This is a genomic window from Tsukamurella tyrosinosolvens (assembly GCF_900104775.1).
GTDB lineage: Bacteria > Actinomycetota > Actinomycetes > Mycobacteriales > Mycobacteriaceae > Tsukamurella > Tsukamurella tyrosinosolvens.
Genome location: NZ_FNSA01000003.1, coordinates 3,475,949 through 3,530,387, shown reverse-complemented (window position 1 = coordinate 3,530,387; position 54,439 = coordinate 3,475,949). Strand labels below are relative to the sequence as shown.

The 54,439-nt window shown below is 70.7% G+C and carries 61 protein-coding genes, 3 tRNA genes, 1 other RNA gene and 1 pseudogene (2 of these 66 cut by a window edge); 42 read left to right on the top strand and 24 right to left on the bottom strand.

Features of this window, described 5'->3' with window-relative positions; all coding sequences use genetic code 11:
- The 3 genes in view from BLW32_RS19495 to era are tightly spaced (each overlapping or abutting the next) and all read left to right on the top strand, a layout consistent with a single transcriptional unit that may run on beyond the window.
- On the top strand, positions 1-460 hold the 3' end of the coding sequence (locus BLW32_RS19495) for a hemolysin family protein (protein ID WP_068521279.1). 863 nt of this gene lie to the left of the window's left edge; the window shows 460 of its 1,323 coding nt (coding positions 864-1,323); its start codon lies beyond the left edge, outside the window; it ends in the stop codon at positions 458-460.
- Positions 457-780, top strand: coding sequence for a cytidine deaminase-like protein (locus BLW32_RS19490; protein ID WP_068739318.1), 324 nt, complete (start codon positions 457-459; stop codon positions 778-780). Before BLW32_RS19495 ends, BLW32_RS19490 begins: the two co-directional genes overlap by 4 nt.
- The gene (gene era / locus BLW32_RS19485) at positions 777-1,733 is read left to right on the top strand and encodes a GTPase Era (RefSeq protein WP_225535769.1); all 957 of its coding nucleotides are present in this window, start codon (positions 777-779) and stop codon (positions 1,731-1,733) included. Before BLW32_RS19490 ends, era begins: the two co-directional genes overlap by 4 nt.
- Here era and BLW32_RS19480 read toward each other — a convergent pair.
- Entirely contained in the window at positions 1,730-1,942 is a 213-nt protein-coding gene (locus BLW32_RS19480; protein ID WP_068521276.1) for a hypothetical protein, read from the bottom strand. The two genes, era and BLW32_RS19480, sit on opposite strands and share 4 nt — an antisense overlap.
- Complete coding sequence (locus tag BLW32_RS19475) at positions 1,939-2,244, bottom strand: hypothetical protein (RefSeq protein ID WP_068739310.1); 306 nt, start codon at positions 2,242-2,244, stop codon at positions 1,939-1,941. Before BLW32_RS19475 ends, BLW32_RS19480 begins: the two co-directional genes overlap by 4 nt.
- A gap of 110 nt (positions 2,245-2,354) precedes the next feature.
- Here BLW32_RS19475 and recO point away from each other — a divergent pair, with 110 nt between their 5' ends.
- From recO to BLW32_RS19460, 3 genes are read left to right on the top strand one after another with little or no spacing between them, the layout of a single operon-like run.
- Positions 2,355-3,152, top strand: coding sequence for a DNA repair protein RecO (recO, locus tag BLW32_RS19470; RefSeq protein ID WP_068521272.1), 798 nt, complete (start codon positions 2,355-2,357; stop codon positions 3,150-3,152).
- Positions 3,139-3,948, top strand: a complete 810-nt coding sequence (locus BLW32_RS19465) for an isoprenyl transferase (RefSeq protein WP_068739712.1) — start codon at positions 3,139-3,141, stop codon at positions 3,946-3,948. Before recO ends, BLW32_RS19465 begins: the two co-directional genes overlap by 14 nt.
- The gene (locus BLW32_RS19460; protein ID WP_082791167.1) at positions 3,945-4,352 is read left to right on the top strand and encodes a hypothetical protein; all 408 of its coding nucleotides are present in this window, start codon (positions 3,945-3,947) and stop codon (positions 4,350-4,352) included. Before BLW32_RS19465 ends, BLW32_RS19460 begins: the two co-directional genes overlap by 4 nt.
- A 33-nt stretch (positions 4,353-4,385) precedes the next feature.
- Here BLW32_RS19460 and BLW32_RS19455 read toward each other — a convergent pair whose 3' ends face one another.
- The 3 genes from BLW32_RS19455 to BLW32_RS19445 are packed head-to-tail and all read right to left on the bottom strand — an operon-like array spanning position 4,386 to position 6,297.
- On the bottom strand, positions 4,386-5,381 hold the full coding sequence (locus tag BLW32_RS19455) for a zinc-binding dehydrogenase (protein WP_068739306.1): 996 nt from the start codon (positions 5,379-5,381) through the stop codon (positions 4,386-4,388).
- Positions 5,382-5,419: 38 nt separating this feature from the next.
- Positions 5,420-5,842 (bottom strand): organic hydroperoxide resistance protein, encoded by a 423-nt coding sequence (locus BLW32_RS19450; RefSeq protein ID WP_068521268.1) that lies wholly within the window; start codon positions 5,840-5,842, stop codon positions 5,420-5,422.
- Between the two features lie 29 nt (positions 5,843-5,871).
- A complete protein-coding gene (locus BLW32_RS19445) occupies positions 5,872-6,297 on the bottom strand; it encodes a MarR family winged helix-turn-helix transcriptional regulator (protein ID WP_068521266.1) in 426 nt (141 codons plus the stop codon).
- 210 nt (positions 6,298-6,507) lie between these two features.
- On the opposite strand from BLW32_RS19445, the gene BLW32_RS19440 reads away from it, so the two are divergent.
- The 5 genes from BLW32_RS19440 to BLW32_RS19420 are packed head-to-tail and all read left to right on the top strand — an operon-like array spanning position 6,508 to position 9,938.
- On the top strand, positions 6,508-7,770 hold the full coding sequence (locus BLW32_RS19440; RefSeq protein WP_068521265.1) for an alkane 1-monooxygenase: 1,263 nt from the start codon (positions 6,508-6,510) through the stop codon (positions 7,768-7,770).
- Complete coding sequence (locus BLW32_RS19435) at positions 7,767-7,928, top strand: rubredoxin (protein WP_068521263.1); 162 nt, start codon at positions 7,767-7,769, stop codon at positions 7,926-7,928. The genes BLW32_RS19440 and BLW32_RS19435 overlap by 4 nt, the downstream gene beginning before the upstream one ends.
- Before the next feature lie 35 nt (positions 7,929-7,963).
- Positions 7,964-8,152 (top strand): rubredoxin, encoded by a 189-nt coding sequence (locus BLW32_RS19430; RefSeq protein ID WP_068521261.1) that lies wholly within the window; start codon positions 7,964-7,966, stop codon positions 8,150-8,152.
- Positions 8,149-9,333 (top strand): NAD(P)/FAD-dependent oxidoreductase, encoded by a 1,185-nt coding sequence (locus BLW32_RS19425; protein ID WP_068626875.1) that lies wholly within the window; start codon positions 8,149-8,151, stop codon positions 9,331-9,333. Before BLW32_RS19430 ends, BLW32_RS19425 begins: the two co-directional genes overlap by 4 nt.
- Positions 9,330-9,938, top strand: coding sequence for a TetR/AcrR family transcriptional regulator (locus tag BLW32_RS19420; RefSeq protein WP_068521259.1), 609 nt, complete (start codon positions 9,330-9,332; stop codon positions 9,936-9,938). The genes BLW32_RS19425 and BLW32_RS19420 overlap by 4 nt, the downstream gene beginning before the upstream one ends.
- Positions 9,939-9,968: 30 nt before the next feature.
- On the opposite strand, the gene BLW32_RS19415 is transcribed toward BLW32_RS19420, so the two are convergent.
- Entirely contained in the window at positions 9,969-10,385 is a 417-nt protein-coding gene (locus BLW32_RS19415; protein ID WP_068521258.1) for a Fur family transcriptional regulator, read from the bottom strand.
- Positions 10,382-10,780, bottom strand: a complete 399-nt coding sequence (locus BLW32_RS19410; RefSeq protein WP_173677339.1) for an ArsR/SmtB family transcription factor — start codon at positions 10,778-10,780, stop codon at positions 10,382-10,384. The genes BLW32_RS19415 and BLW32_RS19410 overlap by 4 nt, the downstream gene beginning before the upstream one ends.
- Positions 10,781-10,905: 125 nt before the next feature.
- Between BLW32_RS19410 and BLW32_RS19405 the strand changes: the two genes are divergently transcribed.
- Positions 10,906-12,309, top strand: a complete 1,404-nt coding sequence (locus BLW32_RS19405; protein WP_068523198.1) for a glycine--tRNA ligase — start codon at positions 10,906-10,908, stop codon at positions 12,307-12,309.
- Between the two features lie 57 nt (positions 12,310-12,366).
- On the opposite strand, the gene BLW32_RS19400 is transcribed toward BLW32_RS19405, so the two are convergent.
- Positions 12,367-12,777, bottom strand: a complete 411-nt coding sequence (locus BLW32_RS19400) for a lipoprotein LpqH (RefSeq protein ID WP_068521256.1) — start codon at positions 12,775-12,777, stop codon at positions 12,367-12,369.
- Positions 12,778-12,861: 84 nt separating this feature from the next.
- Between BLW32_RS19400 and BLW32_RS19395 the strand changes: the two genes are divergently transcribed.
- From BLW32_RS19395 to dnaG, 3 genes are read left to right on the top strand one after another with little or no spacing between them, the layout of a single operon-like run.
- On the top strand, positions 12,862-13,323 hold the full coding sequence (locus tag BLW32_RS19395) for a cold-shock protein (protein WP_068739304.1): 462 nt from the start codon (positions 12,862-12,864) through the stop codon (positions 13,321-13,323).
- Positions 13,324-14,646 carry a deoxyguanosinetriphosphate triphosphohydrolase gene (locus BLW32_RS19390; protein WP_068739302.1) on the top strand — a complete coding sequence of 441 codons (1,323 nt, stop codon included), beginning with the start codon at positions 13,324-13,326 and terminating at the stop codon, positions 14,644-14,646.
- Between the two features lie 20 nt (positions 14,647-14,666).
- Complete coding sequence (gene dnaG / locus BLW32_RS19385; RefSeq protein WP_068521251.1) at positions 14,667-16,598, top strand: DNA primase; 1,932 nt, start codon at positions 14,667-14,669, stop codon at positions 16,596-16,598.
- Here dnaG and BLW32_RS19380 read toward each other — a convergent pair.
- On the bottom strand, positions 16,595-16,837 hold the full coding sequence (locus BLW32_RS19380) for a hypothetical protein (protein WP_068521248.1): 243 nt from the start codon (positions 16,835-16,837) through the stop codon (positions 16,595-16,597). The two genes, dnaG and BLW32_RS19380, sit on opposite strands and share 4 nt — an antisense overlap.
- A 63-nt stretch (positions 16,838-16,900) precedes the next feature.
- On the opposite strand from BLW32_RS19380, the gene BLW32_RS19375 reads away from it, so the two are divergent.
- The 3 genes from BLW32_RS19375 to BLW32_RS19365 all read left to right on the top strand — a co-directional run bounded on the left by BLW32_RS19375 (position 16,901) and on the right by BLW32_RS19365 (position 19,271).
- Positions 16,901-17,644, top strand: coding sequence for a YggS family pyridoxal phosphate-dependent enzyme (locus BLW32_RS19375; protein ID WP_068739300.1), 744 nt, complete (start codon positions 16,901-16,903; stop codon positions 17,642-17,644).
- Positions 17,645-17,654: 10 nt separating this feature from the next.
- On the top strand, positions 17,655-18,200 hold the full coding sequence (locus BLW32_RS26795; RefSeq protein ID WP_068739298.1) for an Imm51 family immunity protein: 546 nt from the start codon (positions 17,655-17,657) through the stop codon (positions 18,198-18,200).
- 69 nt (positions 18,201-18,269) lie between these two features.
- Entirely contained in the window at positions 18,270-19,271 is a 1,002-nt protein-coding gene (locus BLW32_RS19365) for a DUF5685 family protein (RefSeq protein WP_068739296.1), read from the top strand.
- 58 nt (positions 19,272-19,329) lie between these two features.
- Here BLW32_RS19365 and BLW32_RS19360 read toward each other — a convergent pair whose 3' ends face one another.
- The 3 genes from BLW32_RS19360 to BLW32_RS19350 form a co-directional block, all read right to left on the bottom strand.
- Positions 19,330-20,844, bottom strand: coding sequence for a glyceraldehyde-3-phosphate dehydrogenase (locus BLW32_RS19360; protein ID WP_225535770.1), 1,515 nt, complete (start codon positions 20,842-20,844; stop codon positions 19,330-19,332).
- 102 nt (positions 20,845-20,946) lie between these two features.
- The gene (locus BLW32_RS19355) at positions 20,947-22,026 is read right to left on the bottom strand and encodes a DEAD/DEAH box helicase family protein (protein WP_068739294.1); all 1,080 of its coding nucleotides are present in this window, start codon (positions 22,024-22,026) and stop codon (positions 20,947-20,949) included.
- A gap of 73 nt (positions 22,027-22,099) precedes the next feature.
- Positions 22,100-22,176, bottom strand: a tRNA-Ile gene (locus tag BLW32_RS19350).
- 80 nt (positions 22,177-22,256) lie between these two features.
- Here BLW32_RS19350 and BLW32_RS19345 point away from each other — a divergent pair.
- The 5 genes from BLW32_RS19345 (at position 22,257) to BLW32_RS19325 (ending at position 27,406) form a co-directional block, all read left to right on the top strand.
- Positions 22,257-24,383, top strand: a complete 2,127-nt coding sequence (locus BLW32_RS19345) for a carbohydrate-binding domain-containing protein (RefSeq protein WP_139286264.1) — start codon at positions 22,257-22,259, stop codon at positions 24,381-24,383.
- A gap of 104 nt (positions 24,384-24,487) precedes the next feature.
- Positions 24,488-24,673, top strand: coding sequence for a hypothetical protein (locus BLW32_RS19340; protein WP_068521232.1), 186 nt, complete (start codon positions 24,488-24,490; stop codon positions 24,671-24,673).
- A gap of 30 nt (positions 24,674-24,703) precedes the next feature.
- Complete coding sequence (locus BLW32_RS19335) at positions 24,704-25,531, top strand: adenylate/guanylate cyclase domain-containing protein (protein ID WP_068521230.1); 828 nt, start codon at positions 24,704-24,706, stop codon at positions 25,529-25,531.
- Between the two features lie 148 nt (positions 25,532-25,679).
- Entirely contained in the window at positions 25,680-27,233 is a 1,554-nt protein-coding gene (locus BLW32_RS19330; RefSeq protein WP_068521228.1) for a hypothetical protein, read from the top strand.
- 100 nt (positions 27,234-27,333) lie between these two features.
- Positions 27,334-27,406 (top strand) — tRNA-Asn (locus BLW32_RS19325).
- Between the two features lie 64 nt (positions 27,407-27,470).
- Here BLW32_RS19325 and BLW32_RS19320 read toward each other — a convergent pair.
- Entirely contained in the window at positions 27,471-27,860 is a 390-nt protein-coding gene (locus tag BLW32_RS19320; RefSeq protein ID WP_068739290.1) for a hypothetical protein, read from the bottom strand.
- A gap of 47 nt (positions 27,861-27,907) precedes the next feature.
- Between BLW32_RS19320 and BLW32_RS19315 the strand changes: the two genes are divergently transcribed.
- Both BLW32_RS19315 and BLW32_RS19310 read left to right on the top strand, forming a co-directional pair.
- Positions 27,908-28,720, top strand: coding sequence for an AraC family transcriptional regulator (locus BLW32_RS19315; RefSeq protein WP_074850723.1), 813 nt, complete (start codon positions 27,908-27,910; stop codon positions 28,718-28,720).
- A gap of 4 nt (positions 28,721-28,724) precedes the next feature.
- Positions 28,725-29,270, top strand: coding sequence for a pyridoxamine 5'-phosphate oxidase family protein (locus tag BLW32_RS19310; RefSeq protein ID WP_068739286.1), 546 nt, complete (start codon positions 28,725-28,727; stop codon positions 29,268-29,270).
- 50 nt (positions 29,271-29,320) lie between these two features.
- Here the strand turns inward: BLW32_RS19310 and BLW32_RS19305 are convergent, their stop codons facing one another.
- Positions 29,321-31,348, bottom strand: a complete 2,028-nt coding sequence (locus BLW32_RS19305) for a hypothetical protein (RefSeq protein ID WP_068739284.1) — start codon at positions 31,346-31,348, stop codon at positions 29,321-29,323.
- 207 nt (positions 31,349-31,555) lie between these two features.
- On the opposite strand from BLW32_RS19305, the gene BLW32_RS19300 reads away from it, so the two are divergent.
- From BLW32_RS19300 to BLW32_RS19290, 3 genes are all read left to right on the top strand, one after another.
- The gene (locus BLW32_RS19300) at positions 31,556-32,377 is read left to right on the top strand and encodes a serine hydrolase domain-containing protein (protein WP_068739283.1); all 822 of its coding nucleotides are present in this window, start codon (positions 31,556-31,558) and stop codon (positions 32,375-32,377) included.
- A 136-nt stretch (positions 32,378-32,513) separates the two neighbouring features.
- Complete coding sequence (locus tag BLW32_RS19295; RefSeq protein ID WP_068521214.1) at positions 32,514-33,029, top strand: DUF3145 domain-containing protein; 516 nt, start codon at positions 32,514-32,516, stop codon at positions 33,027-33,029.
- Positions 33,030-33,154: 125 nt separating this feature from the next.
- Positions 33,155-33,574 (top strand): pyridoxamine 5'-phosphate oxidase family protein, encoded by a 420-nt coding sequence (locus BLW32_RS19290; protein ID WP_068739282.1) that lies wholly within the window; start codon positions 33,155-33,157, stop codon positions 33,572-33,574.
- A 39-nt stretch (positions 33,575-33,613) separates the two neighbouring features.
- On the opposite strand, the gene BLW32_RS19285 is transcribed toward BLW32_RS19290, so the two are convergent.
- The 6 genes from BLW32_RS19285 to aceE form a co-directional block, all read right to left on the bottom strand.
- Positions 33,614-33,976 (bottom strand): hypothetical protein, encoded by a 363-nt coding sequence (locus BLW32_RS19285; protein ID WP_068521211.1) that lies wholly within the window; start codon positions 33,974-33,976, stop codon positions 33,614-33,616.
- Positions 33,977-34,166: 190 nt separating this feature from the next.
- Positions 34,167-35,474 carry a KasA/KasB family beta-ketoacyl-ACP synthase gene (locus BLW32_RS19280; protein ID WP_068739281.1) on the bottom strand — a complete coding sequence of 436 codons (1,308 nt, stop codon included), beginning with the start codon at positions 35,472-35,474 and terminating at the stop codon, positions 34,167-34,169.
- Positions 35,475-35,479: 5 nt separating this feature from the next.
- On the bottom strand, positions 35,480-35,785 hold the full coding sequence (acpM, locus tag BLW32_RS19275; protein ID WP_068521207.1) for a meromycolate extension acyl carrier protein AcpM: 306 nt from the start codon (positions 35,783-35,785) through the stop codon (positions 35,480-35,482).
- A gap of 130 nt (positions 35,786-35,915) precedes the next feature.
- Positions 35,916-36,818 (bottom strand): ACP S-malonyltransferase, encoded by a 903-nt coding sequence (locus BLW32_RS19270; protein WP_074850721.1) that lies wholly within the window; start codon positions 36,816-36,818, stop codon positions 35,916-35,918.
- A 137-nt stretch (positions 36,819-36,955) separates the two neighbouring features.
- On the bottom strand, positions 36,956-38,245 hold the full coding sequence (locus BLW32_RS19265; protein WP_068739278.1) for a PucR family transcriptional regulator: 1,290 nt from the start codon (positions 38,243-38,245) through the stop codon (positions 36,956-36,958).
- A gap of 6 nt (positions 38,246-38,251) precedes the next feature.
- Positions 38,252-41,062: a pyruvate dehydrogenase (acetyl-transferring), homodimeric type gene (gene aceE / locus BLW32_RS19260; protein ID WP_068739275.1), complete on the bottom strand. Its 2,811-nt coding sequence runs from the start codon at positions 41,060-41,062 to the stop codon at positions 38,252-38,254.
- 269 nt (positions 41,063-41,331) lie between these two features.
- On the opposite strand from aceE, the gene BLW32_RS19255 reads away from it, so the two are divergent.
- From BLW32_RS19255 to BLW32_RS19245, 3 genes are all read left to right on the top strand, one after another.
- Positions 41,332-41,718 (top strand): DUF3052 domain-containing protein, encoded by a 387-nt coding sequence (locus tag BLW32_RS19255; protein ID WP_068521200.1) that lies wholly within the window; start codon positions 41,332-41,334, stop codon positions 41,716-41,718.
- On the top strand, positions 41,715-42,215 hold the full coding sequence (locus BLW32_RS19250; protein ID WP_068521198.1) for a peroxiredoxin: 501 nt from the start codon (positions 41,715-41,717) through the stop codon (positions 42,213-42,215). Before BLW32_RS19255 ends, BLW32_RS19250 begins: the two co-directional genes overlap by 4 nt.
- Positions 42,206-42,282 (top strand) — tRNA-Val (locus tag BLW32_RS19245). The genes BLW32_RS19250 and BLW32_RS19245 overlap by 10 nt, the downstream gene beginning before the upstream one ends.
- Positions 42,283-42,288: 6 nt before the next feature.
- Here BLW32_RS19245 and BLW32_RS19240 read toward each other — a convergent pair.
- The gene (locus BLW32_RS19240) at positions 42,289-43,698 is read right to left on the bottom strand and encodes a dihydrolipoyl dehydrogenase family protein (RefSeq protein WP_068739273.1); all 1,410 of its coding nucleotides are present in this window, start codon (positions 43,696-43,698) and stop codon (positions 42,289-42,291) included.
- Between the two features lie 222 nt (positions 43,699-43,920).
- Here BLW32_RS19240 and BLW32_RS19235 point away from each other — a divergent pair, with 222 nt between their 5' ends.
- The 5 genes from BLW32_RS19235 to BLW32_RS19215 all read left to right on the top strand — a co-directional run bounded on the left by BLW32_RS19235 (position 43,921) and on the right by BLW32_RS19215 (position 46,442).
- On the top strand, positions 43,921-44,379 hold the full coding sequence (locus BLW32_RS19235; RefSeq protein ID WP_068739271.1) for a hypothetical protein: 459 nt from the start codon (positions 43,921-43,923) through the stop codon (positions 44,377-44,379).
- Entirely contained in the window at positions 44,376-44,600 is a 225-nt protein-coding gene (gene infA / locus BLW32_RS19230) for a translation initiation factor IF-1 (RefSeq protein WP_068521191.1), read from the top strand. Before BLW32_RS19235 ends, infA begins: the two co-directional genes overlap by 4 nt.
- Positions 44,601-44,667: 67 nt before the next feature.
- Positions 44,668-45,288 carry a VOC family protein gene (locus BLW32_RS19225; RefSeq protein WP_068739269.1) on the top strand — a complete coding sequence of 207 codons (621 nt, stop codon included), beginning with the start codon at positions 44,668-44,670 and terminating at the stop codon, positions 45,286-45,288.
- A gap of 9 nt (positions 45,289-45,297) precedes the next feature.
- Entirely contained in the window at positions 45,298-45,846 is a 549-nt protein-coding gene (locus BLW32_RS19220; protein ID WP_074850718.1) for a DUF6817 domain-containing protein, read from the top strand.
- Positions 45,847-46,115: 269 nt separating this feature from the next.
- On the top strand, positions 46,116-46,442 hold the full coding sequence (locus tag BLW32_RS19215; RefSeq protein WP_068739268.1) for a hypothetical protein: 327 nt from the start codon (positions 46,116-46,118) through the stop codon (positions 46,440-46,442).
- 7 nt (positions 46,443-46,449) lie between these two features.
- Here the strand turns inward: BLW32_RS19215 and BLW32_RS19210 are convergent, their stop codons facing one another.
- Complete coding sequence (locus tag BLW32_RS19210; RefSeq protein WP_231857278.1) at positions 46,450-48,543, bottom strand: MMPL family transporter; 2,094 nt, start codon at positions 48,541-48,543, stop codon at positions 46,450-46,452.
- Positions 48,544-48,725: 182 nt separating this feature from the next.
- On the opposite strand from BLW32_RS19210, the gene BLW32_RS19205 reads away from it, so the two are divergent.
- Both BLW32_RS19205 and BLW32_RS19200 read left to right on the top strand, forming a co-directional pair.
- Complete coding sequence (locus tag BLW32_RS19205; protein ID WP_225535819.1) at positions 48,726-49,115, top strand: MarR family winged helix-turn-helix transcriptional regulator; 390 nt, start codon at positions 48,726-48,728, stop codon at positions 49,113-49,115.
- Positions 49,115-50,047, top strand: coding sequence for a cobalamin biosynthesis protein (locus BLW32_RS19200; RefSeq protein WP_068739265.1), 933 nt, complete (start codon positions 49,115-49,117; stop codon positions 50,045-50,047). The genes BLW32_RS19205 and BLW32_RS19200 overlap by 1 nt, the downstream gene beginning before the upstream one ends.
- Here BLW32_RS19200 and BLW32_RS19195 read toward each other — a convergent pair.
- Together BLW32_RS19195 and BLW32_RS19190 are read right to left on the bottom strand one after the other, a co-directional pair.
- Positions 49,986-50,855 carry an SURF1 family cytochrome oxidase biogenesis protein gene (locus tag BLW32_RS19195; RefSeq protein ID WP_082791163.1) on the bottom strand — a complete coding sequence of 290 codons (870 nt, stop codon included), beginning with the start codon at positions 50,853-50,855 and terminating at the stop codon, positions 49,986-49,988. The two genes, BLW32_RS19200 and BLW32_RS19195, sit on opposite strands and share 62 nt — an antisense overlap.
- Complete coding sequence (locus tag BLW32_RS19190; protein WP_068739263.1) at positions 50,848-51,318, bottom strand: low molecular weight protein-tyrosine-phosphatase; 471 nt, start codon at positions 51,316-51,318, stop codon at positions 50,848-50,850. The genes BLW32_RS19195 and BLW32_RS19190 overlap by 8 nt, the downstream gene beginning before the upstream one ends.
- 287 nt (positions 51,319-51,605) lie before the next feature.
- Between BLW32_RS19190 and BLW32_RS19185 the strand changes: the two are divergent.
- The 4 genes and pseudogenes from BLW32_RS19185 to rnpB form a co-directional block, all read left to right on the top strand.
- A pseudogene (locus tag BLW32_RS19185) lies at positions 51,606-52,720 on the top strand (Nif3-like dinuclear metal center hexameric protein).
- Positions 52,721-52,730: 10 nt separating this feature from the next.
- A complete protein-coding gene (locus BLW32_RS19180; RefSeq protein WP_068523194.1) occupies positions 52,731-53,489 on the top strand; it encodes a zinc ribbon domain-containing protein in 759 nt (252 codons plus the stop codon).
- Positions 53,486-54,133 carry a histidine phosphatase family protein gene (locus BLW32_RS19175; protein WP_068739261.1) on the top strand — a complete coding sequence of 216 codons (648 nt, stop codon included), beginning with the start codon at positions 53,486-53,488 and terminating at the stop codon, positions 54,131-54,133. The genes BLW32_RS19180 and BLW32_RS19175 overlap by 4 nt, the downstream gene beginning before the upstream one ends.
- A gap of 50 nt (positions 54,134-54,183) precedes the next feature.
- An RNA gene (gene rnpB, locus BLW32_RS19170) (RNase P RNA component class A) lies at positions 54,184-54,439 on the top strand; it runs 157 nt beyond the window's last position.

Sequence of the window (54,439 nt, the reverse complement as noted above, 5' to 3'; positions counted from 1 at the left end):
GCGCGAGATGCAGCACACCAACAACCACATGGCCGTCCTGGTCAACGAGTACGGTTCCATCGCCGGACTGGTGACGATCGAGGACGTGCTGGAGGAGATCGTCGGTGAGATCACCGACGAGTACGACTCCGGCGAGGTCGCGCCCGTCGAGGAGCTCGGCGACGGGGTCTTCCGGGTGTCCGCCCGGCTGGACCTGGAGACGCTGGGCGAGCTCTTCGACAAGGAGATCGAGGAGGACGAGGTCGACACCGTCGGCGGACTCCTCGGCCTGGCGTTGGGCCGCGTGCCACTGCCGGGGTCGGAGGTCCGGGCGCACGGGCTGTTGCTGGAGGCCGAGGGAGCCACCGATCGCCGCGGCCGCGTGCGGATCTCCACGGTCCTGGTGCGCAGCGCCGAGACCGAGGGGGCGGCACCGTCGGACGACGACGCGACCGCCGACGACGAGAAGGAGCCCGCATGACCGAGACATCCGACGAGGATCGCAAGCTGGTGACCCTCGCGCGCGGCGCGATGGCGCGGGCCGGTGCCGGGCACGGCGCCGCGGTCCGCGACCTCGACGGCCGCACCTACGCGGGAGCGCCCGTCGCCCTGACGTCCCTCGCGCTGACGGGGCTGCAGGTGGCCGTCGCGACGGCGCTCAGCTCCGGGGCCGCGGGCTTCGAGGCCGCCGTCCTGGTGGGTTCGGCCGACGGTGCCGACGCCGGCGTCGCCGCCCTGCACGAGGTGTCCGCCGCGGCACCGGTCCTGTTGTTCGACGCACGGGGAGAGGCCCTGACGTGACCGAAGAGATCCAGACGCCCGGCGACGAGGGCGAGGACTTCCGGTCCGGCTTCGTGTGCTTCGTGGGGCGGCCCAACACCGGCAAGTCCACGCTGACCAACGCGCTCGTCGGGACGAAGGTCGCGATCACCAGCTCGCGGCCCCAGACCACCCGCTCGACGATCCGCGGCATCGTCAACCGGCCCGACAGCCAGATCGTGCTGGTGGACACCCCCGGCCTGCACCGCCCGCGCACGCTGCTGGGCCAGCGCCTCAACGACCTGGTGCGCGACACCTACTCCGAAGTCGACCTGATCTGCCTCACCATTCCGGCGGACGAGAAGATCGGCCCCGGCGACAAGTACATCCTCGAGCAGGTGCGGCACATGGCGCCCCGCACGCCGTTGATGGGCGTGGTCACCAAGATCGACAAGGTGGGGCGCGACAAGGTCGCCGAACAGCTGCTGGCCGTCTCGGCGTTCCTGGGCGACGGCTGCGACGTGATCCCGGTGTCGGCGACGTCCGGCGAGCAGGTCGAGGACCTGGTGCGGCTGATCGCATCGAAGATGAAGCCGGGCCCCGCGTTCTATCCGGACGGCGAGATCACCGACACCGACGACGACACCATGATGGCGGAGCTGATCCGCGAGGCCGCGCTGGAGGGCGTCCGCGACGAGTTGCCGCACTCGCTGGCCGTGGTCATCGAGGAGGTGCTCGAGCGGGAGAAGACCGAGGCGCAGGAGAAGTCCGGCAAGCCGGCGATGCTCGAGGTGCACGCGCTCCTGTACGTGGAGCGGCCCTCGCAGAAGGCGATCATCATCGGCAAGGGCGGGTCCCGGTTGAAGTCCGTGGGCACCGCGGCGCGCGGCGAGATCGAGAAGCTCCTGGGCCGGAAGGTCTACCTCTCCCTGCACGTCAAGGTCGCCAAGGACTGGCAGCGCGATCCGAAGCAGCTGGGCCGCCTGGGCTTCTAACGGCCGAGCATCCGCTGCCACCAGGTGCGGCGGCGGAGACGAAGGAGACTTTCGGGCGAGGGCAGCGGACCCGGATCCTCGACCTTCCCTTCGACGAAGTCCCGCATTTGTTGTGATACCGGCTGGTCGTACTTGTTCAGACCGGAGACGATGACGCGGATCATTGCGCGCCGCTCATCCATGGTCACGGGCTCCTTGATCCGTGTCATGATTCGCCTCCTTCGTGCCGGGACGTGCTGTCAGTATCGCCCCGGTACCGCGTCATTGTCATGTGCATGGCCACTCCGTCCTTGGTGGTGGTGATGAGGGGAGAGATCACGAGGTCGTCGATGATCGCCCAGGCATCGCGGCGCCTGTCGCCCTCGACGGAGTAGGTCGCGTCGAGTGCCCACTGGAATCTCGTCCACCATTCCTTCCGGTTGTCCGCGAGGCGTCTCTGACTGATGGTCACGACCGCTATGAGGCCCGCGATCATTCCGACCGTCAGCGTGGCCCAGGCCTGTGCCGTCATGGTTCTCCCCCCGAAGAATCGATGATGTCGGCATCATGCCGCGGTGCACTGACAAGCGCGGCGGCGCGGCTTCGTCGTCGATGTCGGGGCGGGGTGGGATGATGGAGGGTATGAGGTCGTACCGGGACAGCGCTGTGGTGCTGCGGCAGCACAAGCTGGGGGAGGCCGACTACATCCTCACGCTGCTGACCCGGGACAACGGCCTGGTCCGCGCCGTCGCGAAGGGGGTGCGCCGGCCGCGGTCGCGGTTCGGCGCCCGGCTGGAGCTGTTCGCGCACGTCGACCTGCAGCTGCACCCCGGCCGCAACCTGGACATGGTGACGCAGGTGCACTCGATCGCCGCCTACTCGGGCGATCTGGCGGGCGACTACGGCCGCTACACCACGGCGTGCGCGGTGATCGAGACCGCGGAGCGGCTGGCGGGCGAGGAGCGGGCCCCGGCGCTGGAGCTGCACCGGCTCACCGTCGGCGCGTTGCGGGCCATCGCGGCCGGCGTGCGCGACCGCGACCTCGTCCTGATCTCGTTCCTGCTGCGCGCCATGGAGTCAGCGGGCTGGGCACCCGCGCTCACGATCTGCGCCCGCTGCGGCGACGAGGGGCCGCATCGCGCCTTCCACGTGGCCGCCGGAGGCGCCGTCTGCGTGCACTGCCGCCCGTCGGGCTCGGCGGTGCCGGGGCAGGGCGTGCTGGACCTGATGGCGGCCCTCGCCCGAGCCGATTTCGACTTCGCCGAGACCACGGGCGAGCGGGTGCGCAGGCAGGCCAACGGCCTCGCCGCCGCACACCTACAGTGGCACGTGGGGCGGCAGCTGCGGTCGCTGCCCATGATCGAGCGGCACGCGCCGCACAGCCCGGCCCTCGCGGCCGGTGAGAGGGAGGTCGACGGTGCCGGGACTGCGGCGGGGTAGGTCCAAGACTGCTGTTTCCGGTGCGGGAGCGCCGGTCACCGTCCGCCCGCCGGACCCGCATCCGTCGGGGGCGACGCCGCCGGAGATCCCCGCGGAGCTGGTGCCGAACCACGTTGCCCTCGTCATGGACGGCAACGGCCGCTGGGCCAAGGAGCGCGGCATGGCGCGCACCGAAGGGCACAAGCGCGGCGAGGCCGTGCTCATGGACACCGTCTGCGGGTGCATCGAGATCGGCGTGAAGCAGCTGTCGGCGTACGCCTTCTCGACGGAGAACTGGTCGCGCAGCCCGGAGGAGGTGCGCTTCCTCATGGGGTTCAACCGCGACGTGATCCGCCGCCGCCGCGACGAGATGCACGAGATGGGCGTCCGGGTGAAGTGGGCCGGACGGCGGCCGCGCCTGTGGGCCAGCGTGATCAAGGAGCTCGAGGTCGCCGAGGAGCTCACCAAGGACAACACCGTCATGACGCTGACGATGTGCGTCAACTACGGCGGCCGGGCCGAGATCGTCGACGCCGCACGGGAGATCGCGCGTCGCGCCGCGGCCGGGGAGATCAACCCGGACCGCATCACCGAGCAGTCCTTCCAGCAGTACCTCTATCAACCGGACATGCCGGACGTGGACCTGTTCCTGCGGCCGTCGGGGGAGAAGCGGAGCTCGAACTTCCTGCTGTGGGAGAGCGCCTACGCCGAATACGTCTACCAGGACACGCTGTTCCCCGACTTCGACCGCAGGAACCTCTGGGACGCGTGCCTGGAGTACGCCAAGCGCGACCGCCGGTTCGGCGGCGCCCAGTGACGGCGCAGGACCCTCGGCTGGACGCGCTGCGCGCGCGGCTCGAATCGGCGCTGGCCGACGGGGTGGTGCTGCGGCGCGACGAGAACCAGGCCGTGCTGGTCGATTTCGGCGAGACGCCGGCATCGGTGCAGGTCTTCGAACTCGCGCGCGACGTGGACGTCTACTCGCTGACCCAGGTGGTGGCCTGGGACCTCGCACTGACCGACGAGCTCCGCACCGACGTTCGGTCCGTGGCGGAAGCCGTGCAGTTCGGCTCCCTCCGGCTCATGGAGCGGGAGGTCTCGGCCGATCTGGTGCTGCACTACAGCTTCCCGGCGGGCACGCTCGCGGGCGACGCCCTGCGGGAGTTCGTGTTGTTCGTGCTGGCGCAGGGCGTCGACGCGCGCCGCCGCCTCGTCGGCTGACGGCGCACGCCGCGCCCCGTCGGGGCGGATCGATCAGGGGCGCAGCAGGACCTTGCCCACGCGGCCCGGCCGGCCGCTCGCCGCTGCGGCGGAGGAGACCTCGTCGAGCGGGTACACCCCGTCGACGGGGAGTGCGAGAGTGCCGGCCGCCACGCCGCTGATCACCTCGCCCATCAGCTCGGCGCGCTTGGCGGGATCCATCTCCTGGCTCACGGTGCGACCCCAGAACCCCTTGACCACGATCTCCTTGAAGATCGCGACGTTGACGGGGATCTCCAGCATCGCGCCCTCGCCCGGGTTGGTGGCGCTCATCGCGCCGAACGAGACCAGGGTGCCGCGCTGCCCGAGCAGGAGGGCGAGCTGGGTGCTCGCCGCGCCACCGATCGAGTCGACGGCCGCCGCGTAGCCCGCCTCACCGGCGAGCTCCTTGGCGCGGTCGCGCCAGCCCTCGGTGTCGGTGGCGATCACGTTCGTCACTCCGAAGGTCGCGAGCTCGTCGACGGCGGCGGACCGTCGGACCAGGCCCGTGACGTTGATCCCCCGGGCGGACGCGAGCTGCGCCAGCATGCGCCCGACCATGCCGTTCGCGGTGTTCTGCACGATCCACTGCCCCGGCTGGACGTTCAGGTAGTCGAGCAGGCTGATCGCGCTGAACGGCATGGAGAAGAGCTGGGCGGCGGCCTCGTCGGAGATCTCCCCGGGGACCGGCAGGAGGCCTGCGGCGCCGGCGACGAAGTACTCGGCCCACGTGCCGAAGGCTGAGCCGGTGGCGACGCGCTGGCCGACGGTGAAACCCTCGACGCCCTCGCCGAGCGCGTCGATGACGCCGACGGCCTCGGAGCCCGACGCCGCGGGGAGGGCGGGCTTGTAGCCGTAGTCGCCCTTCACGGTCCACAGGTCGTGGTTGTGGATCGGGGCGAGCAGGGTGCGGATCCGCACCTGGCCGGGCCGCGGCTCGGGCAGCGGGACCTCACGGACGGACAGGACGCTCGCGGGGTCGCCGAACTCGTCCTGGATCAGTGCACGCATGGATGTCTCCTTGTCGGGGGTGGTGGGGTGAGGTGAGTTCAGTCGTCGGCGACGGTCACGGAGACGTCGACGTTGCCGCGCACGGCGTTCGAGTACGGGCAGACCTGGTGCGCCGCGTCCGCGAGGGCCTGGGCGGCGTCGTGCTCGACGTCGGGGATGACGACCTCGAGCGCGACGGTGAGGCCGAAACCGCCGGAACCGTTGGGGCCGATGCCGACCCGGGCACCCACGCTGGAGTCGCCGAGGTCGACCTTCTGCGAGCGGGCCACCATCTGCAGGGCGCTGTGGAAGCAGGCGGCGTAGCCGGCGGCGAAGAGTTGCTCGGGGTTCGCGCCGTCGCCCGAGCCGCCCATCTCCTTCGGGATGGCGAGCTGCAGGTCGACGCGACCGTCGTCGGTACGGGTGCGGCCGTCGCGGCCGGCGCCGGTGGCGATGGCCTCGGCGGTGTAGACGGGATTCATGGTGGTGGTTCCTCCTGGAACGGTGGGGGTCAGGTGTGCGCTGCGCAGAAGCGGTTCGCCAGATCGCGGAGGGCGATCGCGTCCTCCACGGGCAGGTTGAAGCCCTCGTAGACCCGGCTCCTCGCGGCATCGACCCTGGGGCGCAGCGCGCGCCCGGCGTCGGTGACATGGACCGTGACCAGACGCTCGTCGGCCTGGTCGCGGCGGCGTTCGAGCAGGCCCGCTCCCTCGAGCCGGCGGATGAGCGGTGAGAGGGTGCCGCTGTCGAGGCGCAGCCGTTCGCCGAGTGCGGAGACCGTGACGCCGTCGCGCTCCCACAGGGCGAGCAGCGTGACGTACTGGGTGTACGTGAGGCCCAGCGCCGTCAGTTCCTCGCGGTAGGCGTTGGACGCCACCCGCGCGGCCGAGTACAGCGCGAAGCAGAGCTGTTCGTTCAAGGTCTGGTTCGCTTCCACCCCATAAGGATTGCACACAACTCGATTGCGCACAACTAAAAACTCGTCATTGTACGAGCGAGTCGAATCTGTCTACCTGCGGGTTTACAGATCTACGGAATATGTCCACGAATCGCTTGACAAACGCGTCGTAGGTGTCAAATACTGAGGCCAGAGCGTATGACCTCAGTCACAGCCCCCGCCGGGGGCGAACGGATTAAGGAGGGCACCGTGAAGGGCCTGGCTTACATCGACGCGGACGGCAACGAAGCCGTCTGGACCGACCACAAGAAGCGACTTTGGCTGTGGGGCCTGTTCGTCCCCACCGCCCTGTTCTTCGCCGTGGGGCTCATGATGCTGCTCGGCATCGGCAGCACCCCGCTCATGTACCTGGCGCCGGTGCTGTGGTGGATCGGCCCGATCCTCCTGTACGTGATCCTCCCGATCGTCGACATCAAGGCCGGCGACGACGGCGAGAACCCGCCGGAGGAGGTGATGGAGGCGTTGGAGAACTCCAAGTACTACAAGTGGCTCACCTACATCTTCCTGCCCTTCCAGCTCGCCTCGCTGGTCTTCATGTGCTACCTCCTCACCGCTGACAACCTCACCTGGTTGGGCGGCGTCTATGCGAACGGCGGCGGGCTCGGCCTGATCAGCCAGATCGGACTCACCCTCAGCCTGGGCGTGGTCGCCGGCATCGCGATCAACACCGGGCACGAGCTGGGCCACAAGAAGCCCGAGAACGAGCGCTGGATCGCCAAGCTCACCCTCGCGCCCGCCATGTACGGCCACTTCTTCATCGAGCACAACCGCGGCCACCACGTCCGCGTCGCGACCCCCGAGGATCCTGCGTCCGGCCGCTTCGGCGAGACCTTCTGGGAGTTCCTGCCGCGCAGCGTGTGGGGCAGCCTGAAGTCCTCGTGGAGCCTGGAGAAGACGCGCCTCGAGCGGCTCGGCAAGAGCCCGTGGACGCTCAAGAACGACGTGCTCAACGCCTGGATCATGACGGTCGTGCTGTTCGGCGGCCTGACCGCGGTGTTCGGCTGGTACGTCCTGCCCTTCCTGATCATCCAGGGCGTGTACGGATTCAGCCTCCTGGAGTCCGTGAACTACCTCGAGCACTACGGCCTGCTGCGCCAGAAGACCGCCTCCGGCCGCTACGAGCGCTGCGCCCCGAAGCACTCCTGGAACTCGGACCGCATCATCACCAACGTCTTCCTGTACCACCTGCAGCGCCACAGCGACCACCACGCGAACCCCACGCGCCGCTACCAGACGCTGCGGTCCTTCGAAGAGGCCCCGTCGCTGCCCCAGGGCTACGCCACGCTCATCGGCCTGACGTACTTCCCGCCGCTGTGGCGCCGCCTGATGGACCACCGCGTGCTCGATCACTACGACGGCGACATCACCAAGGTCAACATCCACCCCCGCGTCCGCGACAAGGTGCTCGCCCAGTACGGCGCCACCACCACCGGAGAGCAGGCCGCCGCATGAGCTCCTTCCAGTGTCCCGTGTGCGACTACGTGTACGACGAGGCCGCAGGCGCGCCCCGCGAGGGGTGGCCCGCCGGCACCCTCTGGACCGACATCCCCGACGACTGGAACTGCCCCGACTGCGGGGTCCGCGACAAGGTCGACTTCGAACCGGTCTGAACGACCGAATCCCCCCGACGAGAGAGGAACCGATCATGAGTGACGCCCCCTTCAAGCTGTTCCGCTGCCTCCAGTGCGGCTTCGAGTACGACGAGGCCGAGGGCTGGCCCGAGGACGGCATCGAGCCCGGCACCCGCTGGGACGACATCCCCGACGACTGGTCCTGCCCCGACTGCGGTGCCGCCAAGGCCGATTTCGAGATGGTCGAGGTGTCCCGGGCATGAGCACCGACAGTGTGGTGATCGTCGGCACGGGCGTCGCGGGCGCCACCGCGGCCCTTGCGCTGCGGACCGGCGGATTCGACGGGGCAGTGACCCTCGTCGGGCGTGACCAGCACCTCCCGTACCGACGGCCCACGCTGTCGAAGGACGTGCTCCTGACGGGCATGCCCGTCGAGAAGGCGCTCCTCAAGCCCGCGACGCACTGGGAGGACATCGGGGTCGCGGTCCGCACCGGGGTCGTCGTGACGGGCGGCGACACGGCCGCCCGCACCCTGGAGCTGTCCGACGGTGCCGCGCTCGCCTACGGCTCGCTGGTGCTCGCGACCGGCGGCGCCGCGCGCGAGCTGCCGGGCCTGCCGCCCGCGCCCCGTGTGAAGTACCTGCGGGACTTCGCCGACGCGACGGCGCTGCGCGACGAGCTGGGCCGCGCCGGCAGCGTGATCGTCCTCGGCGCGGGCCTGATCGGCTCCGAGGTGGCCTCGGCCGCCGCGAAGCTCGGAGCCACGGTGACCGTCATCGAACCGGCCACCCTGCCCCTCGCCCGCGTCGTGCCCCCGTCGATCGGCGAACGCCTGGCCGGCCTGCAGCGCGAGGCCGGCGTCGACCTGCTGCTCGGCGTCCGGCCGGGCGAGATCACCGTCGACCCCGACCAGGTCTCCGTCGCGCTGCCCGGTGGCGGCGCCCTCGTCGCCGACCTGCTGGTCGTCGCGGTGGGCTCGAGCCCCGACACGGGGCTCGCCGAGCGCCTGGCCCTCCGGGTCGACGACGGTATCCTGGTGGACGAGCAGTACCGCACGTCCGCCGAGGGCGTCTACGCCGTCGGCGACTGCGCGCGGGTGCCCCATCCGCTGGAAGGCGGTACCTACCGCGCCGAGAACTGGTCGGCGGCGCAGGACCAGGGCACGGCGGTCGCGCAGGTGCTCCTCGGCGGTGCGCCCGCCCCCACGGTCCCGTGGGGCTGGTCGAACCAGTTCGGGGCGGTGCTGCAGTTCGCGGGATGGCCCGCGGCGGACGACGAGCTGGAGGTGGACGGCCCCATGGACACGGCGAGCGGCGATCCCTTCTTCGCGCGGTGCAGCCGCGGCGGCGCGCTCGCGGGCGCCGTGGCGATGGGCCGGCCCAAGGAACTGCGGGCGGTCCGCGGAGAGCTGTCCGAGCAGATCGCGGCGGCGGTCGCGCGATGACCGTCCTCGTCGGGCGCGATGCCGCTGATGCCGCGCCCAAGCAAACGGTGCGGGATCAGGCGCTCGACGCGGTCAGCGGCGTCCTCAGCGGGCGGGAGTGGTCGGCGGTCACGATGGCCGCCGTCGCCCGCGAGGCCGGCGTCAGCAGGCAGACCCTCTACAACGAGTTCGGCTCCCGCAAGGGCATGGCCGTCGCGTACGTCACCCGGTTCGTCGACGGCCTGCTCGCCTTCGTGCAGGAGCGGATCGACGCGCACCCTGGCGAGATCGACGCCGCGGTCGACGACGCCATGCGCGGCGTCTTCCAGATCGGTATGGGCGACCCCGTCGTCATCAACATCGTGGGGCCGAATCCCCACCGCGATCTCATGGGGATCGTGACGATCGACGGCACCCCGATCATGCAGCGCGCCGCGGAGGGCCTCGCGGAGATCCTCGCCATGAGCTGGGCGCAGGTCCGGCGGGCCGACGCGCAGGTGGCGGCGGGCGTGCTCGTGCGGCTCGCGTTCAGCCACCTCACCATGCCGATCGAGGGCCCGGAGGAGGCGGCGCGCGAGGTGTCCGCCGTGCTCTCGCCTTTCCTGGCCCAGGCCGTCCGCAGCTGACTCCGCCCGGTCCGCCCGGCGCGGATACGGTCAGGGGCGCGAGCAGTCGGCGCAGCGGCCGAAGATCTCCAGCGTGTGCGTCACGTCGGTGAAGCCGTGCGCCGCCGCGGTCCGCGCCGACCACGCCTCGACCGTCCGGTCCGTCACCTCGACGGTGCGCCCGCACTCGCGGCAGACCAGGTGGTGATGGTGCTCCTCCGAGCAGAGCCGGAACAGGGCCTCGCCGCTGTCCGTGCGGAGGGTGTCCACGGCGCCGGCGTCCGCCATCGCCTGCAGGTTCCGGTAGACGGTGGTCAGGCCGATCGACTCGCCGTCCGCGCGGAGCTGCTCGTGCAGCTCCTGGGCCGATTTGAACTCCGACACCGACCGCAGCGCTTGCGTGATGGCGCCGCGCTGCTTCGTCGCGCGGACGCCGGTGCCCTTGGTGGCGTGGACGGTCACCGTCACACCCCCGGCCGTTCGGTGGCGTGGGCGACGGCGTCGACCACGATGTGCGCGAGGTGGTCGTCGACCAGGCGGTAGACGATCTCGCGGCCGTTGCGCTCGCCGCGGACCACGCCCGCGGACTTGAGGACGCGCAGGTGCTGGCTGACGAGCGGCTGGGTCACGCCGAGGGCGTCGACCAGCTGGTGCACGCACAGCTCGGACTGCATGAGCTCGAGCACGATGGAGATGCGGACCGGTGCGGCCAGGGCGCGCAATAGGTCGCCCGTGGCGGTGAGGACCTCGGGATCGGGCTGTGTGCGCGGCGGGTCGCCGGGGTCGACGGGGCAGTCGGCGACGACGGTCGGGACGATGTCGGTGGGAATGGGAGGCCTCCTCTTATCAACAATCATTTTCATATGCGGGATCGGCCACGTCAAGCGGCGGGGCGGAGGCGTCCCATCGCGCCGCGGGCCGGGGCCCGAACGGTAGAGTCGGTGCGTACGTTTTTCCTTCTCACAACCCGTCGGAGATGAAGCGCGCCGTGGCCAAAGCAACCAAAGTCGATACCGTCGCCAACCTGTGCAAGCGCAGGGGACTGGTCTTCCAGTCCGGTGAGATCTACGGCGGCACGAAGTCGGCCTGGGACTACGGGCCGCTGGGTGTGGAGCTCAAGGAGAACATCAAGAAGCAGTGGTGGCGCAACATGGTCACCTCGCGCGACGACGTGGTGGGCCTCGACAGCGCGATCATCCTGCCCCGCCAGGTGTGGGTCGCCTCGGGCCACGTGTCGGTGTTCAACGATCCGCTGGTGGAGTGCCTGAACTGCCACAAGCGGCACCGTCAGGACCACCTGCAGGAGGCGTACGCCGAGAAGCGCGCCGCCAAGGGTGAGGAGATCGACCCGGACGCCGTGCCGATGACGGAGATCGTCTGCCCCGACTGCGGCACCAAGGGGCAGTGGACCGAGCCCCGCGACTTCAACATGATGCTCAAGACCTACCTCGGCCCGATCGAGTCGGAGGAGGGCCTGCACTACCTGCGGCCCGAGACCGCGCAGGGCATCTTCGTGAACTTCAAGAACGTGATGACCACGGCGCGTAAGAAGCCGCCGTTCGGCATCGGCCAGATCGGCAAGAGCTTCCGCAACGAGATCACGCCCGGCAACTTCATCTTCCGGACCCGTGAGTTCGAGCAGATGGAGATGGAGTTCTTCGTCAAGCCGGGCGACGACGACGAGTGGCACCAGTACTGGATCGACTACCGCCTCAAGTGGTACACGGACCTGGGCATCGACCCGGAGAACCTGCGCCTGTTCACCCATCCGCAGGAGAAGCTGAGCCACTATTCCAAGGGCACCGTCGACATCGAGTACCGGTTCGAATTCGCCGGCAGCGAGTGGGGCGAGCTCGAGGGCATCGCGAACCGCACCGACTTCGACCTCGGCACCCACACGGAGCACTCGGGCGAGTCGCTGGAGTACTTCGACCAGCAGTCGGGCGAGCGGTACACGCCGTACGTGATCGAGCCCGCGGCCGGTCTCACCCGGTCGCTGATGGCGTTCCTCGTTGACGCCTACACCGAGGAGGAGGTGCCGAAGGCCAACGGCGGCACCGACACCCGCGTGGTGCTGAAGCTGGACCGGCGCCTCGCCCCGGTCAAGGTGGCCGTCCTGCCCCTCTCGCGCGACGAGAAGCTCTCGCCCAAGGCCCGCGAGCTGTCGGCGCAGCTGCGCCAGTACTGGAACGTCGACTTCGACGACGCGCAGGGCATCGGCAAGCGCTACCGCCGCCAGGACGAGATCGGCACCCCGTTCTGCGTCACCGTCGACTTCGACACGCTCGAGGACGAGTCGGTGACCGTGCGTGAGCGGGACACGATGGCGCAGGAGCGGGTGCCGCTCGCGGAGATCCAGCAGTACCTGGCCGCGCGCCTCGCCGGCTGCTGACCTCCGACATCGACGGCTCCGCCCGTCCGGTCGCGTGACCGGACGGGCGGACGCATATCAGCCGCAGGTGATCTCGACGCGGAACTTCTTGGTGCTCAGGTCCGCGGCGCGGGCCTCGCCCGTGATCGTGTAGCGATTGCCCGCCTTCGAGGCCTTGGCCGAGCCGACCTTCCCCACGGGCGTGTTCAGCACCGTCATCACGTTGCCCCCGGTGGCGATGAACAGGCTGTTCACCGTGGGCGGATTGCCCTCGGTGAGCATGGCGCCGATGCCGCGGGCGGTCTGGACGCTGCCCGAGCCCACCGTGATGGAGTCGCCGGTGCGCGAGCACCCGGCATTGACGTACTCGGCGTCACTCTCGGCCTTGCCGTCGATCTCGACCACGGTGCTGGAGTCGATGTTGGGGGAGGTGCACGCCGCGAGCGCCACCAGGGTGACGCCCGCGAGGGCGACTGCCGCTTTCTTCATGCGATCACCGTACCGGGGGATCGCGGCAGGTCCGACGCGCCGCACCAACCGGGTCGCACCGTCTCACTATGGGATACTCGACGCATGACGAACGGCAAGGTGGTCCATTTCGACACGCAGCGCGGCTTCGGCTTCCTCGCGCCGGACGCGGGGGGCGAGGACGTCTTCCTCCACGTGAACGACATCGACTTCGACGAGTCGGCGCTGCGGCCCGGCACCGCTGTCACGTTCGACGTCGAGAAGGGCGACAAGGGGCTCAAGGCCGTGAACGTCGCCGTCGTCGGCGGCGCGCCCGCGGCGTCGTCGGCGCCCCGTCGCGACAGCCGTGATCAGCGTGACAACCGTGGCGACCGTCGCGAGCAGGCGCCTCGCCGGGATGCGGCGCCGCGCGCGGCCGCTGCCGGCGCGCTCGACATGCAGTCCTTCGTCGACGAGCTCACCGAGCTGCTGCTCGACTCCTCGGACGATCTGACCGCGCGTCAGATCATCGAGATCCGGCAGCGGATCGCCGATTTCGCCTTCGCTCGCGGCTGGGTCACCGAGTAGGTGCCCTCGCTGCCCGGGCCGGCCGCCTACCAGCCGGCCGACGTCGAACGCCTCGTCGCCGAACCGCCCAAGACGGCCGGCATCGAAGCGGACACGGAGCCCACACTGTTCTCGGGCCCGCAGTGGGAGGCCCTGCGCTGGGAGGGGCACAGCTCCGCCTTCGCGCGGGACCGCGCGCGGGTGCTGCACAGCGCCGCACTGCGTCGCCTCGCCGATAAGACGCAGGTCGTGGGGCCGCGCGAGGGCGATACTCCGCGCACCCGGCTCACCCACTCGCTGGAGGTCAGCCAGATCGGTCGCGGCATCGCCCTGGGGATCGGCTGCGATCCGGACCTGGTGGACCTCGCGGGCCTCGCGCACGACATCGGGCACCCGCCCTACGGCCACAACGGCGAGCGCGCCCTCGACGAGGTCGCTCGGAACATCGGCGGGTTCGAGGGCAACGCGCAGAACCTGCGCATCCTCACCCGCCTCGAGCCCAAGGTGTTGAACGCCGCGGGGGAGTCGGTGGGCCTGAACCTCACCCGCGCAGCGCTCGACGCCGCCACCAAGTACCCGTGGCGCCGCCGCGAGCCCGGCGGCAAGTTCGGCGTCTACGACGACGACGCCCACGTCCTGGACTGGATGCGCGGCGGCGAGGACGGGCCGCACGGCACCCGGCAGTGCCTCGAATCGCAGGTCATGGACTGGTCCGACGACGTCGCCTACTCCGTGCACGACGTGGAGGACGGGGTCCTCTCGGGGCGCCTCGACCTGCGCGCGCTCTCCTCGCCGGCCGAGGTGCGCAGCCTGTCCGGCTTCGGCGCGAGCAGCTTCCGCGGCGCCGAGGCGGCCGAGCTGGAGGAGGCCGGCGCCCGCCTGGCCTCGTTCGAGGTGGTCGCCGCGGCCGCGAAGTACGACGGCGGCCTCGCGTCGTCGGTGGCGCTCAAGCGGATGACCAGTGAGCTGGTTGGCCGCTTCGCCTCCGCCGCGATCGACGCGACCCGGGCCGCCACGGGCAACGAGCCGGTGTGCCGCTACGAAGCCGACGTCGAGGTGCCGCCGTCCGTGCGCGCCGAGGTGATCCTGCTGAAAACGATGGCGCTGCAGTACATCTACTCGAACCAGATGCACCTCGCGATCCAGCAGGGGCAGCGGGACCGGATCCTGCGCGTGGCCGACTACCTGATGGGCGCGTCACCGTCGAACATCGATCCGCTGTACTCCCCGGCCTACCTCGCCGCGGACTCCGACGCCGTGCGCCTGCGCGTGGTGGTCGACCAGATCGCGTCGATGACGGAGACGCGCCTGGAGCGGCTGGACCAGAAGGTCCTCGAGGGCTGACCGGCAGTACACTCGAACTCGTGGTCGGCAGAATCCCGGAGCGTGACATCGCGGCGATCCGCGACCGTGCGCGCATCGAGGACGTCGTCGGCGAGTACGTGGCGCTGCGGCCCGCCGGCGTGGGGTCGATGAAGGGCCTGTGCCCGTTCCACGACGAGAAGACCCCCAGCTTCCACGTGCGCCCCACGCAGGGCTTCTTCCACTGCTTCGGCTGCGGCGAGGGCGGCGACGTCATCTCCTTCCTGCAGAAGATCGAGCACGTGCCCTTCGTGGAGGCGGTCGAGCAGCTCGCCGACAAGGTGGGCATCCAGATCTCCTACGAGGGCGGCGGCCCCGGCCCGAAGCAGGACCGCGGCACCCGCATGCGGCTCGTCGCCGCCAACGCCGCCGCACAGAAGTTCTACGCCGAGCAGTTGCGCACGCCCGAGGCCGAGATCGCCCGCACGTACCTCACGGACCGCGAGTTCACCGAGGAGGACGCCGCGTTCTACGGGTGCGGCTACGCCCCGTCGGGGTGGGACACGATGACGAAGGCCCTGCTGCGCCAGGGCTTCGACGTCAAGGAGCTCGAGGCGGCGGGCCTGTCGAAGCAGGGCCAGCGCGGGCCGATCGACCGGTTCCACCGGCGGCTGCTGTGGCCCATCAAGAATCTCGGCGGCGACGTCATCGGTTTCGGCGCGCGCAAGCTGTTCGACGACGACAACCTCGGCAAGTACATGAACACGCCCGAGACCATGCTCTACAAGAAGTCGCAGGTGCTCTTCGGTCTCGACCACGCGAAGAAGCACATCGCCAAGGGGCACCAGGTGGTGGTCGTCGAGGGCTACACCGACGTCATGGCCATGCACGCCGCGGGCGTGGAGACCGCCGTCGCGTCCTGCGGTACCGCCTTCGGGGAGGAGCACGTCTCGCTGGTGCGGCGGCTCATGATGGACGACAGTTACTTCCGCGGCGAGGTCATCTACACCTTCGACGGCGACGAGGCCGGCCGCGCCGCCGCGATGAAGGCCTTCGACGGCGATCAGAAGATCGCCGGTCAGACCTTCGTGGCCGTCGCGCCCGACGGGATGGACCCCTGCGAGCTGCGGCAGAAGCACGGCGACGAGGCCGTACGCGACCTCATCGCCCAGCGCGTCCCCATGTTCGAGTTCGCGGTGAAGACGCTGATCACCGAGTTCGACCTCGATACCGCGGAGGGGCGCGTACACGCCCTGCGCCGCTCGGTGCCCGTGGTGGCCCGGATCAAGGACATGGCGCTGCGGGACGAGTACGCGCGTCAGCTCGCGGGCTGGGTCGGCTGGGACGACGTCACGCAGGTGCTGCGCCGCGTGCGCGAGGAGTCCGCCCGCATCCGGCGCGGCGAGGGACGTCCCGGGCCGGGCGCCCCGGCACCGTCGACCAACCGGTTCCGCGAGCCCGCACCGGCCGCCCCGGTGCCGCAGGCGAAGCCGGCCGGCCCCCAGCGCCCCAACCCGGCCGACCCGGTGCTGTGGGTGCAGCGCGAGGTGCTCAAGGCGGCGCTGCAGGTTCCGTCGCTGGCGGGCATGGTCTTCGACGCGCTCTCCGACGACATGTTCACCGACCCCGCGTACCGCCAGGTGCGGCTGGCCATCGAGGCCGCGGGCGGCATCGCGGCCGGCCTCGGCGGGCCGGAGTGGGTGGACACGGTCGTGCGGCACGTCGACGGTCCCGTGCTGGAGCCACTGGTCACCGAGCTCGCGGTGGAGCCGATGCAGGTGGCGGGCGATCCGTCGCCGCGGTACGTCGAGTCCGTGATGGCGCGGCTGCAGGAGGTCTGGGTCGGCGGGCAGGTGGCCGACCTGAAGTCGAAGCTGCGCCGCATGTCGCCCAATTCCGACGGTGACTACAACCGCCTGTTCGGCGACCTCGTGGCGCTCGAGAGCTACCGGCAGAGCCTGCTCAAGATGGCCGTCGGCGACTCGGCCTTCTAGTCCAGGTCGGTCTTGGGGGAGTAGATCACCGTCTGCGCGTCGATCTCGCGCATGGTGCGCATCTTGGGATCGGGGTTGAGCTGCTCGGCGAGTTTGCGGCGCCCGATCTCCACGGCCTTCTTCGTCGCCGGGCTGGTGGCGATCGCCTTCGCGGTGCGGTTGATCTGCTCGTACCGGCGGCGTCCGGCCTTGGTGCCCAGCACGTAGCCGGCACCTGCGGCGATAACCAGTCGCATCATGCCGCCACTGTACCGGCCGCGGCCCCGCTCCGGCGGGCGGTCCCCGGCCGATAGGCTCGATCCATGAGCTCGTACCCGCCCGCCCAGACCGTCGCCGAGTTCGAGGCCGGCATAGCCGAGGTGATGCGCCGCATCGACGCCGCAGCGGACCGGGCGGGTCGGTCACCGTCGGACGTGCGGCTGCTCCCCGTCAGCAAGACAGTGCCGCAGGAGCGGCTGCGGCTCGCCGTCGCCGCCGGGTGCCGGGAGCTGGGGGAGAACAAGCCGCAGGAGGCCAAGCGCAAGAGCGCCGAGATGGCGGACCTGGACGTCTCGTGGGCCGTGATCGGGCATCTGCAGACCAACAAGGCCAAGGACGTCGCCGCCGTCGCCGCCGAGTTCCAGGCCCTCGACAGCGTGCGCGTCGCGGAGGCGCTCGACCGTCGGCTGCAGGCCCTCGGCCGCGGCCTCGACGTCTACGTGCAGGTCAACACGTCGGACGAGGAGCAGAAGTACGGGCTGCCGCCCGCGGAGGTGCCGGCCTTCCTCGCGGAACTGCCCGCCTTCGCGTCGCTGCGGTTGCGCGGCTTCATGACGCTCGCGGAGTTCTCGTCCGACGAGGAGCGGGTGCGCGCCTGCTTCCGCCGGTTGCGGGACGTCCGGGACCGGGCCGTGCAGGACTGGCCCGAGGCGGTCGAGCTGTCGATGGGCATGTCGGGCGACTACGAGATCGCGGTCGAGGAGGGCTCGACCTGCGTGCGGGTGGGCCAGGCGATCTTCGGCTCTCGGGCGTTGCCCGACAGCCATTACTGGCCCGAGGGACAGTAATCTTCCCTTCGTGCTGACCGATGACGAGGACCGCCAGTTCACCGTCGCCGACATCGCCGAGCTCCTGGCGGTCGTCGTTGCGTTGGGGCTGCTCTTCTGGCTGCTCGAGCCGCTCAACCCCTGGCTGAAGTACCCGGCGATCCTGTTCGGCTCCGTGGCCGTGCTCGCGGTGTGGCGGGGTTTGCGCAGGGTGATCGAGAAGCGCTCCGGCGGACGCGCCGCGAAGCTGGAGCCCCTGCAGATCGTCGAGACCGCGCCCGGGATGCGCTCGCTGATCCTCGTCGCCGGCGGCACCCCGTCCGACGATGCCGTCGTCGCGCTCGGGCACGAGCCGAACGGCTACTTCTGGCAGGGGATCGCCGAGCGGATCCTGCCCGAGCGGATACTCGCGGTGATCGACTTCGACAGCGAGGCGGGCATGTTCGCCGCGCGGAGCAGCGACGCCGAGACCCTGGTGGTGGCCGGGTGGGCGATGGCATCGGTGGTCAACGACCCCGCGCGGCTGCGCGAGGTGGTCGCGGGGGCGGAGGCCGACGGGTTCGTCTTCGACGACTGAACCCCGGCGGCGTCGCGGCCCGGCACAATGGCTGGGTCCAGCGGTTGCAGACAGTGATCGGAGCCCATCGTGCTCGGCCTCGTGCGCTCGTGTACCTCGCACCTCGATCCCGAGGTCCGTGGGCGGTGGCGCGCCCACCTGTGCGGGCTGTGCCTGACGCTGCGCGACACCGCCGGGCAGCCGGCGCGGGCCTGCACCAACACCGATGCCGCGCTGCTCTCGGCGCTTGTCGAGGCGCAACAGCCGCGGCCCGCCGCGACCCGTACCGCGGGCCCGTGCGCGCTGCGCGGCATGCGGCGCGCCGAGGTGATAGCGCCGGCCGAGTTGAGCGTCAGGCTCGGTGCCACAGCAGCGCTGACCCTCGCGGCCGCGAAGGTCGGTGACCGTGTCGCCGAGCGCGAGGCGGGCCTCTGCGGCGCCGGGGCCGCGGCGCGCGGCACCGTCGGGCTGCTGCGGAGGACCGAACGACGACTCGGGCGCGGGGCCCGGGCCGACGGTGCCGTCGCCGCGGCGGCGCGCGTGCCCGACGCGCTCGCCGGGCTCGCCGAGCAGGCGCGGATCGAGTCCCGCGCCGCCGATCTCGCCGAGGTGACCGGGCCGACGGCATCGGCGGTGGGGGACATGTTCGCGGCATCGGCCGTGCTCGCGGGGCGGCCGGAGAACGAGGAGGCGCTGCGGGAGACGGGCCGCGCGTACGGAGAATTCGCACACCTCGCGGACGCGCTCGAGGACCTGCCGCGCGACCGAGCGCGGGGCGACTACAACCCGCTCGACGCCACCGGAACGTCCGTGGCCGCGGCCGTCGCGCGTCTGGAGGCGTTGCGCGCCATCGTGATCGACCGGCTCGGCCGGATCGAGATGCGGGACGACCGGCTCGTCCGCCCGCTCCTGCTGACCGCGATGGCGACCGTCCTGGTCGCGAACGGCGTCTCGTTGGAGAAGAAGGGGCCATCGGGCCGTCGACGGAAGACGCGGAAGGACGCCGCGAAGAAGCGTCGCGACGACGGCTGGTGCGACGGAGGCGATTGCGGCGACTGCTGCTGCGGCGACGGCTGCTGTGACTGCTCCTGAGACGACACCGCCCCGGTGGAAGCGGGTGCTTCCACCGGGGCGGTGACGGGTTCGGGTTCTAGGCCTCGACGCGGACGTCGGCGCGGGCCGGGATCACCACGGGGTGCACGCCGGACATGCGCTCGAGCACGCGGACCACCTGGCAGGAGTAGCCGTACTCGTTGTCGTACCAGACGTAGAGCACGAGGTCCTTGCCGTCGGCGATGGTCGCGAGACCGTCGACGATGCCGGCGCGGTGCGAGCCCACGAAGTCGGTGGAGACGACCTCGGGCGACTCGATGTAGTCGATCTGCTGGCGCAGCTTCGAGTGCAGCGAGACGCGGCGGAGGTAGTCGTTCACCTCGTCCTTGGAGGTCGGCTTCTCGAGGGTGATGTTGAGGATCGCCAGCGAGACGTCGGGGGTGGGGACGCGGATGGACGAGCCGGTGAGCTTGCCCTCGAGCTGCGGCAGCGCCTTCGAGACGGCCTTCGCGGCGCCGGTCTCGGTGATCACCATGTTCAGCACCGCCGAGCGGCCGCGGCGGTCGCCCTTGTGGAGGTTGTCGATCAGGTTCTGATCGTTGGTGAACGAGTGCACGGTCTCGACGTGGCCGCGCTGGATGCCGTAGGCCTCGTCCAGCGCCGCGAGCACCGGGGTGATCGCGTTCGTGGTGCACGACGCGGCGGAGAGGATGCTGTCGGCGTCCTCGATCGTGCTGTCGTTGATGCCGTGCACGATGTTCTTCAGCGGCGCCTTGCCGGGCGCGGTGAGCAGCACGCGCGCGGCGCCCTTGCTCTTGAGGTGCAGGCCGAGGCCCTCCTCGTCGCGCCACTTGCCCGTGTTGTCGACGATGAGCGCGTCCTTGATGCCGTACGCGGTGTAGTCGATGGTCGACGGGTCGTCCGAGTAGATGACCTGGATGCGGGTGCCGTTGGCGATGATCACGTCGTTCTCGGCGTCGATCGACACCGAGCCGGCGAAGGGGCCGTGCACCGAGTCGCGGGCCAGCAGGCTGGCACGCTTCTCGAGGTCGTTCTTGACGCTCCGGCGCACGACGATCGCGCGCAGGCGCAGGCCGTGGCCGTTGCCGGCGTGGCTGATGAGGATGCGGGCCAGCAGGCGGCCGATGCGGCCGAAGCCGTACAGCACGACGTCGGCGCCGTCACCGTCGGAGACCGGGACGTTGCGCTTGGCGATCTCGGCGCGCAGCAACTCCTGCACGGCCTCGTCGGACTCGAGGTCCGCGGCGAGGATCGCGAGGCGCGCGATGTCGATCGACGCGGGCTCGGGCGCGATCTCCAGCAGGCCGCGCAGCACCTTCTCCGTCTGCGACAGCGTGAGGGCCTGGTGGCCCAGCTCCTCGGCGCGCTCGTGCGCCGAGATCACCGCGGAGGTGGAGAGGTTGATCAGGCGGTGCCCGTGGATCGACGACACCACGCCGTGCTGGCGGTACAGCCGGCCGATGATGGGGATCAGGCGTTCCGCCTGCTCCTCACGGGCGACCCAGGCGTCGCGGTGGCTGTCGTACGCGCCGCGATGCCCATCGGCAGTCGCGGAGTTCGACGGGGACTCGGGCTCCAGCTGTTGCGTCACGCCCATCATTATGCAATGCGCTGACCCGGCGGTGGGCCACCGGGGCGACGGTGAGTGAGGGCAACGACTCCCTCCTGAAAGGCCTGCTCACGGTGGTCTGGGTCAGTCCGGCGTCCGGAGCTTCCGCTCGATCCGGTCGACAACCTCCGACGCCGTCGTGCTCGTGGTGTCGATCTCGGCATCGTGGGCGCGCGACCGCCGGAGGCGCGCCGCTTCCCTCCGGGCGTGGTCCGCGATCGCCCGCTGCCGTTCCGGCGTCGCGCCGAGGAGGGTGTCGCCCGGCAGGCGCCCGGTGCTCTCCACCGAGCGCAGGGCGATCCGGGCGGAGAGCGCGTCGTCGGAGGCGTCGAGGAGGACGCGGTTCGGCGACTCCCCGCCGTGTGCCTCCGCGACCAGGTCGGCGTCGCGGGTCACGACGATGAGGTCGTCCGCTCCCGCGTGCTCGTAGCCGCGAGTCACCGCGGCGTACGCGGCTGCATGGACGCCGCGGTCGTATCCCGGGGCATGGAAGCCGAGCTGCTCGACGTCGATGTACGCGGTCGCCCGCCCCGCGGCCCACCGGCGCCGGACCAGCTCCCAGCCCACGGTGGACTTGCCGACGGCGGTCGCGCCGTGGATCACCGTGGTCGGAAGGGGAGCGGCGGATACCGACCGCGCGTGTGACCATCGGCCGGGCCTGGTCGACGTGTGACGCGCGACCAGCTCGCGCGCGACCTCGTCGACGTCGCGCGACGTGGTGTCGACGGTGTCCGCCGGGCCGCGGTCGAGGTGCCGGGCGAGCTCCTCGAGGTCCGCGAGGGCGTCGGGCCCCGAACCGCGATCCAGGAAGCGCCGCCGCAGCTCGGGCCAGTCGCAGCGGAGCCGGACATGGGTGAGGTCGATCGTCGTGGCGCCAGGGCCGAGGCGGGGCTCGCCCAGATCGGGGTCGACGACGCCCGAGATCACCATCTGCCGGAGTCCGTGCGCGCCGAGGGTGTCGATCAGCCGGCGGGCGTTCTCCGCCTTCACGACGTGCGGTGCCGCCCCCGCGAGACGGTCGAACGGTCCGAGCAGGCCGAGCTGATCGATGTCGACGTAGCCGGCGTTCGCGCCCGCCGCGGTGAGGAGTTGGAACACCCGCCATCCGGTGGTGGTCTTGCCCGCGCCGGGCGCACCGCTGATCCACAGGGCGGAGATGGTCACGGTTGCCACCGTATCCATGGGGACAAGCGGTTTTCCGCGGCGATCACCTGGGCAGACGGGGCCCCGGGCACGGTGGTGGGGCAGGTGGGGCTCGAACCCACGACCAGCGGATTATGAGTCCGCGGCTCTAACCGACTGAGCTACTGCCCCTCGCCGGCCGTCCGCTGTTCGCGCGAGGAGTTCCTCGCGGATAACAAGCCCTGACCAGCGCGAATACAGTAGCACCCGGTGTGTCTGACGGCCGCATCGACCCGCGGCCGACGATTGCAGCCGCAGGAGATCGTCAATCATCGGTGTTACGATTGATGCAATTGTGGTTCAATGCTCTTCGATGGGCGGAAGTGGCTGGAGTGATCCAGTGGCCTCCGATGATGCTTCAAGACAGCGAGCACCCCGAGGAGTCCGCCATGACCAGACGAAGCTGGTCCTTCCGTATGACGATCGCCGCCGTTGTCGCGGCACTGACCACGACCTGCCTGGCCGCCGCGGTGAACGCGGATACGACCGTCGGGCCCTCCGGGATGACGGTCACGCCGTCGAGCGCCGGAGGTCAGGTCTCCGATTGGCGCGCCGGCACCGTCGTGAAGCTCTGGAGCAACGGCGCGGTGTCGATCCCCGTCGTCACGGCGAACGCCGGGGGGAAGCTGGAGATCCGCGCGCGCGGTGAGATATGCCGCGGTGCGCCGGTGATGGCGGTCAAGCGCGGTGGCGCCACACTCGCCACGGTCACCTTGGGATCCGGCTGGAGCACCTACTCCGTCGGGCTCGGAGCGCAGGCGGGTTCGAGCCCCGTCACGCTCGAGTTCACCAATGACTACCGGTGGTGGTTCTGCGACCGGAACCTCTACGTCGCGAGTGTGGCTGTCCGCGATGGCGCGATGACACCTACTCCGACGCCGACCCCCACCACCACGGTCCCGACGACCACGGTCCCGACGACCACGGTCCCGACGACCACGGTCCCGACGACCACGGTGCCCACGACCACTGTCCCGACGACCACGGTGCCCACGACCACGGTGCCCACAACGACCGTGCCGACGACCACGGTGCCGACGACTACCGCGACCGCCACGCAAACGGGCGGTCCGGATCCGTCGACCGGCTGCCCGGTGAACATGTACCAGGCCCGCTACTTCAACAACACCACCGCGACGGGCAACCCGGTTGCGGTGCAATGTGAGAACGCGCCGGGAGGAACCTTCTTCGGCGTCCCCTTGTCGGGCGTCAATCAGGACAACTTCTCAGTCGACTACAACGGCGTCATCGACGTCCCGGCGACGGGGGAGTACTTCGTTTCGACGTCCCTGGGCAATGTCACTGCCAAGGTCTGGATCGACGATGCTCTCGCGCTGGAGAAGCCGTCCACGTATTGGGGCACCACCAACGTGCAACGGACGATGCAGAAGGGTCGGCACAAGGTGCGCCTGACCTATGCCAACGCGTCCGGGATCGCGCACGTCGGTTTCGCCATCCCGCGCGCGACGCCGGGAGTCCCCTCGAACAACGGCAACTACTTCTCCGCCGATTCGTTCTGGAACCAGCCGGTTCCCGTGGACGCGAAGGTCGACCCTCGCAGCGCTGGATGGATATCAGCACTGGACGCGCGAAGCAACGGAGCTTGGGTGAACACCAGCGAGTGGACGACCACGGTGTACAACGCTCCGCCCGGTACGCCCACCATCGACGTGCGCGTGACCAACACCAACCGTCTGCTGACCATCCCCTACCTGCCGACCTATCGGCCGACGAACGACGCGGATCACCACATGGCGGTGATCGACGATGCATCGGGGTGCCTGTACGAGTTCCAGGGCTTCAATTCCTCGGACCGCTCGGCGGCCGCGTCGGCGTCGTATCGGGCCTACACGGGTTCCGGCGGTCACGACCCCGCACCGGGGCATGCAGGCGGCGAGTTCTCCTACCTCGCAGGGTTGATCACCCCGCAGGATGTCGAATCCGGCGTGATCGATCACGCTCTGCGCTACGCCATGCCCGGCAATTCACCCAATTACGTGTACCCCGGCACCAGGTCCGACGGCACCACACTCGGTGGTGTGCCGGAGGGGACTCGGCTCCAGCTCGATCCGAACCTGGATCTCTCGCGGTTCGGCCTCTCTCCTTTCCAACTGATGCTGGCACGTGCCCTGCAGGTCTACGGCGGATTCAACGCAGACCATGCGGACCTGTTCGTGTTCTACGCCCGCAGCACCAATGACGGTTCGAGCTACGCGCAGCCGATCCAGCAATTGCCGGATGCGCTGCTTCAGCACCTGAGGTTCCTCGCGCCCTCGATCTCGTCGACGGACATCTATCTCGACCGCTCCGACGATCCGGGCTGCAACCAGCAGCGGTGAGACCCGGGGGGATACGGCGCGTCGTGCGCCAATTCCTCCCGCGACGCGAGAACGGCGCCTAACGTGTGGCTCAGGTCACTCGAATCGGACGATGGGGGCGCGGAGTGCTCGATCACTACGACGTACGCGGCGGCGAGTTCAACCTCGGGATCCGCCCACCGGCGGGACGGCGGGCGGGCCTGGGTGTGTGGCGCGTGATCAAGGCGGTCCTCAATTCCGCCGCCGAACTCGACGTCTACGTGTGCGCGGCGCGACACGGCGCTCACGGCGGGGGCTGGGCACCGTCGTAACCCCGCGTACGCAGGGCTAGTCTCGGTCGCATGGCCGACGACGCACGCCAGCTGCCCGACCGCACCACGGACGCCGCCGAACCTCGCACGGGGCGGAAGTTGCTGGCCAGGGGCGCGGAGGCCGCCCACCGTGCGAACCGCAGTGCGGCGATGACGGGACTCGTGCGCGCCGCCCGGGAGAACCTGCCCGGCGGCCCCAAGAAGGACCTGTTCCAGCCGGACGCCGAGTCGACGGAGCGGCTCGCGAGCCTCCTGGATCGCATCGTCGGCGACGAGCCGACGGTGACGCGCGAACTCGGCAACCTGGCGACCGCGACGTGGCAGGCCGTGATCAGCCGCCGCGACCGCGACTACCTCCCGCCCAAGCCCATCACCATCCTCTTCACCGATCTCGTCGCGTTCTCCACGTGGGCGCTGGACCGCACGGATGACGAGATCGTGCGGCTGCTGCACGCCGTCAACCGGACCACTGCGGAGATCGTCGCCCGCCACGGCGGCGTCGTGGTCAAGACCATGGGCGACGGTGCCCTGGTCGCCTTCGACGGCGACACCGCGATCGAGGCGGCGAGCGAGGTGATCGAGGCGGTCGGTGCGATCGACGTGGCCGAGGGATACCGGCCCACGCTGCGCGCCGGCCTGCACACGGGAACGCCGCGGCGGGTCAAGGGCGACCTTATCGGCGTCGACGTGAACATCGCGGCGCGGGTCGCGGAGGCGGCGAACGGCGGAGAGGTGCTGGCCTCGGAGACGGTCTTCTCGATCGCCGACAAGGAGCGCTACCAGGTACGGCCGCGCCGGTTCAAGGCCAAGGGCGCGCCGCAGAAGCTACAGGTCTTCTCTGTGCGTCCCCTGTACTGAACCTCCGGGATTTCCCTGAACTTCTCGAAATACCCGTCTCGGGCTGTAACGAACCGTGGCATGGTCCCTATAGAGGGTGTGACTTGAGTCCTAGAGTCCAGCGGCGGCCTTTCGTGCCCCGTCTCCATTTTCCAAGGATGGGAACCAGATGAATACGAAGAAGATCGGAGCCGCGTCGTTCGCCGTCGTGGCCGCCGCGGGCCTCCTTGCCGGTTGTGGCAAGTCGACCGAGGGTGACAGCCCCGTCGCCTTCTCGCCCGTGACCGGCGACCAGTTCACCGCGAACCCGGGCGCGTTCCAGACCGACGGCGTCGCCGTGCCGCCGAAGGAAGTGACGATGGTGGGTAACACCGTCGCCGCGCAGGCCGTCGCCAACTCCGGCCTGCCGCAGGGCACCATCACCTCCACCTCGAACAACACCACCGTGTACTACCCGCCGGCCCCGTCGATCCCCGGCCTGCGTCCCGCGCCGCAGCCGGCGCCGCCCGCGCCGATGGTGCGCCCGGCCAACTACAAGCCGTGGAACTACACCCCGCAGGAGATCGCGGTCTACCAGCAGATCTGCGAGACCGGCACGTGGAACAACTACCGCGCCGGCATCGAGGTCCAGACTCAGACGTGCTACACGCTCTACGGCCGCCAGCTCGGCGTCAAGCCGTGGCACCCGGGCCAGCCGCGTCCGTGGCAGCGCCCCGAGTACCCGAAGCCGTGGTTCTCGGCCGAGTTCAAGGTCGACGTGCCGGTCTTCTGGGTCTACCCCAAGAACTGGACGCAGCCGCGGCCGCAGCCGATCATCTCGGTGTCGATCGGCCTGAACCTGGGCAACAACCCGTACCGCCGCGTCAACCCGGCCTGGGACCAGCCGTACTACCCGGTCTGGGCCGTCACGCCCGGCCGCGTGATCGACGTCCGTGACCAGGCTCGCGTCGTCGCGCCGATCTACACGACGACGACCACCACGACGACCACGACCACCACCACGACGGCGCCCGTCTTCCCGGGCACGGTGCTCGCGCCGCTGCCGACCTCGGCCAAGGTCGAGGCCGTCACCGCGCTGCCCGGCGCCAAGGTGACCGGCAACGTCAACCTCGATGCGAACGTGACCGTTCCGACCGCCGCCGCGCTCAAGGGCGCGACGATCCAGGCCGGCACCACGGCGTCGCTGAACGAGGCCATCGGGACGTCGGTCGAGGCGACCGTCGCGAAGCCCAGCTCGGACAACGGCAACCGCGTCTCGGTCGGCGGCAACGTCGGCGCGACCGTCTCCGGCGGTGCCGGCGCGGGCGCGACCGTGACCGGCGGCGCCGGTGCGGGCAACGGCACCGTCACCGGTGGTGCGGGTGCCGGCGCGGGTGCCACGGTGCCCGGCGGCGGCGCGACGGTGTCCGGTGGTGCGGGTGCGACCGTGACCGGCGGCGCCGGCGCGGCCACCACCACGACCACCAAGCCTGCTGAGCGCCCGGCGCCGACGCAGACGCAGACGCAGCAGCCGACGCAGACGCAGACGCAGACCCAGGAGCCCACGCAGACGCAGACGCAGCAGCCGACGCAGGCGCAGCCGACGACCACCACGCCTGCCGCGACCCCGCAGGCCGCCACCCGGACGCAGACCCAGGCGCCGACGGCCACCAAGCCGGCGACCGCCCCCACCTGCACCCCGGCTCAGGTCGAGGCGGGTACTTGCACCACCACCGGTAACTGATCGCCGACGCCCTCGGGGAGACCTCCGGCAGGCCCTCTGACCTGCCGATTGGTCTCCCCGAGTGCGTATGCGCTAGAGTCTCTTCTCGGTCAAAGTTCAATCCCCCATAGCTCAATTGGCAGAGCATTCGACTGTTAATCGAAGGGTTACTGGTTCGAGTCCAGTTGGGGGAGCAAGTGAAACCGCCTCTTCGGAGGCGGTTTTCTGCTTTCCGCGGAGGCTACCCCCGGGTGGCGCTCAGGTGGCGGCGCGCGAGCCCAACGCCTCGTAGCCGGCCGCGGCGACCAAGGCGGCCAACAGGGCCACGTCGACCTGCCGGACGCGCCGCAGCTGGGGGCTGAGGGTGTCGGACGGGCCCGCGAGCGCCAGGAACGAGCACACGGATACCGCTCCCGCGGCGAGCGCCGGCCGCCGGTACCGCTCGTCCGCCGCGCCGGCGAGGAGAGCGGTGCCCAGGAGGCCGAAGAAGGTCGCGCGGTGCCGCAGGAGGAGCTCCGTATCGGCATCCGGGACCGTCACCCCGTAGGCGCGCTCGAGCCGATCCCGGGAGAGGACCGCGGTGGCCGGGAGCAGGTGCGCCACGCCCACCGATGCGAGCAGGGCACGGGCGATTCGGTTCGTGGTCACGGGTGGGTCCTCCGGTGGTCGTGTGGTGGTGCTTCTAGCATCGGGGAATGAGCACCGTCGCGCTTCCGGAAACGTGCGCAGCCCCGGGCGTGCTGTGGGTCTCGCCCGCGACGGCGCTGTACCTGGGGCCGTCGCTCGGTCTCGCGGCCCATTCGACCTCCGTGCACTGCCTCGTCGTCGGGGTCGACGGTCCGCTCGAGGTGCGGGTGGGTGCCGACGCGGTCTCGGCGCGCAGTGTCCTCGTGCCGCCCCGGACCGTCCACCGCGTCGTCGCCGAGCCCGGCACTCGGATCCTGTTCTGCTACAACGACGCGAACTCCGTCCGGGCACAGGAGCTGAGTGCGCTCATGACGGAACCAGGGCTGCTCGCGACCCGGCACCGCGACGAGCCGGCCCTGCTGCGCCTGTGCGGGCGGGCGGCACCGTCGGGCGCGGAGCTCGGCGAGGCGGCGTTCGGCACGGCCACGCCGCCGGAGCCGCGGATCCGCCGCACCATGGAACGGGTGCGCGCGGACCCGGCCGGGTGCACGGCGACGACTCTGGCGCAGGCCGAGCACCTCTCCACGCCGTACTTCCTCCGCGTCTTCGGGAGGGAGACCGGAACGAGCTTCCGCCGGTACCGGCTGTGGGCGCGGATGCTGCGCGCCGCCGAGTCCATCGCCGCGGGAGCCGACCTGACGCGAGCCGCGGCGGACGCGGGCTTCGCCTCGCCGTCGCACTTCAGCGATGCCTTCCTCGCGATGTTCGGACTCAGCGCTACGGCTCTGCTCGGCACCGGCGCGCGGCTCGTCGCCGGCGGAACGCCGGGGGAGTGGTCGGGGAAATCGGTTGGGTCGGCGCGGACCGCGGCGCGATACTGAGTGCATGGCGACCCAGTACGAGCAGATCACCGAGCGGCTGCAACAGTTCATCGAAGGGCAGCAGATGTTCTTCGTGGGCACCGCGGCACCGGACGGACGGGTCAACGTCTCCCCGAAGGGCCTCGACTCCCTGCGCGTCCTGGGCCCGAACCGTGTGGCGTGGCTCAACGGGACGGGCAGCGGTAACGAGACCGCCGCGCACCTCTTGCGGAATCCGCGGATCACGGTGATGTTCTGCGCCTTCGAGGGCAAGCCGCTCATCCTGCGCCTCTACGGCACGGCGCGGGCCGTCCACGACGGTGACGCCGACTGGAACGACTTGACCGGGCTGTTCCCGCCGATGCTCGGTGCCCGCAACGTCTTCGACGTCACCGTCGACCTCGTGCAGACGTCCTGCGGCTTCGGCGTGCCGCTCTACGAGTACGAGGGGCAGCGCACGCTCATGGACTCGTGGGCCGCGAACAAGGGCGACGAGGGCATCGAGCGCTACCACCGCGAGCGCAACACCCACAGCATCGACGGCTTCCCGACGGGGATCCCCGTGCGGTAGAACGACCACCGACCCGGAGGGGCGGCCGGGCCGGTGATCGTGTCCGCGGGTTACGCGGCCTTGTCCGCGCCGGTGTCGGTGCTGCCGGCGTCCGTGGTGCCCGAGTCCGTGCTCGTCGCCGTCTCGGTGGCCGACGGTGCCGTCTCCGCCGGGGTCGTCGCTTCCGCAGCCTCGGGGGAGGTCGTGGGCTCCTCGGCCGGTGCCTCCGCCGCTGGGGTTTCGACGGTCGGCGTCTCAGTGGTCGGCGTCTCGGCCGGAGGTGTGGGATCCGGTGTTTGCGTGGGCGTGTCGATCACGGGCGCGGGTGCGGGTGTGACCGGCGGCGCGGTCGTGCCGGAACCCGCGTCCGGGGTGTCGGTGGACGCCGGCCGGCCCGTGTCCGCGGTCGACTGCACCTCCTCGACTCCGGTGTCCCGCGCGAGGAGCGTCGACACCAGCGTGCCGCCGTTCTCCGCGCGGTGGGCGCCGGTCTGCGTGGCCGCCGCGTTCGTGTCCGCGGCGGACTGCGCCGGGGCACCGGGCAGGTTCGCGCTCTGCTCGGACAGCGTCTTCGACAGGTCCAGCAGCTGCGACGCCGAGCCGTTGATGAACGGGCCGTACTGGCTGGTCGCGAAGTCCGACAGCGGCTTGAGTGTGACCGCCGAGATCGCCTGGTACACCGGGCCGAACGCCGTCATGACGGGTTTGACGAAGGCGTCGATGCCGAGCAGCTGCGTCAGCGAGCTGACGCCCAGAGGCGACGTGACACCGGTGATGATCTGGCTCAGCGGGTCGGTGGGAAGGATGTTCGGCGGGATCAGGCCCGCGCTGGAGTTGGGGCCGGTCTGGCTCCCGACCTGGAGCAGGTTGTCCGAGAACAGCTTGATGCCGAAGAGCGACGGCGACGTGAGGCCCGCGCCCTCCACGCCGAAGTTGAAGCCGCCCAGGCCGTAGAGGATCGGCAGGGGGACGCCCAGCGGGTTCTGCAGCAACAGCAGGTTCTGGCCGTTGTTGACGTTGATCCCGTTGGTGCCGACGTAGTTCCCGGTGGTCACGTTGATGTTGGTGAAGCCGACCGGCAGGATCGTGTTGACGTTCGTCATCGTCAGGCCGATGGGGGAGTAGACGCCGTTCTGCGTCGGCAGCAGCACGGAGCCGCTGAGCACACCTGCCTTCGCGAGGCCGAGCGGGAGCTCCACGCCGGCCGCACCGATCGGCACCGACACCACGGTCTCCGAGCCACCGAGCCATCCCGGGATCTTCAGCGCCGCAGTGGGCGCCGCACCCCAGAAGCCCGCCTTCGCGCCCAGCGGGAAGGTGTAGGTGCCGTCGGCCTGCGGCAGCCACACGGTCCCCGTGGGGAGGCTGCCTTCGGGGAGGATCTCCAGCGGCCCGAGGGGGATGTCGGGCAGGCCCGGAATGGGGTTGGGGAGGATGAACTTCTTGATCGCCAGCCCACTCGGGGTCTGGACGAAGGTGTTGAGGACGTTCGTGGTCCCGCTCAGTTGCAGCAGCTTCCAGGCGTAGGAGCTGGTGTACTTGCTCTGCGTAGCGGTGAGGCCGTCCACGATTTCGCTGAGCGCGGGCAGGGCACTGATGTAGGGCCCGATCACTGGCAGACCGAGCGCACCGTCGAGCACCGTCGCGGCGCCGTTGAGGAGCGTGCCGCCCGGCATCGACGTGGGCAGGATCTTCGACAGGTCGAGCTGCGAGCCACCGGGGAGCACGACGTTCGGCACGACACCGGGCACACCGGTCGGCAGGTTCAGCCCCGCGATGTTGCGCAGGACGGCCGGCAGGCTCGAGATCTTGGTGACGTCGACCTTGGTGTACGACGAGCCGAAGGTGGGGAGGATGCCGCCGGTCGGCGATGCGATCGGATTCCACACGGAGCCGACGCTGTTGGTGACGTTGTTCGAGGCGTTGAGGAAGTTGTCGAGCGCGTGCGAGTAGTCGCTGATCGCCTTGCTGTAGTCGGGCGCGGCTGCCTGCGCCGGGGCGCTCATCAGGCCGACGGCCGCGGTGGCGCCGACGGCCGTCGCGGCGACTGCCGTGCGCTTGGCGGCCAGCTTGGAGGCCTTACGATGCTTCGCACTCATGGTGGGACGTTCCTCTCGGACGAAATGCAGATGCCGCAATCGCGCATCCACGGTGAGAATAGGAGTGTTGAAGCCTGAAAAACTTCCTTTGCGCTACAGCAAATATCCGGAGTTCTACGCCACCGATTCGTCGCTTTGCTATTGACCGAATCTAAGGTCCTCGGCGGCGTCGCGATAGGGTCTGGGGGAGCGATCGAAGGGATTCGGATGAGCCTGGCGGAACTGTCGGAATGGCCGGTTGGAACGGCCGCCGGTGCGCTTCTGCGCACGGACGGGTCTGGCATCGTGGAGACCCATGGGGACTTGGATCGGCAATACGAACTGGCTTCCGTCACCAAGCTTCTCGTGGCCTACGGCGTCCTTGTCGCGATCGAGGAGGAGGCGATCGCCCTCCGGCAGCCGGCCGGACCGGAGGGGAGCACCGTCGAGCACCTGCTGGCGCACGCGTCCGGCGTCGCGTTCGATTCCCCCGACGTCATGGCACCGCCCGAGACGCAGCGCATCTACAGCTCGTACGGATACGAGCTCCTTGCCGATCTGATCGAGAAGGATACTGGAATCGCATTTCCCGAGTACCTCGGCGAGGCCGTTTTCGCGCCGCTGGGAATGCGCGACACGGCGCTCGTCGGCCCGGCCGGGCACGGCGCCCGGTCCACGGTCTCCGATCTCGTGCGCTTCGCAGGGGAGGTCGCCGCGCCCACCCTGCTCGATCCCGCCACCGTCGACGGGGCTCGTTCCGTCCACTTCCCGGGCCTCCCGGGGTTCGTGCCCGGCTACGGGAAGTTCGCGAACAACACCTGGGGGCTCGGCTTCGAGGTGAAGGGCGACAAGCGGGCGCACTGGACCGGGACGCGGAACTCGCCGCGCACCGTCGGACACTTCGGCCAGGCGGGCACGTACCTGTGGCTCGACCCGGACCTGGAGCTCGCCGCGGTCGTTCTCACCGACCGGCCCTTCGGTTCCTGGGCCAAGCCGCGGTGGTCCGAGTTCAACGATCGGCTGATTTCTCAGGAACTTCAAGGCGAGTAACTGGCGCAACACGCGCATCATGGTGCACAATGGCTTCATAACTACATCGATGTGATAAAGCGCGGCTGGTAGCTCCGCACGTTTCGACAGGTGGCTTGGGGAAGACGTCCTCGTCGAAACGAAGAAGGTGGCAACCATGCAGCAGCTGAGTCAGTTTGCAGAGGTGACGACGGGAGTCGTCTGGATTCACGCCGCACCTGCTGCACTGTGCCCGCACGTGGAGTGGGCACTGTCGAGGACCCTCGACGCCCGGGCCACCCTCAAGTGGTCCGCGCAGGAGGCCGTCCCCGGCATGCAGCGTGCCGTCGTCGACTGGGTTGGCCCGGTCGGCAGTGGCGCGCGGATGGCGAACACCCTCAGGGAGTGGAACTCCCTGAGGTTCGAGGTCACCGAGGACCCCTCCGAGGGGGTCGACGGTGAGCGGTTCTGCTACGCCCCGGGGCTGGGGCTGTGGCGCGGCACCATGAGCGCGTCCGGCGACACCCTGCTGGGCGAGGCGCAGCTGCGCTCGATGATGCTCGACCAGGGCCCCGAGGGACTGCAGACGTCCCTCGACTCGCTCCTGGGCACCGCCTGGGACGAGGCCCTCGAGCCCTTCCGCATGGGCGGCCAGGGCGCCGAGGTCACCTGGCTCTCCCAGGCCGTCGGCTGAGACCTGCCTGAAACCCGGCCCTGGCGGGCGAGCGCGGCGCTGCGGCGACGGCGCCCCGCCGGGACCGGGACATCAGGATTCCTCTCGCACGGAAAGTTGTCGGCCCGATCTGCCACCATCGGGACATGGCACTCTCCGCGTCCGAGAAACAGGAATTCCTCGCTCAACCCCACGTCGCCGCGTTCTCCGTCGCCGAGCCGGGCCGCGGCCCGCTCACCGTGCCGGTCTGGTACGCGTACGAGCCGGGCGGTAAGCCGTGGATCACGATCGGTCCCGGCTCCCGCAAGGCCACGGCGCTCGCCGCGACCGGGCGGTTCTCCCTGATGGTCGACACCGTCGAGCCCCGCACGATGTACGTGAGCGTGGAGGGCCCCGTCGCCGAGTCCCGCCCGTCCACCGACGACGAGGTCCGCGCGATGGCGGCGCGCTACCTCTCCGGCGCCGCGCTCGACGGCTACCTCGAGTTCGCGTTCGGGCAGCTGGGGGAGCACCTCACCGTGATCCTCGAGCCCGAGCACTGGCTGGGCGCCGACCTCACGATGTGATCGCCCGACGGTGCCGGGAACGCCGGCACCGCCAGGACGTCAGTACGTGACCCAGCGCGCCGTCGTGGGCGCGTTGGGGCAGGTGACCCGCACCCAGTACCACTTCCCGGTGGGCTGCGCGCCGGGCACGATCACCTCGCGAACCGCCTTGCCCGGCAGGGGGAACGGGATGGTGACGGTGTCGAACTGCCAGCCGGACGGACGCGAGTGGTAGGTGCACCACCCCGCGTCGCCGTACGTCTGATTGCGGACGATCACCCGGGCGCCGGCCCACGTGGCGACCGGATTGCTGAACGTCACGGTCGTCCAGGCGTTGGCGACGCCGGAACCGACGACGCCGGCGGCGGAGACGAGGGCGAGGGAGGCCGCAGTGGCGGCCGCGCGCTTGGCGGAGGTGTTCATGGGACGGTCCTTCTGATTCGGGGGAACTGCTTGCCGGATCAGAATGGCGGCGCGCCTTGGGCGTTGGCACGCGTAGCGGACTACTCGACCTGCGGGGGAAGCGCCGTGCGGACTACTCGCCCGGCGCCGTCGCCGAGACGCGAAACCGGCCGCCGGGGGTGTCCCCGACGACCGGCTTCTCGAAGGAAGTTCAGTACTTGCCGAACGCCAGCGCCACGTTGTGGCCGCCGAATCCGAAGGAGTTGTTCAGCGCGTAGGAGATGTCGCCCGTGCGGGCGGCACCGTGGACCACGTCCAGCTCGATCTCCGGATCCTGGTTCTCCAGGTTCAGGGTCGGCGGGATGACGCCGTCCCGGATCGAGAGCACCGTCAGCGCGGCTTCGAGCGCGCCCACGGCTCCGATGGAGTGGCCGAGCGCGCCCTTGGGCGCGTAGATCGCGGCGTCCGTGCCGACGACCGCGTTGATGGCCTTGGCCTCGGCGGTGTCGCCGATCGGCGTGGCCGTGGCGTGCGCGTTGATGAAGTCGATGTCGGAGCGGGACAGGCCCGCCGTCTCCATCGCCCGCTTCATCGCGCGAGCGGCGCCGCCGCCCTCCACGTCCGGCGAGACCATGTGGTAGCCGTCGGACGTGATGCCGGCACCGAGCAGCCGGGCGATCGGCTTCGCGCCGCGCGCCAGGGCGTGCTCCTCGGTCTCGATGATCATGAGCGCCTGCGCCTCGCCGAAGACGAACCCGTCGCGGTCCTTGTCGAACGGACGCGAGGCCGCCTGCGGGTCGTCGTTGCGGGTCGACAGCGCCCGCATCATCGCGAACGAGGCGATGGGCGGCGAATCGATCCGGCCCTCGACGCCGCCGCAGACCGCGATGTCGGCGTCGCCGAGCACGATCTGGCGCCAGGCGTGCGCGATGGCCTCGTTGCCCGTCGAGCAGGCCGAGACCGGCGCGATGGCGCCCGCGCGGGCACCGATCTCCAGTGCCGAGACGGCGCACGCGCCGTTCGGCATGGACATCTGCACGGCGAACGGCGAGACCTTGCGCACACCGGAGTCGCGAAGCGCGTCCACGGCCTGCACCATCGTCTCGCCGCCGCCGAGCCCGGTGCCGACGACCGCCGCGAGGCGGTTCGGGTCGACATCCGGGCGTCCGGCGCCGTCCCACAGCCGCTTGGTCATCACGTGGGAGACCTGCTCGACGTAGGACATGCGCCGCTTCGACACATGCTGCTTGCTGATGTCCCCGGCGTGCTGGCGGTCGGGCCGCTCAGGCACGTCGTCCGACGGGTCCGACAGCAGCTGGCCGCCGAACCGCACCGGCAGATCGGGGATCTGCACGCCGATGAAATCGCCCTCGAGCGGACGGATGCCGCTCTTGCCGGCGAGCAGTCCCTGCCAGGTGGTGTCGGTATCGACACCGATCGACGTGGTCAGCTCGATGGCCGTGACGACGACGCTGGGGAACTCACCCCCCAGCGTCGAGAAATTCCTCAGCGAAGGCAAGAGACTTACTTGCCCTTCTCGGCCTCGTACTTGCCCTTGAGCTCAGCGGCGAGCTCGGTGTTCTCGGCCTCGAGCTTCTGGATGTACGCAACGGCGTCGCCGACGGTCTTCAGGCCCGCGAGGTCCTCGTCCGGCACCTTGACGCCGTACTTGTCCTCGAGCTGCACGGCGATCTCGACCATCGACAGCGAGTCGATGTCCAGGTCGTCGATGAACGCCTTGTCCAGGGTGACCTCGGAAGGCTCGATGCCGGTGACCTCTTCGATGATCTCGGCGATGGCGGCGACGATTTCGTCCTGGCTGGTGGCCACAGTGGGTCCCTTTCCTTGTGTGACCCGACCCGCGATTTCGCGGAGACGGGAGTCTATCGGTGCGACGGCGGGCGCCGCGGGGGTCCGACGGTGCCGGGCGGCCCGTCGGGTGGTTTCGACGCTACTGCGGCTACTGCGCGGGGGCGAGCAGCTCGGTCAGATCGGCCGGGGTCTTGACGGCCACCTGGGGCACACCCTTGAGCTCGCGCTTGGCGATACCCACGAGGGCGCCGGCCGGGGGCAGCTCCACGACCATGGAGACCTCGGCCTCGCGCATCGTGGCGGTGCACAGGTCCCAGCGGACGGGCCGGGTCACCTGCGCGACGATGGCCGCGAGGGCCTCGGCGCCGGAGGTGACGGGCTTGCCGTCGCGGTTCGACAGCAGCGTCAGCTGCGGGTCGCGCGGGGTGATGGTCTGCGCGGCGGCCGCGACGGCCTCCTGCGCGGGGGCCATGAACTCGGTGTGGAAGGCGCCGGCCACGGCGAGCGGGCGCAGGCGCGCCTTCTCGGGGGCGTTGTCGGCCAGCTTCTGCAGGTTCTCGACGGTGCCGGCGGCCACGATCTGCCCGGAGGCGTTCATGTTGGCCGGGATCAGGTCGAAGGACTCGAGCGTGGCGAGCACGTCCGCCTCGTCGCCGCCGAGGACGGCGGTCATCGAGGTGGGGACCAGCGCGCAGGCCGCGGCCATGGCGCGACCGCGGATGGCGGCCAGGCGCACGGCGTCGTCGGCGGTGATGACACCGGCGACGGCGGCGGCGGCCAGCTCACCGACGGAGTGGCCGGCGACGACCGTGTCCGACGGCTGGACGCCCATCTGCTCGAAGGCGAGCAGAGCGGCGGCCACCACGAGGGGCTGCGTCACGGCGGTGTCCGTGATCTCGTCGGCCTCGGCGATGGTGCCGAGGCGGACCAGGTCGAGATCGGCGATCTCGGACCAAGCGCGCAGGCGCTCCACGGCAGAAGGCTGATCGAGCCATGCGGTCAGCATGCCGGGCTTCTGGGAACCCTGTCCGGGTGCGAGCAGTGCAATCACGTGTACCAGGAAACACCCCGGGAACCTGAAAAGAAGGTGTTGGAGCCTGAGAACCTGACTCATCGAATTTGTGGGGTTTCCACAAAAGTGCTGCTCAGCGAGTCCTGCCTGTTACCAGAGTGTTATGTGTGACTGGATTAGCTCAGCGAGATGTCTGTGATTCGCGTCATAGCGGCGGGGGTGAAGCGGTCCGGATTGGCCGCCGCGAGACGCCCGATCGTCGCTGCCACACGCAGCACGAAGGCGTCGCGCGGGTCCTGCGGATCCCGCCCGGTGATCTCGGCGATCTTCTTCAGGCGGTACCGCACCGTGTTGGGGTGGACGAACAGCTCGCGGGCGCACGATTCCACCGCGCCGCCCGAGTCCAGGTACGCGTCCAGCGTGTCCGACAGGGCCGACCCCGCCTCCTCAAGCGGTTTCACCAGGAGCTCGTAGAGGGTGCGGCCGGCGTGCGTGTCGCCGATCAGCGCGCGCTCCGGCAGGAGCTCCCAGCTGTGCACCGGGCGGGGCGCGCCCGGCCAGCCGGCGACGGCGTTGACGCCGGCGATGGCCTCGACCGCCGATGCGTGGGCGTCCTCCAGCGTCGGCGTGGTGTGCCCGATCACGACGGGACCGTCGGCGAAGTGGAGCATGAGGGCGTCGGCGAAGGGGTCCCCCGTCGTCACCGCACCACTGACGATGACGACCAATTTGGTGCCCTGCACAACGGCCAGCGCCGACCGGCCGTGCGAGCGCGCCGTGTCGTGGACCGATCCGGCGACGGAGACGTTCTGGTCCGGCGGGGGATTGCCGACGATGACGGTGGCGGACGCGACCGGGTCCCAATTCAGTGCCGCGGCGCGGGAGAGCAGGTTGGCGCCGGTGTCGCCGCGGACCACCGCGTCGACCACCAGCGCCTCCATCCGCGAGTCCCACGCGCCCCGGGCCTCGGCGGCCGACGCGTAGATCGACGCGGCGCCGAAGCCGATCTCCCGGCCGTACCGCAGCACGGCCTCGGTCAGCGCGATGAGCTGGTCCTCGTTCCGTGCCAGTAGCGGCAGCCAGCGCTCGAAGAACTCCATCGCCACGCGGACCATCTCCACGGTCTGCAGGAGCGAGACCCTGCGGGCCAGGTCCTGCGGCACCGTCTGGAACGAGGCGACCGTGTACTCGACGTTGCTCGGGTTCTCGATCCACTCGGCGAAGTTGACCACCGCGGTCTGGACGACGAGCTGGATCGACGCCCGCTGGCTGGCCTCGAGATCCGCGAAGTACGGGAGCTGCTCCTCCATGGAGCGCACCGCCTCGGTCGCGACCCGGCCGGAGTACTGGCGGATCCTGGCGAGGATCGCCTCGGGCAGGACGTCGCGAGGCTCGGGGCGCTTCCGGTTGAAGCTCCCCTTCCCCGGCTTCCCGGGGAGGGGGAACGAGCCCGTATCAGCGGTCATGGAGTCCTAGGCTACGCCGGGGTCCGATGTCTGCTTCGGGGCGGCGAGCACGTCGTCGATCCGGTACCGCTTCGCGGCCTCCGCGGCGACCGAGAAATCGAGCGCGCCGTCGCGTGCGAGCCCCAGGAGAACGCCCACGACGATCGACTCGGCGTCGACGTTGAAGTACCGCCGGGCGGCCGGACGCGTGTCCGAGAACCCGAAGCCGTCGGTGCCCAGGGTGACGTAGGTGCCCGGCACCCACTGCCGGATGAGGTCCTGCGTGCCGCGCATGAAGTCGGACGCCGCGATCGTCGGGCCCTCGGTGCCGCCGAGGATCTTCGTGACGTGCGGGGTGCGGAACTCGGCGCCCGGGTCGCGCAGCGCCGCCTTCTCCGACTCGATGCCGTCGCGCGACAGCTCCACCCAGCTGGTCACCGAGAACACCGACGCGGAGACGCCCCACTCCTCGGCCAGCATCTGCTGGGCCTTGAGCGCGTCGGGCATCGTCACACCCGAGGCGAGGATGTTCGCCTTCAGCGCGTGCGCCGTGTCGGCCGGCTTGAACAGGTACAGCCCCTTGAGCAGACCGTCGACGTCCAGGTTCTCCGGCTCCGCCGGCTGGTGGATCGGCTCGTTGTAGACGGTGATGTAGTAGTAGATGTTCTCCGGGTTCTCCCCGTACATCCGCCGCAGGCCGTCGATCACGATGTGCGCCAGCTCGTAGGCGAACGCCGGGTCGTAGGCGACGACCGCCGGGTTCGTCGACGCGAGCACGTGGCTGTGCCCGTCGGCGTGCTGCAGGCCCTCGCCGGTCAGCGTGGTGCGGCCGGCGGTGGCGCCGAGCACGAAGCCGCGGGCCATCTGGTCGGCGGCCGCCCACAGGCCGTCGCCGGTGCGCTGGAAGCCGAACATCGAGTAGAAGATGTACAGCGGGATCATCGGCACGTCGTGCGTGGCGTACGAGGTGCCCACCGCGGTGAACGACGCCGTCGAACCGGCCTCGTTGATGCCCTCGTGCAGGATCACGCCCTGCGGGTTCTCCTTGTACGCGAGCATCAGCTGCGCATCGACCGCGGTGTACGTCTGGCCGAGGCGGTTGTAGATCTTCAGCGTGGGGAACCAGCTGTCCATGCCGAAGGTCCGCGCCTCGTCGGGGATGATCGGCACGATGCGGGGCCCGACCTCCGGGTCGCGCAGCAGCTCCTTGAAGATGCGCACCACGGCCTGCGTGGTCGCGACCTCCTGCTTGCCCGAGCCCTTGAGCATCACCTTCACCGCGTCGATGCCGGGGGTCTTGAGCACCTGGGCCTGCGTGCGGCGCGTCGGCAGGAAGCCGCCGAGCTGCTTGCGGCGATCCAGCATGTACTGGATCTCCTTCGACTCCGGGCCGGGGTTGTAGTACGGCGGGAGGTAGGGGTCCTTCTCGAGCTCCGCGTCCGAGATCGGGATCCGCAGGTGATCGCGGAAGCCCTTGAGATCGTCGAGCGTGAGCTTCTTCATCTGGTGCGTCGCGTTGCGACCCTCGAAGTTGTGGCCCAGGCCGAAGCCCTTGACGGTGTGCGCCAGGATCACCGTCGGCTGGCCCTTGTGCTCCATCGCCGACTTGTAGGCCGCGTACAGCTTGCGGTAGTCGTGGCCGCCGCGGCGCAGGCCCCAGATCTGCTCGTCGGTCATGTCCTGGACCAGCTCCTTGGTCCGCGGATCGCGGCCGAAGAAGTGCTCACGCACGAATGCGCCGTCGTTCGCCTTGAAGGTCTGGTAGTCGCCGTCTGGCGTGTTGTTCATGATGTTGACGAGGGCGCCGTCGCGGTCCTTGTGCAGCAGCTCGTCCCACTCGCGGCCCCAGATCACCTTGATCACGTTCCAGCCGGCGCCGCGGAAGAAGGACTCCAGCTCCTGGATGATCTTGCCGTTGCCGCGCACGGGCCCGTCGAGGCGCTGCAGGTTGCAGTTGACCACGAAGGTGAGGTTGTCGAGGCCCTCGGTGGCCGCGATCTGGATCTGGCCGCGCGATTCGGGCTCGTCCATCTCACCGTCGCCCAGGAACGCCCAGACGTGCTGGTCGGAGGTGTCCTTGATGCCGCGGTCGTGCAGGTAGTGGTTGAACCGCGCCTGCTGGATGGCGTTCATCGGGCCGAGGCCCATCGACACCGTCGGGAACTCCCAGAAGTTCGACAGCAGTCGCGGGTGGGGGTAGGAGGGGAGGCCCTTGCCCTTGTCCTCGTGCGACTTCTCCTGGCGGAAGCCGTCCAGGCGCTCCGCGGGGATGCGGCCCTCCAGGAAGGCGCGGGCGTAGATGCCGGGCGAGGCGTGGCCCTGGATGAAGACCTGGTCGCCGCCGCCGGGGTGCTCCTTGCCGCGGAAGAAGTGGTTGAAGCCGACCTCGTACAGCGACGCCGCACCCGCGTACGTGGAGATGTGGCCGCCGACGCCGACGCCGGGGCGCTGCGCGCGATGCACCATGATCGCCGCGTTCCAGCGGATGTAGGCGCGGTAGCGGCGCTCGATCTCCTCGTCGCCCGGGAACCAGGGCTCGAGATCGGTGGGAATGGTGTTCACGTAGTCGGTCGACGTGAGCGACGGGATGGAGACGCGCTGCTCGCTGGCGCGCTCGAGGAGGCGCAGCATCAGGTAGCGGGCGCGGGCGGGGCCGTGGGTCGCGATCAGGTCGTCGAAGGACTCGATCCACTCGCCGGTCTCGTCCGGGTCGATGTCCGGGAGATAGGAGGCCACCCCCTCGCGGATCACGCGAACGCGGTCAGGGCGACCGTCGTTCGACGGTGCGGGACCCTGTCCTGGGGCGGGTGCCGGGGTGGTGGCGATCGAGTCTGTCACTGGTGCTCCTCACGGGTCGCGAAGGCGGTGCGTAGGTCTGCGGTGTGTCGCAGATCCCATCCTGCCGCATTGGAAAGTTACTCGACAGTCGTATTTCCGCGTGGTGGAATTCGGCAGGTCTGTCGCACGAGTTCCGCATACCCCGCTTGCGCGCGGGCGCAGGTGCCGTAAGTTGGCACCGAACAGTGGTATGCGGGTGGCATCGGGCCGTCCGTGCGAACGCGAGGAGGCTCCCACCGGTGTCCACGAATGGGTCATTCGCCCAGAAGATGGGCCTGCAGCCCGGAAACATCGTGCAGGAGATCGGTTGGGACGAAGACACCGACGACGACCTGCGCCTTGCCATCGAGGAGCTCACCGGCGCGGAGATGCTCGACGAGGACACCGATGAGGTGATCGACGTGGTCGTGCTGTGGTGGCGCGACGACGACGGCGACCTGGTCGACACGCTGATGGACGTCATCACCCCGCTCTCCGACGACGGCTACGTCTGGGTGCTCAGCCCCAAGACCGGTCAGCCGGGCCACGTGCAGCCGAGCGAGATCGCCGAGGCGGCGCCGACCGCCGGGCTCACCCAGACCTCGTCGACGAACCTGGGCGCGTGGATCGGCTCGCGCCTGGTGCAGCCGAAGTCCGGCCGCGTGGCCAAGAGGTGACCTCTCCCCAGCTCGACGGTCCGCTGCCGGTCGGGGCCGAGGCTCCGCCCTTCACGCTGCGCGACCAGAACAACCGGCCGGTCTCGCTGGAGTCGTACCGCGGCCGCAAGAACGTGCTGCTCGTCTTCTTCCCGCTGGCCTTCACCGGTACCTGTGAGAGCGAGCTGGGCGGGATCCGCGACTCCCTCCCGTCGTTCGAGAACGACGATGCCGCCGTCCTCGCCGTCTCCGTGGGCCCGCCGCCCACCCACAAGGTGTGGTCCGGATCGCAGGGCTACCTGTTCCCGGTGCTCTCGGACTTCTGGCCGCACGGTGACGTCGCGCGGGCGTACGGCGTGCTCAACGGCAAGAACGGCTACCCCAACCGCGGCACCTTCGTCATCGACCGCGAGGGCGTGATCCGCTTCTCCGAGATGAACGAGCCCGGCGTCCCCCGCGATCAGTCGCTTTGGGAAGACGCCCTCGCTGCGCTATCTTCGACCGGCAAGCGCGTGTAGCTCAGTTGGTTAGAGTTCCGGTCTTACACACCGGCTGTCGGGGGTTCGAGTCCCTCCGCGCGCACCACGGGCCTCACCGGTCCCGGTAGGCCTCCAGGAGGCGCAGCCACACCTCGCTGATCGTGGGGTACGCGGGCACCGCGTGCCAGAGCCGGTCGATCGGCACTTCGCCCACCACGGCGATCGTCGCCGCGTGCAGCAGTTCCGCGACCGCGGGCCCCACCAGCGTCATGCCGATCACCACGCCGCGGCCCTCGTCGACGACCATCCGCGCCCGGCCCGCGTAGCCGTCGGCGTACAGGCTCGCGCCGGCCACCCAGCCGAGGTCGTAGTCGACCACCGCGACGTCGGTACCCGCCGCGCGTGCCTGTGCCTCCGTGACGCCGATCGCCGCGACCTCGGGCTCGGTGAAGATCACCTGCGGCACCGCGGTGTGGTCCGCCGTCGCGACGTGCGCGCCCCACGCGGCGTCGTCCACGGTCGCCCCGCGCGCCCGGGCGGCGATCGCGTCACCCGCGGCCCGCGCCTGGTACTTGCCCTGGTGCGTGAGTAGCGCCCTGTGGTTGACGTCGCCGGCGGCGTAGAGCCAGTCGAAGCCCTCCACCCGCAGCGTGTCGTCCACGGCGAGCCACGATCCCGGCTCCAGCCCGATGGTCTCCAGTCCCAGGTCGACGGTGCGCGGCGCGCGCCCGGTGGCCGCCAGCACCTCGTCGGCCACGACGGTGCGACCACCGGAGGTCTCGATCGTGACCTCACCGCCGGCGCGGGTCACCCGGATCGGGGACTCGCCCGTCACCACGTCGACGCCGAGCGCGCGCAGGCCGTCGCCGACCGCTTCGCCCGCGAAGGGCTCGAGGCCGGTGAGCAGCCCGCTCCGCGCGAGCAGCGTCACCCGCGATCCGAGAGATGCGTACGCCGTTGCCATTTCGGTCGCGACCACGCCGCCGCCGATGACCGCGAGCCGGGGCGGTGCGGCCTTCGCGCTGGTGGCCTCGCGGCTGGTCCACGGCGCCGCCGCGCGGAGGCCGGGGATGTCGGGGACGGCGGCGTCGGTGCCCGTCGCGACCACGACCGCGTGCCGCGCGGTCAGGACGGTCTCGGCACCGTCGGGCCCGACCACGGCGACGCGGCGCGGACCGGCGAGTCGTCCCTGACCGCGGATCGTGGTGATGCCCGCGCCCTGTGCCCACTGGACCTGGCCGGCGTCGTCCCAGTTCCGGACCACGGCGTCCCGTCGGGCGAAGACCTCGGACGGGTCGAGCGCAGCCTCACCCGCGAGCGCGCCGCGGACGTGCTGCGCCTCGCGCAGCGCCTGTCCCGGCCGGAGCAGCGCCTTCGACGGCATGCACGCCCAGTAGGAGCACTCGCCGCCGAACTTCTCGCTCTCCACCAGCGCGGCGGTCAGCCCGCCCCGCACCGCGCGGTCGGCCACGTTCTCGCCCACCGGCCCGCCGCCGATCACGACCACGTCGAATTCGTCCATGGCGCACCTCCTTCGACCACCGTACGTGCGCGGCGGACGGCCCACCGGAAAAGGGGATGCGCCTCGTCGTGGCCGGGGGATACGCTGCTGGCAACCGTGACCGGCCGAAGGAGGTGAGACCCGTGAACGTTTCACGCATGTGGGTGCTCCCTCCGTTCTCACGGTCGACCTAGGTGCCGCCACCAGGAGCGCCGCACGCAGGCATTCCTGGAAGGCATCACCATGAACGATTCCCCTCTCACCCTCGCGCGCGCCGAGGACCGCGACTGGCTCGCGCTCGACGCCGACGACCGCGTCATCGGCCGCGGCGGGCCGTCGCGGCGCGCCGGGTTCATCAGCGTCGACGCCTGGACCGCAGCGGCTTTCGACCTGATCGCCCAGGCGCTCCTCGCCGAGCTGCCGCCGCCGCTGTTCACCCTCGTGGCGGACGGCGACGACGAGCTGCTCGCCGCGTGGCAGCGGCACGGCTTCGCCCCGCACCGGCGGGAGACGCTGTACCGCATCCCGCTCGACCCGCCGCCCGCGGTCACCCCGCCCGGCGCCTGGCGGGTGCGCTCCGCCCCCGGTGTCGCGCCGTTCCTCGCGGTGCACGCCGACCCCGCCGACACGGCCGCCGTCGCCGTGATCGAGGAGGCCGGCGGGTACCCGGTCGAGACGAACGTCGAGCTGGTGCGGTCATGACGAAGACGGCGCGCGGCATCGAGGCCGCCGGCACCGTCATTGAGGGGCTGCGCGACGCGACCTTCCGCGTCGAGCTCGACAACGGGCACGTGGTCCTCGCGCACATCAGTGGGAAGATCCGGAAGAACTACATCAAGATCGTCCCGCTCGACCGGGTGCTCGTGGAGATCAGCCCGTACGACCTCAGTCGGGGAAGGATCGTCTTCCGCTACCGGCACTGACGGGCGGGGCGGGATCGGTCAGGAATCGAGAAGCATCCTTCAACGCACAGCTCATAGCGTTATCGGCATGACAACCTCGCTCACCACCCCGGTCCGGTCCCTCACCTTGGAGGCGGCCGACCCGGCCTCCGCCCAGGCCTTCTACGACGCGGCGTTCGGTCCCGACCCGCGGCTCCGGTCCGCGCCCGCCGACGGCCCGTCGGACGGTTTCCGCGGCTTCGTGGTCTCGCTCGTCGTGGCCGATCCCGCCGTCGTCGACTCCTTCGTCGCGGCCGCCCTCGCGGCGGGCGCGACGGAGATCAAGCCCGCCCGGAAGTCCTTCTGGGGCTACGGCGCCGTCTTCCGTGCGCCCGACGGCACCCTCTGGAAGATCGCCTCGTCGTCGAAGAAGAACACCGGCGCGCCGCTGCGCACCATCGACAACATGGTGCTGTTGCTCGGGGTCGACGACGTCGCCGCGACGAAGGCCTTCTACGTCGAGCGGGGCCTCACCGTCGCGAAGAGCTTCGGCCGCAAGTACGTCGAGTTCGACGCCGCGCCCGGCGCGGTGAAGCTCGCGCTGTCGGGTCGGAGGTTCGCGGCGAAGGACGCGGGGGTGCCGGCGGAGGGGAGTGGCTCGCACCGCCTCCGCATCGACGGTGCCCTCGGCGCGCTCACCGACCCCGACGGCTTCGTCTGGCATGAGTAGGCTCGCTGCATGGACGCGGCCCTCGCGTGGCTCGACCGCCACGGCGCCGGCGACGTGGCGCATCCCGGTGGGACGCTACGAGGCCATCTCGTGCGCGTCGCCGACCGGCTCGCGGCGTGGGGCCTGTCCGATGTCGTCCGGCTCGCCGGGCTGACCCACGCCGCCTACGGCACCGCGGGATTCGAGGACCACCTCATCACGCCCGCGCAGCGCGACGACCTGCGTGCCGCGATCGGGGCGGAGGCCGAGGCCCTCGTCTACACCTACGGCGCGTGCGACCGCTCCACCTCGTATCCGCAGTTCCCCGGCGGCGAACCGTTCCGGCTGTCCGACCGATTCACCGGCGACGAGATGCGGCTCGGCGACGCGGAGACCCGTGCCTTCGTCGCCCTGACGGTCGCCAACGAGATCGACGTCATGCAGCACAACGCCGGACTGGCGGCGCGCCACGGATCGTCCCTCCGCGCGCTCGCACACGAGTCCGCACACTGGCTCCCCGCGACCGCACTGCGGGACCTCGATCTCCTGACGGGCGGGACGCCCACCGGGCGCGGCTGACTGCGCGGACTGACGCAGCGGACGGTGCCGTGGCGGTGCCTATGCGACGCGCGCGGGCGTGTTCGGGCGGACCGGGGGCACGTACGGCCCCTCGGCCTCCACCACGAAGAAGCGGTTGTTCGCGTCGACGGTGACGCGATAGATCAGGCCGGCGCCGCGGCCGTGTGCTTTCCGTCATGGCGGCGCCCTGGCCGCCCTGAGCGGCCGCGCCACGTCACGGCGCCGCGAACGAATCACCTTCGGAAGAACGGGGCGATCGCCCCACTGCCATGACCCCGCATCGGCCGCGGAAGCCACGGCCCGAGGTTCCCGCAGTCGCCCTGCTCAAGGAGTGGCGCGAGCACGTCGAGCAGACGGAACGCCGTGTCCGCGACGGTGACCACGGCTACAACACGGGCTGCGAGTGCTGCGACGGCATCGTGCTCACCGATGCCCGCGATCGGCTCGAGAGCATCATGCGCAACGGCGGTCGCCGAGCGCACCGACTGCGGGTCTCCGTCGAGGTGCTGGACCGCCGGTTTCTGCTCGTCACGACCGATGATCCGAATTCGTGGCGGTCCCAGTCGTGGTGGCGGCGCCGCGTCCCGAACGGGTGAGGGGGTGTCACTGCTTGCCGAGACGCAACGAGCTCGGCCACCACACCGCGCGGCCGACGTCGTGGACCAGAGCCGGCACTAGCAGGGTGCGGACGATCAGGGCGTCGAGCAGGACGCCGAAGGCCACGATGAAGGCGATCTGGGCGAGGAAGATCAGCGGGATGACTGCCAGGGCCGAGAACGTCGCCGCGAGGACCACACCCGCCGAGGTGATGACGCCGCCCGTGACGGTGAGTGCGCGGAGCACGCCCGCCCGAGTTCCGATCGACAGCGCCTCCTCGCGTGCGCGGGTCATCAGGAAGATGTTGTAGTCGATCCCGAGGGCCACCAGGAAGACGAACGCGAACAGTGGCACGACCGGGTCCGCGCCGGGGAAGCCCAGAATGTGGTTGAAGACGATCGATGAGACGCCCAACGTGGCGGCGAACGAGACGATCACGGTGGCCATCAACAGGATCGGCGCGAGGATCGCCCGAAGGAGAAGGCACAGGATCAGCAGCACCACGAGAGTGACCACCGGGATGATCAGGTTGCGGTCGTGCAGGGCAGTGGTCCGAGTGTCGAGGTCGACCGCCGTCGGCCCGCCGACGAGCGCACCGGCGCCGCCCACGCCCCGGACCGCTTCGCGCAGGCGCACCACGGTGTTCTCGGCGGCACGCGAATCGGCCGCGTCGCGCAGGGTCGCGCGGAGCGCGACGCGTCCGTCGACGGTCCTCGGCGCACCGTCGGCGCCGGGAACCACGGCGACGCCCGCGACGCCCTGCGTGCCCGTCGCCGCGGCGCGGACGGGCGCGAGCGCCGCCGCGTTCGCGATGATCACCGCGGGGGACCCGTCGTCGGCGTCGAAGTGTTCCGACAGCACCTCCTGACCACGCTGCGAGTCGACGGTCACGAGGAACGTGTCCGACTGGGCGACGCCGTCGGCGCGGAACTGCGGCGCGAGGGCGGCGCCCACGAGGAGGAGCAGCGTCGTCGCGACCCAGAACCGCCGCGGATGGCGGCCGATCCGCTCGGCCAGCCCGGCCCAGAACCGGTGCGCCTGCTCGGGCGACTCGTCGGAGCCCCCGTGGAGAACGGGGCGGCGCGGCCAGAAGGCGCCCCGTCCGAGCAGCGCGAGCACCGCGGGTAGGAAGGTCATGGACGCGAGGAAGGAGGCGGCGATGCCGATCGCGGCCACCGGGCCGAGACCGCGGTTGGAGTTGAGATCGGAGAGCAGCAGGCACAGCACGCCCGCGATGACGGTGCCCGCGGACGCTGCGACGGGTTCGAGGGTCGCCCGCCACGCCGCACGCATCGCCGCGTACCTGTCGGCGGTCGTTCCGAGCTCCTCGCGGTAGCGCGCCACCAGGAGCAGTGCGTAGTCCGTGGCGGCGCCGAAGACGAGGATGAAGAGGATGCCCTGGCTCTGCCCGTTGAGGGTGATCGCGCCGTTCGCCGCGAGTGCGTAGATCACGGCGCTGGCGAGCGCGAGGGCGAGGACCGCCGAGACGATCACGACGAAGGGGAGCACGGGGCTGCGGTAGACCACGACGAGGATGGCGATCACGACGGCCCCGGCGACGAGCAACAGCATGCCGTCGATCCCGCCGAAAGCCTCGGTGAGGTCGGCAGCGGTGCCCGCCGGCCCGGTGACGTAGACGGTCAATCCCTCGGGTACGCCCGTGGCGAGCGCCGCGCGCAGTGCGGTCACGCTATCCGCGACCTCGCCGCCCGCGTCGATGGGAACCACTACCTGGAGCGCACGACCGTCCTGGGAACGGACCGGCGGCGCGACCGCCCGGTCGATTCCGTCGGCGCCGGCGGCGCGGTCGATCGCGGTGGAGACGAGCGCGGTGTCGGCGTCGGTGATGCCGGACGTGCGTTCGACGGCGACGATCGCGGGGATCCGACTGCTGTCGACGAAGGAGGCCTCGAGCTCCGCCACCGCCGTCGCCTCGGCGGAGGCGGGGAGGAACGAGGTGTTGTCGTTCGCCTGGACGTCGCCGAGTTTGCCGGCGAAAGGTCCGCCGACCGAGCCGACGACGAGCCAACCGAGGATCAGGAGCGCGGGGACGAGCCACCGCCATCGCGGGGTCGAGCGGGCGGTGCGCGTCTTCGTCACGGTGACTCGTCTCTCTCGGAGTGCGGGGCATAACGTGTGCATCGGGGCGTGAGGGCGTGCCCGAAAAGCTCAGCCTGCTGATTAAAGCTCAGCCTGCTGAGTAAATGCAACTGTGCGAGGTGAACGAGGTGGCGGACGTGGACGACGGGATCGTGCAGTGGCCGACGGGCCGGCTGCTGTCGATGGCGGCGCGACTCGTCGAGCATGCCTGGGAGGGCGTGCTGCGCGAGTACGACATCTCCAGCGCGGGACTCGTTGTTCTGCACGTGGTCTCGACCGGCCCCGCATCGCAGCGCGACATCGCCCGCGTCGCGCGGGTGACGGATCAGACGGCGAGCCGCACCGTCGAGCGGCTCGAGCGGGTCGGCTACGTCGTCCGCGAGACCGATCCCGGTGACGAGCGACGGAAGGTCGTCACCGCGACCGAAGCGGGCCGCACGGTGTACCTCGAACTCGTGGAGCGAGAGCGCTCGGACCCGTCCCTCATCGCCGCGCTCGGCGAGTCCGAACCGGTCCTCCGCGAGCTTCTCCTCGAGCTCATCGGAAGCCAGCGGGGAACCGGCGGCCATTGATGCGCCGATCGACGGAACTGGGCCTCGGCGTCCTCGCCGACGAGGTGTTCGGCGACCCCCGGCGGTACCACCCCGTCGCGGGCTTCGGCACCGTCGCCGCTGCGCTCGAGCGGAGGATGTACGCGCCGTCGAAGCTGCGGGGCGCCGCCTACACCGCGATCCTCGTGGGTGGCGCCGCCGCGCTCGGGTACGCGGCGCGGAACGTGCCCGGCGCCACCGCCGTCGGCACGTGGGCGGTGGTCGGGGGAGCGGGCCTGCGGAAGGTGGGCTCCACGCTGGGCGCCGACCTCGAGCACGGCGACATCGACGGCGCACGCACCCTGCTGCCCAGCCTGTGCGGTCGCGACCCGTCGGTTCTCGACACCGCGGGACTCGCCCGCGCGGCGACCGAGTCCGTCGCCGAGAACACCTCCGACGCGGCCGTCGCGCCGCTGTTCTGGGGCGCCGTCGCGGGCCTGCCCGGCCTGCTCGCGTACCGGGCGGCCAACACCCTCGACGCGATGGTCGGCTACCGCAACGACCGCTACGGCGACTTCGGCTGGGCGTCGGCGCGCCTCGACGACGTGCTCAACTACGTCCCCGCCCGGCTCGCGGGCGCCGTCACCGTCGGCCTCGCGCCGGCGGTGGGCGGGGCGCCGTCGGACGCCGTGCGGGCGTGGCGGCGGGACGCGGCGAAGCACCCCAGCCCCAACGCCGGCGTGGCGGAGGCGACGGCGGCGGGCGCGCTGGGGCTGCAGCTGGGCGGCCGCACGCAGTACGCGCACGGCGTGGAACTGCGGCCCACCCTGGGCGACGGGCGGGCACCGGAGCCGCGCGACCTGGCACGGGCGGCGCGGCTGTCGCTGGCGGTCGAGCTGGGCGCCCTCGCCGCTACTGTCCTTTGCGTCCGTACCGGTCGGCGAGCCGCGCGGCGCGGGCGGCCTCGGGCGTGACCTCCGGCGTCGCCTCGTCCTCGGGTGCGTCCGCGGAGTCCGCGGTACCGGCGTCGAAGACGGCCTTGTCCTCGCGGCGCCGGCGCACCTCGGACCACACGAAGTAGCCGATCGCGAGCGGCGCCATGATGCCGAAGGCGAGCCACTGCAGGCCGTACGAGAGGTAGGGACCGGCGTCGAGCATCGGCAGCGGGATCGGGTCGAGGCCGCCCGGCTGGCCCTCGTCGAGGTTCAGGTAGCCGGGGGCGAAGGTGACGCCCTGCGCCGGGCCGATCGCCGCGGGGTCGATGGCGAAGACCTGCAGGTAGCCGCCCTCCGTGCGAGGGCCGCGCGCGGGGTCGGTCTTCTCCGGGGCGCGGACGCGGGCCTGGACCGTCACCGTGCCCGACGGTGGCGGCGCGAACTCCGGCACGACGCCGCCGGTGGGCGTCCGGACGAAGCCGCGATCGACGAGGTAGGTCGCGCCGTCGTTCGCGGCGAAGGGCACCAGCACCTCGTAGGCGGGCTTGCCGTCCTGATTCCGCAGGCGCGCGAGGGACTGCTTGTCGGCGAGGTACTGCCCGGTGAGGACCACCCGCCGCCACTCGGCGTCCTTCGGCACGTCGGCGCGGCCGCCGAGGACCTGGGCCGCCGGCACCGGATCGGCGTTCACGGAGTCGGCGATCTGCTGGTTGCGGTGGCTGGTCGACGAGTTCTTCCCCAACTGCCACGGCGCGAGCACCGACCAGCACAGCGCCGTGAAGGCGATCGCCGCGATCGCGAGGGCGATCCACCGCGGCTGGAAGACGACCTTGATCCAGCTAGGCAAGGTTGGCTCGCGTCCACTCGATCAGGCCCGGTATCGCGCCCTCGACCTGCGACAGCGTCGCCCGGAAGTCCTCGTGATCGCCGTAGTACGGATCCGGCACGCTCTCGTGCGCGGCGTCCGGGTCGAAACTGCGGAGCAGCCGGATCCGGTCGGCGGGGACGCCGCGCCGCCGCAGCGGCGCGACGTGGGAGCGATGCAGCGCGACGACCAGGTCGGCCGCGAGGTGGTCGTCCGTGAGCTCGGCGGCAGTGTGCTGCGTGGGGTACCCGGCTTCGGCGAGCACGTCCCGCGCGCGGCGGTCCGCGGCACCGCCCTCGTGCCAGCCGTCGGTCCCGGCACTGGTGACCCGCACCACGTCGCCCAGCCCGGCGTCGGCGACGGCCTGCTCGTAAACGATCTTGGCGATCGGCGAACGGCAGATGTTGCCGGTGCACACGAACGTGACATGCAGCGGAGTACTCACCCCTCCATCTTGCCCGACGGCGGGGAGGCCTCGAGATCGCTGGTGGCCGACCGCTGCGCGAGCTATGCTGTGTTCACGCCCGGGCACTAGCCCGTGGGCAGCGGCCCCGCAGCCATCCGGACGGTTGGTGAGCGGGGTTTCGTGTATCACCGGTTACGCATCGTCGGAATCGCGGACGGATCGACGACGACGGCCACGGCGATGAGACCTGAGTCCTTCGTCTCGTCCATGAACGCGTGCATGTCGAGTTCATACCGGAGACCTCCGACGGTTCTACGCTGACAGGCATGTTGCTGGCAGAGGTCATCGAGATGCTCGATCAGGCGTACCCGCCCCGACTCGCGGAGGGGTGGGACAGCGTCGGGCTGGTGTGCGGCGACCCGGAATCCGAGGTCACGCACGTCCTGGTGTGCGTGGACGTCACCGCCGACGTGGTCGACGCGGCGCTCGCCCGCGGCGCACAGCTCGTCATCGCGCACCATCCGCTCCTGCTGCGCGGCGTCGACACGGTCGCGGCGAGCACGCCGAAGGGCGCGCTGATCCACCGGCTCATCCGCGGCGGCTGCGCCCTGTTCACCGCGCACACCAACGCCGACCGCGCTCGCGGCGGCGTCAACGACGCCCTCGCCGCGGCCCTCGGCCTGGAGGTCACGGGCCCCGTCGAACATCTCGACGCGCCGTCGGCGCTCGACCGCTGGGGCGTCATGGTTCCGCCGGCCCACGCCGACGAGGTGCTCGCCGCGATGTTCGAGGCCGGGGCCGGCGAGGTCGGGGACTACTCCGAGTGCGCCTGGCGGGTCGACGGTGTCGGCCAGTTCCGGCCCGGCGACGACGCGAACCCCGCGATCGGCAGCGCCCGCGAACTCACGACGCTCGACGAGACGCGGATCGAACTCGTCGCCGCGCGCGGCCACCGCGAGCGGGTCGCCCGCGCGCTGCGCGACGCCCACCCCTACGAGGAGCCCGCGCACGACATCGTCGAGCTCGCCGGCGGTGAGCGGGGTGGGGCCTCGGCCGCGTCGGCGCGCTGCCCGAGCCGATGTCGTTGGCGGCGTTCACCGCCCACGTCGCGACCGCGCTCGGCGCGCCGGCGCGTGCCGCGGGGGATCCCGACGCACTGATCCGCACCGTCGCCGTCTGCGGCGGGGCGGGGGACTCCCTGCTCGGCGCCGTCGCGCGGCTCGGCGTGGACGCGTACGTCACCGGTGACCTGCGGCACCACCCCGTCGACGAGCACCTGCGCGCCGGCGGCCCTGCGGTCGTCGACGCCGGGCACTGGGGGACCGAGTTCCCGTGGTGTGCCACCGTCGCCGAGTTGCTGTGGCCCTACCTCGACGTGGCCGTGCACGACGCCCCCACGGATCCGTTCACGGTGCGGTCCGCGCCGACGGCGGATGCGTAGAGTGGCGCAGATGAACGCTGATCCGGCCGCCCAACGCATCCTGCTGGACCTCGCCGAGGTCGACGCGGAGATCTCCCGCCTGGCCCACCGCGCCACCCACCTGCCCGAGGACGCCGAGATCGCCGAGCTCGAGAAGCGCGCGACCACCGAGCGCGACGAGTCGGTGCGGGTGTCGATCCTGGTCGAGGACCTGGACCGCGACATCAGCAAGCTCGAGAAGGAGGTCGAGCAGACCCGCCTCCGCGAGCAGAAGGACCGCGAGCTGCTGGCCTCCGGAGCCGTCCCGGCCAAGCAGCTCACCGAGATCGAGCACGAGCTGCGCGGCCTCGAGCGGCGCCAGTCCGTCCTGGAGGACGAGGAACTCGAACTCATGGAGAAGCGTGAGGCGGTCGAGCTCGACCAGCAGCGCGCCGAGGCCACCGTCAACGCGACGAACGACGAGATCGCCGCCGCGCAGCGCCGCCGCGAGGAGACCGTCAAGGACATCGACGTCGCGCGCAACCGCACGACCACCACCCGCGAGGACGTCGTCGGGAAGCTCCCGGCGGACCTGTACGCCGAGTACGAGAGGTGCCGGAAGAACTCGGGTGCCGGGGCGGGGCTCCTGCAGGCCCGACGGTGCGGGGCCTGCCGCCTCGAGCTCGACCGGGGCTTCCTCGATTCCGTCAACCGCAAGCCCGCCGATCTCGTGGTGCACTGCGACGAATGCGGCGCGATCCTGGTGCGGACCAACGAGTCCGGCCTGCCGCAGCCGAAGCCCGAGGAGTGACGGGAGCGCAGCGCGGGGGGTGGACCACCTCCGCGCACGAGCCGACCCGGGTGATCCTGTTGCGGCACGGCCAGACACCGGCGTCGGTGCAGCGGCTGTACTCGGGCCGCGGCAATCCGTCGCTCACCGACCTCGGCCGGGAGCAGGCGGCCGAGGCCGCGGCACTGCTCCGGCTCACGCCGATCGACGCGATCCTCTCATCGCCGCTGGACCGCGCGCGACAGACCGCCGACGCCGTGGCCGCGGGCCGGGGGCTCACCGTCGAGGTGGACGACGACCTGATCGAGACGGACTTCGGCGACTGGGAGGGGCTCTCGTTCGGCGAGGCCCGAGAGCGGGATCCCGAGCTGCACGCCCGCTGGCTCGGCGACACCGCGGTGGCCGCCCCCGGTGGGGAGAGCTTCGACGAGGTGCACGCCCGCGTCGCGGCGCTGCTGGTGCGCGTCACCGCCGAGCACGCCGGACGGACCGTGCTCCTGGTCTCCCACGTCACCCCGATCAAGACCGCGCTGCGCATCGCCCTCGACGTCGGGCCGCAGTTGCTGTATCGGCTGCACCTGGACCTGGCCTCGATCTCGATCGCCGACTTCTACCCGGACGGCGGCGCTTCGGTGCGGCAGGTCAACCGGACGTCCGGCCTGTAGGCGGCGTCGACTCACCGCGCTCCGGCGGCGGGTACTCTGTACCGCGCGGACGAGCTGACCGGGCGGCCGCGGCATCGGGAACGGCTGGGTGACCAGTACGCCCGGGTCGAGGAAAGTCCGGACTCCACAGGGCAGGGTGGTTGCTAACGGCAACCCGGGGTGACCCGCGGGACAGTGCCACAGAGAACAGACCGCCCGGGCTCCGGCCCGGGTAAGGGTGAAACGGTGCGGTAAGAGCGCACCAGCGCGGCGGGTGACCGTCGCGGCTCGGTAAACCCCACCCGGAGCAAGGTCGAAGGCGCCACC

What these genes read in the sequence shown, in the direction of transcription:
- BLW32_RS19490 (WP_068739318.1), top strand. Translation starts at nt 457, where the DNA reads ATGACCGAGACATCCGACGAGGATCGCAAGCTGGTGACCCTCGCGCGC.
- BLW32_RS19480 (WP_068521276.1), bottom strand. Translation starts at nt 1,942, where the DNA reads ATGACACGGATCAAGGAGCCCGTGACCATGGATGAGCGGCGCGCAATG.
- BLW32_RS19475 (WP_068739310.1), bottom strand. Translation starts at nt 2,244, where the DNA reads ATGACGGCACAGGCCTGGGCCACGCTGACGGTCGGAATGATCGCGGGC.
- recO (WP_068521272.1), top strand. Translation starts at nt 2,355, where the DNA reads ATGAGGTCGTACCGGGACAGCGCTGTGGTGCTGCGGCAGCACAAGCTG.
- BLW32_RS19455 (WP_068739306.1), bottom strand. Translation starts at nt 5,381, where the DNA reads ATGCGTGCACTGATCCAGGACGAGTTCGGCGACCCCGCGAGCGTCCTG.
- BLW32_RS19450 (WP_068521268.1), bottom strand. Translation starts at nt 5,842, where the DNA reads ATGAATCCCGTCTACACCGCCGAGGCCATCGCCACCGGCGCCGGCCGC.
- BLW32_RS19435 (WP_068521263.1), top strand. Translation starts at nt 7,767, where the DNA reads ATGAGCTCCTTCCAGTGTCCCGTGTGCGACTACGTGTACGACGAGGCC.
- BLW32_RS19430 (WP_068521261.1), top strand. Translation starts at nt 7,964, where the DNA reads ATGAGTGACGCCCCCTTCAAGCTGTTCCGCTGCCTCCAGTGCGGCTTC.
- BLW32_RS19425 (WP_068626875.1), top strand. Translation starts at nt 8,149, where the DNA reads ATGAGCACCGACAGTGTGGTGATCGTCGGCACGGGCGTCGCGGGCGCC.
- BLW32_RS19420 (WP_068521259.1), top strand. Translation starts at nt 9,330, where the DNA reads ATGACCGTCCTCGTCGGGCGCGATGCCGCTGATGCCGCGCCCAAGCAA.
- BLW32_RS19410 (WP_173677339.1), bottom strand. Translation starts at nt 10,780, where the DNA reads ATGAAAATGATTGTTGATAAGAGGAGGCCTCCCATTCCCACCGACATC.
- BLW32_RS19400 (WP_068521256.1), bottom strand. Translation starts at nt 12,777, where the DNA reads ATGAAGAAAGCGGCAGTCGCCCTCGCGGGCGTCACCCTGGTGGCGCTC.
- BLW32_RS19395 (WP_068739304.1), top strand. Translation starts at nt 12,862, where the DNA reads ATGACGAACGGCAAGGTGGTCCATTTCGACACGCAGCGCGGCTTCGGC.
- BLW32_RS19380 (WP_068521248.1), bottom strand. Translation starts at nt 16,837, where the DNA reads ATGATGCGACTGGTTATCGCCGCAGGTGCCGGCTACGTGCTGGGCACC.
- BLW32_RS19375 (WP_068739300.1), top strand. Translation starts at nt 16,901, where the DNA reads ATGAGCTCGTACCCGCCCGCCCAGACCGTCGCCGAGTTCGAGGCCGGC.
- BLW32_RS19335 (WP_068521230.1), top strand. Translation starts at nt 24,704, where the DNA reads ATGGCCGACGACGCACGCCAGCTGCCCGACCGCACCACGGACGCCGCC.
- BLW32_RS19330 (WP_068521228.1), top strand. Translation starts at nt 25,680, where the DNA reads ATGAATACGAAGAAGATCGGAGCCGCGTCGTTCGCCGTCGTGGCCGCC.
- BLW32_RS19315 (WP_074850723.1), top strand. Translation starts at nt 27,908, where the DNA reads ATGAGCACCGTCGCGCTTCCGGAAACGTGCGCAGCCCCGGGCGTGCTG.
- BLW32_RS19310 (WP_068739286.1), top strand. Translation starts at nt 28,725, where the DNA reads ATGGCGACCCAGTACGAGCAGATCACCGAGCGGCTGCAACAGTTCATC.
- BLW32_RS19305 (WP_068739284.1), bottom strand. Translation starts at nt 31,348, where the DNA reads ATGAGTGCGAAGCATCGTAAGGCCTCCAAGCTGGCCGCCAAGCGCACG.
- BLW32_RS19300 (WP_068739283.1), top strand. Translation starts at nt 31,556, where the DNA reads ATGAGCCTGGCGGAACTGTCGGAATGGCCGGTTGGAACGGCCGCCGGT.
- BLW32_RS19295 (WP_068521214.1), top strand. Translation starts at nt 32,514, where the DNA reads ATGCAGCAGCTGAGTCAGTTTGCAGAGGTGACGACGGGAGTCGTCTGG.
- BLW32_RS19290 (WP_068739282.1), top strand. Translation starts at nt 33,155, where the DNA reads ATGGCACTCTCCGCGTCCGAGAAACAGGAATTCCTCGCTCAACCCCAC.
- BLW32_RS19285 (WP_068521211.1), bottom strand. Translation starts at nt 33,976, where the DNA reads ATGAACACCTCCGCCAAGCGCGCGGCCGCCACTGCGGCCTCCCTCGCC.
- BLW32_RS19265 (WP_068739278.1), bottom strand. Translation starts at nt 38,245, where the DNA reads ATGACCGCTGATACGGGCTCGTTCCCCCTCCCCGGGAAGCCGGGGAAG.
- BLW32_RS19255 (WP_068521200.1), top strand. Translation starts at nt 41,332, where the DNA reads ATGGGCCTGCAGCCCGGAAACATCGTGCAGGAGATCGGTTGGGACGAA.
- BLW32_RS19240 (WP_068739273.1), bottom strand. Translation starts at nt 43,698, where the DNA reads ATGGACGAATTCGACGTGGTCGTGATCGGCGGCGGGCCGGTGGGCGAG.
- BLW32_RS19235 (WP_068739271.1), top strand. Translation starts at nt 43,921, where the DNA reads ATGAACGATTCCCCTCTCACCCTCGCGCGCGCCGAGGACCGCGACTGG.
- infA (WP_068521191.1), top strand. Translation starts at nt 44,376, where the DNA reads ATGACGAAGACGGCGCGCGGCATCGAGGCCGCCGGCACCGTCATTGAG.
- BLW32_RS19225 (WP_068739269.1), top strand. Translation starts at nt 44,668, where the DNA reads ATGACAACCTCGCTCACCACCCCGGTCCGGTCCCTCACCTTGGAGGCG.
- BLW32_RS19220 (WP_074850718.1), top strand. Translation starts at nt 45,298, where the DNA reads ATGGACGCGGCCCTCGCGTGGCTCGACCGCCACGGCGCCGGCGACGTG.
- BLW32_RS19215 (WP_068739268.1), top strand. Translation starts at nt 46,116, where the DNA reads ATGACCCCGCATCGGCCGCGGAAGCCACGGCCCGAGGTTCCCGCAGTC.
- BLW32_RS19205 (WP_225535819.1), top strand. Translation starts at nt 48,726, where the DNA reads ATGGCGGCGCGACTCGTCGAGCATGCCTGGGAGGGCGTGCTGCGCGAG.
- BLW32_RS19200 (WP_068739265.1), top strand. Translation starts at nt 49,115, where the DNA reads ATGCGCCGATCGACGGAACTGGGCCTCGGCGTCCTCGCCGACGAGGTG.
- BLW32_RS19180 (WP_068523194.1), top strand. Translation starts at nt 52,731, where the DNA reads ATGAACGCTGATCCGGCCGCCCAACGCATCCTGCTGGACCTCGCCGAG.